This window comes from Roseovarius autotrophicus, from assembly GCF_018069895.1.
In the GTDB taxonomy this organism is placed as follows: domain Bacteria; phylum Pseudomonadota; class Alphaproteobacteria; order Rhodobacterales; family Rhodobacteraceae; genus Roseovarius; species Roseovarius autotrophicus.
Genome location: NZ_JAGQDH010000006.1, coordinates 55,419 through 111,100, shown reverse-complemented (window position 1 = coordinate 111,100; position 55,682 = coordinate 55,419). Strand labels below are relative to the sequence as shown.

The window sequence follows — 55,682 nt, the reverse complement described above, 5'->3', positions numbered from 1 at the left end:
CGATTTCGGCCTCCAGAAACACCCGCCTTGCCTCGGCCTGCGCTTCTTTGACCTCCCGCCGGGCGGCAAGATGTATATCGACCGCCCCCGCCGCCTCGGCCTCGGCCCGCGCCTCGGCGCGCAAAACTGCCTCCAGTGCCGCCATCGCCGCCTCTGAGGCGGCATAATCCTGCGGTCCGCTCTCCAGATGCACCCGGTATTTGCCCTCGGCGGGCGATGTCACCGTGCCCGCGCGCCGGATCGTCACGCGCCCCACCACCGCGCCAATCGCATTGGCCACACCGCCATGCGCAGGCAGGATCATCTCACAGCCCAACCGCGCGCCCACAGCGCCATAATAATTCGCCGCCGAGGCCCCAAGCCCGATCACCGGCACCGCCAGCCCGCTCTCGATCCGCACCAGCCCGCGGTGCCCGTCAAGGCCCCTCTGCATCAACACATGCTCCGCCAGCGCCGCAGGCGAGAGGCCAAAATCCATCTTCTCCTCAGCAAAAGCAGTCTCTAACAAAGCCAAACTCGTCTGATACGTGAGGCGATCGACGATCATCCGCGCCAGATGTTCCGCCCCCTCCGCCAGCCGGTTGCCCGATCCCGTCCGCTTGCGCGCCACCAGTTCCAGCGCCATGCGCGCGGCCTCGGCATCCCAACTGTCCAAGCCGCCCAACACATGGCTTGCATCCGACGGTGTAATGCCCGCGACCTGCACCAAACCCCGGCGCACCAACCGGGTCAGCGCGGCCCCATCCATTCGGGTTCTGAGCACCTTGCCAACGGCGCATACATCGACCCCAATCCGGCCCAACAGCGCCTCTTCACGCTCGCCAAGGCCCCCGGCTTCGATCCCCGGCACCGCGCGCACGAACCGCGCGTCCTGCTCTCCGGGGGCCGCGGTGCGCAACTGTTCCTCCAGCACGACATGCACCGCCGCGCGGGCCTCTGCCGCCATCAGGCTCACCGGCACCACCCGCCGCGGGCCAAGGGTCACGCCCCCTTCCAGCCCCTCGTCGCGCACATGCACCTCGCTGTCACCGCCCAGCCCAAAGGTCCGCATCGCCACCGCTTCGACCATGGTGCGCCACGGACCCACTCGCGCGCCTTCGGGGTCAATCGCCGGTCGCCCCGCGCGCAGCACCGCCACATCGGTTGTCGTTCCGCCAATATCCGACACCAGCGCATGTTCGGCCCCGGTCAGCCAACGCGCGCCCACAATGCTCGCCGCCGGCCCGCTCAGGATCGTTTCGATGGGCCGTTCCCGCGCCTGATCCGCGCTGATCAATGCCCCGTCGCCCCGCACCACCATCAAGGGCGCATGGATGCCCAGCTCTCGCAGCTTGCCCTCGGCCCGGTCGATCAGCCGCGCGATCATCCCGATCAGCCGCGCATTGAGCAGCGCGGTCAGCGCCCGTTTCGGCCCGTTGAGCTTGGCCGACAGATGATGCGACAGGCTCACGGGCCGCCCCGTGACCGCGCGGATCATCTCTGCCGCCGCCAGTTCATGCGCTGGATTACGGGTGGCAAAAAGCGAGGCCACCGCATAGGCTTCGGCCCCTGTCCCAGTCTCTAACCATGCCAAAAGGGCGTCTTTATCCAGCGGCATCGCCTCGCCCCCGGCGTGGTTATGGCCACCGCCCAGCACAATCGCCGGATCGCCGCCCAGCGCCTCGGCCAGCCCATGCGCCTGCAAATCCGCCGCGCGAAACCCGATATAGACAAGGCCCGCGCGCCCGCCTTGCCCCTCGACCAGCGCATTGGTCGCCAGCGTGGTCGAGAGAGAGGCAAGGCCGATCTCGCCCACATCCGCCCCGCTCGCGCGCAGCACCGCCTCCACCGCGTGCCCGATCCCCACCGCCAGATCGTGCCGCGTGGTCAATGCCTTGGCCGAGGCCACCACCTCGGCCTCGTTCCGGATCAGCACCGCATCGGTATAGGTTCCGCCCGTATCGACCCCCAGCAAAAGCGTCACCGTCCCAGCCTTTCCAGTGCCCAGCGCGCCGCATCCGCGACCGCTGCGTCCTCATGCCCCAGATGGCCGCGCGCCACGACGCGCAGCCGTGCCTGCCCCGAATTGCCGATGGCATATAAAACGTTGCGCAAAAACCGTGTCCAGCCGATCCGCTTGATCGGACTGCCCGAGAACCGTTCCCGAAACCCGGCTTCACCCAACCCCGCCAGATGCTCCAGCGAGGGCGCGACAAGATCGGCGCGCGCGGCATAGCGCACCTCCCGTGCCTCGACCGCAAACTTGTTCCAGGGACAAACCGCCAGACAATCGTCGCAGCCATAGATGCGGTTCCCCAACAAGGACCGCAAATCCTCATCGACCGGTCCCTTGTGCTCGATCGTGAGATAGGAAATGCAGCGCCGCGCATCGAGCTGATAGGGCGCGGGAAAAGCCTGTGTCGGGCAGATATCGAGACAGGCCCGACACGAGCCGCAATGATCAACCTCCGCCGGATCAGTCTCCAGGTCCAGCGTCGTGAACACCGACCCGATGAAGAACCAGTTGCCAAGCTCCCGGCTCACCAGATTGGTATGCTTGCCCTGCCAGCCCAAACCCGCCGCCTGCGCCAGCGGTTTCTCGGGCACCGGCGCGGTATCGACAAACACCTTCACCTCGCCCCCGGCCTCCTCGATCAGCCAGCGCGCCAGTCGCTTGAGCCGCTTCTTGACGGTGTCGTGGTAATCACGGCCCCGCGCATAGACCGAGATGTTGCCGCAGTCCCGCCGCGCCAGCCCGGCAAGTGGATCGCCTTCCGGCGTATAGCTTTCGCCCAGCACGATCACCGTGCGCGCGTCGGGCCAGAGCACCTCGGGCGCGCCCCGCCAATGACTACGCTCTTCCAGCCACGCCATCTGTCCGTGATACCCCCGCGCCAGAAACGCCGCCAATCGCTCTGGCACATGACCCACATCCCAAGGACGACATAACCGACAGGCGTCGAACCCCTCGGCGCGCGCCTGCGCGACCAGTCTCTGTTTCATCCCATCCATGCGTCTTCTGGCCCCAAATATCCCGGGGTGAATTGGCCGCAGGCCAAGAGGGGCAGCGCCCCTGACCTAGAAATCCAGATCGGCATAATGCGCAGGCGGCGGGAAGCCGGGCACCTGATCGGCCAGAAGCCCCCGGAACGCGGGCCGCGACTTGATTTTGGCATACCAATCCTTGACCACCTCCGAACGGTGCCAGTCCACATCCGAGATATAGTCCAGCGACGACAGATGCGCCGCCGCCGCAAAATCCGCCAGCGTCATCACATCGCCTGCCAGCCAGCGGCGATGATCCAGAAGCCAGGCCATGTAATCGAGATGAAACTTGATTGCCCGCGCCCCGTCCTTGACATTGCGGCTGTCGGGAAAGCCCTGTTTCATCATCTTCTTGTTCACCCGCTCATAGAGCAGCTTCGAGGTGACCTCGGCATGAAACTTGTCGTCGAACCAGCCCACAAGGCGGCGGACCTCATAGCGCGCCTCCGGCCCATTGGGCATAAGCGGCGGGGTAGGGTGCTTTTCCTCGATGAATTCGCAGATCGCGGCGCTTTCGGCCATGGTCAGCCCGTCCATGCGCAGGACCGGCACCTTGCCCGCCGGGTTGCGGCGCAGGAAATCGGCGTCCTGCTCCCAGTAGCGTTCCTCGACCAGTTCGCATTCGATCCGCTTTTCGGCCAGAACAAGCCGCACCTTGCGACAATAGGGCGAGAGCGGGACGTGATAGAGACGGGCCATCGGTCACCTGCGCAGAACACGGGAATTGCCCCTCAATGCCCGCTTCGGGCGCGGGATTCAATCCTCGAAACAGGCGGCGCGACCGTCGCGGGCGATGGTGGCCGCCCCATCCATGATCCGTGCGGCGCGGCGGCGCTGGCGCTCCGTCGGGCGGCTGGCCGAGCGCCCCTTGGGATCGGGCAGCACGGCGGCAAGGCGCGCCGCCTGCACCGGGCTCAGGTCGGCGGCGCTCACTCCGAAATAATGCCGCGCGGCCGCTTCGACGCCGAAAACCCCTTCGTCGAACTCGGCCACGTTGAGATAGACCTCAAGCATGCGCCGCTTGGGCCAGGCTGTCTCCATCACCGGCGTGATCATCGCCTCAAGCGCCTTGCGGCCCCAGTTGCGCCCATGCCAGAGCCACACGTTCTTGACCACCTGCTGACTGAGCGTAGAGGCGCCGCGGCCCGACCCTTCCGCGATGGCCGTGCGAATCGCCCCCATGTCAAAGCCCCAGTGCAGACAGAAATTCGCATCCTCCGCCGCCACGACAGAGCGCGCCATCACCGGTGCGATCCGCGCCATCGGCACCCAGTCCTGTGCCACCCCGCCAAGGCGCCGCCCTTCCTGCCAGATATAGATCGTGGTGGGCGGGTTCACCCAGCGGTAGCCAATGATCAGGACCGCCAGAAGCACGACGGCGGCCAACACCGCCCGCAACACCCATCGCCGCACGAATGCCAGCGGTCTGACCCGCCCGACCTTTGCTGATTTTTTGCGCGCCCGTGCCATGGCCCAGCTATAGCCGTCAATGCGCCGGGGCAAAACACCCTGCTTGCAGGGTGCGGATTTGCGACATGGCGCCGCAAGGACAGGCTGTCATCTTCAAATTTCCATCGCGTCGCCTCATGTTAACGCCACCATCAAAGGGGACAGTCATGCGCGACACCACGCTCACCGCCGAGGCCGATCGCCCGGTCAAGCCCGCCATGTGGCGTGGGTTTCAAGGCAAGTGCCCCAATTGCGGGTCCGGCCCGATCCTGCGCAGCTATCTCACCGTGCGCGATCATTGCCCGGTCTGTCAGGAAGACCTCAGTCATCATCGCGCCGACGATGGCCCGGCTTATCTGACGATCCTCATCGTCGGGCATCTCATGGCTCCGCTCCTGATGATCGTGTTCGAGACGTGGCGCCCAGAGCCGCTCGTGCTCTTCACCATTTTCGCCATTGGCACCATCGCGCTCTCGCTCTACCTTCTGCCCCGGCTCAAGGGGGCCATTGTCGGGCTGCAATGGGCCAAGCGGATGCACGGGTTCGGCGCGCAGGACTGAGCCCCGCTCGGAAGGGGATTCAAGATGGACAAGACCAGGGAAGATGTACCGGTGCGCGATGCGGCCACCGTCATAGTCCTGAACGAGCGCGCGGGCGTGCCGCATGTGCTGATGGGGCAGCGCGGGGCAAGCGCAGTGTTCATGCCCAACAAGTTCGTCTTTCCCGGCGGCGCGGTTGATCCGGGCGATGCCGGGGTGCCGCTCGCCTGTCCGCTGCCAGATCTCTGCGCCGAACGTCTGCGCGAGGAAAGCGCGGCCGATCTCGCCCACGCCATCGCCGCCGCCGCGATCCGCGAGTTGTGGGAGGAAACCGGCCTTGCCCTCGGACTGCCTGGCGCGTGGCCCGGCGACGTGCCGCCCGACTGGCAGGGCTTCGCCGCCCGTGGCCTCGTGCCCCGCGCGGATGCGCTGCAATTCGTCTTTCGCGCCATCACGCCGCCGGGCCGCCCGCGCCGGTTCGACGCGCGTTTCTTTCTGGTTCATGCCGAGGCCCTTGTCGGCGACCCGGACGATTTTTCCGCCGCCTGCGAGGAACTGAGCCACCTGCAATGGATCCCGTTGCCCGAGGCGCGCCATTTCGATCTGCCCTTCATCACCGAGGTGGTTCTGGCCGAGGTGGCAGCGCGCGCCCATGATCGCACGCCGCCCACCTCGGTTCCGTTCTTTCGCAACGATGACGAGGAGAGCCTGTTCCTGAGGCTCAACGGAGCGCCACCACTGCGATCACTGAAAGGGTGACAAGGGCGATTCCCCAGCCTTCGCGCGCACTGAGTCGTTCGCTGAAAAACAGCCAAGAGGCGGCGAGCGAAAAGATCACCTCGACCTGCCCCACCGCAAAGACCAGCGCCGCGTTCTGAAGCGTGAAGGCGGTGAACCAGCACAGGCTTCCGCCCATCCCCGCCAGCCCCATCCATATGGCCGTGCGCCAGGCCGCCGCGACGCGCGCCACCTGTCCCGGCTCGCGCCATGCGAGCCAGAGCGAGAGAACCAGCGCCTGCATCGTGGTGACGACCACCAGCGAGAGCGCGGCGCGCAGGAAGGGATCGTCGCTTGCGATCTCCAGGGTCGCACCGCGATAGCCGACGGCCGAGACGGCGAAGAACGCCCCCGAAGCAAGGCCGAGAAACGCCGCGCGCGCCCCGATCCGCCGCCACCATCGCCCCGCAAGCCCTGGCGTCTGCGACAGAAGCAGCACGCCGACGAGGCCCAGAAGGATCGCGCCCACCCCGGCCATGCTCAGCCGGTCGCCGAGAACGATCAGCCCGACAATAGCGGTCTGCACCACTTCGGTCTTCTTGAAGGCGATGCCGACGGCGAAATTTCGCTCCGCGAAAAGTGCGACCACCGCCCATGTCGCCAGGATCTGTGACACCCCGCCCACCACCGCATAGGCCCAGAAGAGCGGTGTGTAGCCGGGCCACGCCACGCCGATGGCCAAAAGGTATCCGACCGCCAGCGCCATCACGAAAGGTGCCGAATAGAGAAACCGCGCCAGCGTCGCCCCGCCTGCGCTCAGCGCGCCCATGCTGAGATGTTTTTGCAGCATGAAACGCAGCGTCTGAAACGCGGCGGCGGCAATCGAGAGGGTGATCCACGGCTCCATGCGCTTTCATGGCGCGGATCGCGGGGATTGGCCAGTCCGCTCAGGGAATCCCCTCGCCTGTCCAGAGCGGATGTGGCACCGGATCCTTGGCGCAAAGGAAATGGGCGCGGAAGACCTCGGCGTAGGAACGGTAGCGATAGCCGCCGTTGCGTTTCAGATAATGCGCGCGCCGGGCGGCATAGAGCGCGGGCAGGCGATACCACGGCACCTCGGGATGCATGTGATGGACCACATGCAGGTTGTTGTTGAGAAACAATAGTGCCAGCGGCCCGCGATCCTCGATGATCACCGTGCGGCCGCTCGCCTGTTCATGCGCGCGATGCTCGAGGAAGGTGCGGATTTTCAACAGGCCCAAGCCCAGCCAGACCGATACCAGATAGGCCCAGAGCGGAATCGGGGTGAACGCGACCCAGGCCAGCACCAGAGCCACCGCCGGCACATGCCATGCCCACGCGCGCAGAACCGCCCGGTTCCCGTCCCGGATCGCCGCCCAGTCGGCGCGCAGAAAAGCCACCTGCGCCACGAAAGGCCCCAGCACCATCCGCCCCAGTAACGTATTGTTCGCCCGCAGCACCGCGCGCGCCCAATCGGGCAGCCGCGCCCAATGCGCCGGATCGAGGTAATTCGATTCGGGGTCGTCATAGGGATCGGTCAGGATTTCCTCGTGGTGATGCGCGAGATGCGTGTCGCGGAACCGCCCGTAGGGGATCACGAGGCAGAGCGACGGAAACACCAAAGCCTCGTTCCAGAACCGCGCGCGGAACGGATGGCCATGCAGCGCCTCATGGCAAAGCGAGGAATGCTGCGCGATGGCGAGCCCCGCCAGGACAATCCCCAGCGGCAACCACTGCGCCGCCGCCCATGTCGTGCCCAGCGCCCAGAGTGCATAGGTCGCGGCCAGAAGCGCCAGCGTTGGCCATTCCACCCGCGCCCTATCCATGACAGCGCCCCCAGTGAACATGCGCCCAGATGCGTTCGTAAATCAGGTAAGTGGCAAAGCCGATCACGCTGTTGATAACCGCCATCGTGCCACCCGCCATCAGCGAGTCGGTCACTGCGAAACCAACAAGCGCCATGACCGTCAGGCCGATCATGTTCCAGATCACCGCCTTCACGATGCTGCGCATCCGCGTCTCCATCTTTCCTCCATTTCGTTGAGCTTGAGGGAGAATGATCGAGATTCGGTTGATCGGGAATTGCGAGAATGGTTAACTTTAGCCATCAAATGTGAGTTTAATCACCATATGTCTGATAATATCGACAAACGTATCCGCGCTGAGCTCTTCCGCACGCGCCTCGACGAGGCGATGCACCTGCGCGCTACCAACCAGAGCGCGCTTGCCCGTGCCATCGGCGTGGATCGCTCGACCATCTCGCAACTGCTCAAGGGGGCGGGAGCCCGCCTGCCCAATGCGCAGGTGGTGGGGGAATGTGCCCGCGCGCTCGGGGTCTCGGCGGACTGGCTGCTTGGCCTGACCGCGCGCCCCGAGACCGCCGCTGACATGCTGGCCAATTCGCTCTCGCTGACCGAGGCGCCGCGCGCGCTGGTGGATGAGCAGATCTTCCAGTGGCACAAGGAGGCGGCGGGCTACAAGATCCGCCACGTTCCCGCGGCGCTTCCGGACATGCTCAAGACCCGCGCCATGCTCCAATGGGAATACGCGCCCTCGCTCGGGCGCTCTGCCGATCAGGCCATCGGCGCGTCAGAGGACCGCATGGCCTGGATGCGTGCCGCGCGCTCGGATTACGAGATCGCTCTGCCGCTCCACGAGATCGAGAGCTTCGCCCGTGGCGAGGGCTATTATCGCGACCTGCCCGCCGATCTGCGCCGCGCACAGCTTGACCACCTGATCACGGTCGCACGCCAGCTTTATCCCCGCCTGCGGCTCTATCTCTTCGACGCGCACCGGCTCTATTCCGCGCCGATCACGATCTTTGGCCCGCTTCTTGCGGTGCTCTATATCGGCCGCAACTATCTGGTGTTCCGCGACAACGCACGGGTCGAGGCGCTCTCGCTGCACTTCGACGCGCTGGTGCGCGAGGCTGAGATCACCGCGCGCGCCCTGCCTGATCACCTCTCGGCGCTGGCCGTCTCGCCCCGCTGAAGCCGCACGGGAATCTCTCGCGCCAACCGCAAGAGATGCGCCATATAGGGCTTGTCTGCGTCATCATCGCGGATCGCGGCATAGAGGCGCTTGGTCTTGCCCTCCGCCGTCAGCGGGCGGGTAACGTAATCCGAGCTTGTGCGCACCTCACGCACCACCCAATCGGGCAGCACCGCCACCCCCCGATTTGACGCCACCAGAAGCAGGATGACCGCCGTCAGCTCCACCTGCCTGATGCTGCGCGGCTCGACCTTGGCGGGGGTCAGCAACTCGGTGAACACGTCAAGGCGCGAGCGGTCCACCGGGTAGGTGATGAGCACCTCTTCGCGGAAATCCGCCGCCTCCACATAGGGCTTCGCCGCTAGCGGGTGCTGAGATGAGGCCACGAAAACCGGTTCGTAATCGAACAGCGGCTTGAAGCTGATGCCGGGCAGGTCCTCGGGATCGGAGGAGATGACCAGATCCACCTCCTCCTTTTGGAGCGCGGGCAGTGCGTCAAAGGCAAGACCGGGCCGGATGTCCACATCCACATCGCCCCAGGTCTTGCGAAACCGCTCCAGCACCGGAAAGAGCCATTCGAAACAGGCGTGACATTCAATGGCAATATGCAGCCGCCCGGCGCTGCCCTCGCGCAGCCCCTCGAATTCCTGCTCCAGCGCCTCGATCTCGGGCAGGATCTTCTCGGCCAGGCGCAGCAGCCGATGACCGGCGGCAGAGAGGCGCAAGGGTTTGGAACGCCTCACGAAAAGCTCCACCCCGGTCTGATCCTCCAACCCTTTGATCTGATGGCTGAGCGCCGATTGGGTGATGTGCAGAATATCCGCCGCCCGCGCGAGCCCCCCCGCCTGGTGGATGGCGCGGATCGTCTTGAGGTGGCGAAACTCGATGTGCATTATTAGCGATCCTCATTCTCACCATGAATTATATGAAGTTGTCTCACAGGGGCGCGCCTGCAACAAGAGGCTCAACAGACCCCTTTCCGCAGGATGTCCGATCATGAAAACGCCGCGCGTCTCTTTCGAGTTCTTCCCGCCCAAATCGCTTGAGGCATCGTTCCGCCTCTGGGACACGATCCATGCCCTCGCCCCTCTCGCGCCCCGCTTCGTCTCGGTCACCTATGGCGCGGGCGGCACCACCCGCGAGTTGACCCGCGAGGCCGTGGGCACCCTGCACAAGGCCACCGGCCTCAATGTCGCGGCGCACCTTACCTGCGTGAACGCAAGCCGCGCCGAAACGCTGGAGATCGCCGAACAGTTCCATGCCGCCGGCGTGCGCGAGATCGTGGCATTGCGGGGCGACGCGCCCAAGGGCTCGGACGGGTTCACGCCCCACGCGCAAGGTTTCGCCAATAGTTGCGAGCTGATCGCGGCACTGGCGGACACCGGCAAATTCACCATCCGCGTTGGCGCCTATCCCGAAAAACACCCCGAAGCGGAGGATCAGAAGGCCGATATCGACTGGCTCAAGCGCAAGATCGACGCGGGCGCATCAGAGGCGATCACGCAGTTCTTCTTCGAGGCCGAAACCTTCTTTCGCTTCCGCGACGCCTGTGCGGCGGCGGGGATAAGCGCGCCGATCATTCCCGGCATTCTGCCGATCGAAACCTGGTCCGGTGCGCGCAAATTCGCCCTGTCCTGCGGCACCACCGTGCCCGCCTGGCTCGATGACGCCTTCGACAAGGCCATCCGCGACAACCGCCACGATCTGCTGGCCACCGCGCTTTGCACCGAATTGTGCAGCGACCTGATCGAGGGCGGGGTGGAGGATCTGCATTTCTACACGCTCAACCGCCCCGAACTGACCCGCGACGTGTGCCACGCGCTCGGTGTGATGCCGAAAGTCACGCTGCGCGACGTCGCCTGAGCATCGTTCCCTGTGCGCGACCCCTCGGTCGCGCCATTTGCCCCGGCCCGTTCGGCCGGGGTTTTTTGTTGCAGTTGTTCCTTGTGGCGGAACCGCTTACCAAAGAGGGGTCGTGCTCAGGAAAGGCCCCGCCATGCCCTTCGCCACCTCGCCATCGGACCTGCCGGATCGTGACGCCATACTTGTGCGCTCCGGGTTGGAATTCATCGAAGACATGATCGCTGGCCGTCTGCCGGTGCCGCCCATCGGGCGCACGCTTGGCTTTGCGCCCACAGAGGCGGCGCGCGGGCGGGTGGTGTTCGAGGGGGCGGCGCGGTTTGAGGCGATGAACCCGATGGGGGGCGTGCATGGCGGCTGGTATGGGGCCATTCTCGACAGTTGCATGGGCTGCGCGGTGATGACCGAACTGGCGCAGGGTGAACTGTATACGACGCTGGAATTCAAGGTGAATATCACCCGTGCCCTGCCGCTCGATCTGTCCGTGCGCGCGACCGGCCTCGTGCAGCACAGGGGCCGCTCGACCGCCGTCGCCATGGGCGAACTGCGCGGCGTAGAGGATGGGCGCGTTTACGCTACGGGCTCGACCACTTGCCTTGTCATGCGTCCCGGGTGAGACGCGGCGAGGACAGGTCCGCCGCCTCCTTTAATCGTCCGGTCAGGCGCGGGCCGCGCCCGCCCTGCCGCAACGGGCCGGTCACGCTTTCGTGGATACGTTCCGACGGGTCGCGTCCCACGACGCGCGGGCCGCGGAAAAGCAGAATCTTGCTCCATCCTGTCCAAGTGCCGACCGATGGCGCGTTCACATCCATCGGGAACCGCGCATGCCAGTCCTCGGGCAGCGGCAACTTGCAGGCCTCCATCCTCTCAAGCATCCAGACCAGCGGGATATTCGCCAGCGGGCGCGCGGTGTTGACCCCGCACAACTGCCCGCCCACGTCCGAGTGACAGCCGCGAAACCAGACCTGTTCCACATGCCCGTCAAAGCCCGGGGGACACTCCCACAGCACCGGCGTGTAGGCGCGCCGCGTCTCATCCAGTGCCAGCGCATGAAAGCCGTGCCGCGTTGTGTGGCCAAGGTGGTGATTGTGAAACCCGTTCCTGTCGGCGCGAAAGCGCCAGAGGATCGGAATGCGCAGGCCAAGCGCCTTGACCGTGTCCCAGACGCCGATCATCTCGACATGGGTATGGGCGTGGCAATGGGCATGGACAAAGGCCCGCGCAGCGGCGCTGTCTGGGTGGCAGCGGTAATGACGATAGGCCATCTGCACGTTGCGCTCTGTCGCCCCCTCCGCGCGCAAGAGGCCGATCCGGTCGATCACGCCCGCCAGTGAGCGCACTGCATAGGCCCCGCGCGAATAGCCCAGAAGGAAAATCCGGTCGCCGGGTCGATAGCGGCTGGAGAGATAGCCATAGGCACGCCGGATCTGCCGGTTGATGCCGCGCCCGAGGATGATATCCCCGGTGGCGCGCCAGTCGCTCCACTGGATCCCAGCCTCGTAGAACAGCGACAGATCCGAACCCGCCACCTCGCGCAAGAGCTTGTAGGTCAGGCCCGCATTCGTCTCGAACCCCGGAGCGAGGGTGGACATGGTGCCGTCAAGGATCAGCACATGGTTGACCGGCCCGCGCCTGTGGCCAAAGGCGGTATGCTCCTCGGTCGGGCCGGGGCGCAGCCAATCGTATATAGCCCGTGTCCAGTCACGCCAGGGCATGGCTCACCTGTCTGGTCAGACGCGCAGATCGCGCCCGTTCAATATAGGCAATGTTGCGCCGATAAATCCTGACATTTCGTGAACATCGCCGTGAGGCGGCTGTCACAGTCGTGAAACGGTCACCAAATCGCGCAGCCCGTAGCCGTTGAACCCGGTTGCCAGACAGCGCGTATAGGCCCCCATCCCGGCGATCAGCACATGGTCGCCCTCCGCCATGTCACCAGGCAGCGGCAGCGGGTCGGGCAGGCGGTCGATGCTGTCGCAGGTGGGGCCAAAGACCACGCGGGGCATGGGCGCGCCGCGCCGCTCGGTGCCGTCGGGGGCGATGACGCGCAGGCGGTCGGGCGCGCCGATGTCGCGAACTTCCGTCAGGCTGCCGTAAACCCCATCGTTGAGGAACACCGCGCCGCTCGCGCGCATAGCCTTGACGCGCAGGCCAAGCGTGAACGCCTCTGCCACCATGGCGCGGCCCGGCTCGCAGACAAGAGCGGGGGGCCGAGTGCCGAAATGCCGCGCCACTTCCGCGCCGATCTGGGTGAAAATCGGCGTCAGATCCGGCGCCTGCCCCGTGCGATGCGACGCGAACCCTCCCCCCACGTTGAGTCGGCGCAGCCGCACGCCTGCCTTGTGCGCGACCTCTGCCGCCACGCCGATATAGGCCCCCCATGCCGCCGGATCGGCGCATTGCGTGCCGGGGTGAAAGGTCAGCGAGGGCGCAAAGCCGCGCGCTGCCACCTCCTGCAAAAGCGCCGCCGTTCCCTCTGGCCCCAGCCCGAACTTTTCCCCGAAATCGTAGGCCGCACCGCGCACCTGCAGCGCGAGGCGCACGCTCATCTCGGAACCTGGTGCAACTCTGCCGGTCAGCTTGTCCAACTCTCGCACGCAATCGACCGAAAAGGCGCGCACGCCCATCCTTGCCGCGACGGCCACCTCATCGGGCGAGCGCACCGGGTTGTGATAATGCAGCACCGCATCGGGGCAAAGCGCGCGGACGGCGCCCATCTCCTCGGGGCTCGCCACGTCAAAGGCGCGGATACCTGCCGCGACCAGATTGGCCAGAACCTCCTCGCCCGGATTGGCCTTGACCGCATAGGTCACAAGGCCCGGAAACCCCGTCTGAAAGGCGCGCGCCGTGGCCTGAAGCCGGTCAGGCGAGAAATAGAGCACCGGCGCATCCGGTGCCTGCCGGGTCAGGTGGGCAATCGGGTCAGACCATGTCTCGGCGCGCTGCATCGGGGCTTCCTTGGTGCTTTTTCCTGACTCTGCCGGAAATGATTGTCGAATCCTCGTGTCAGATCGTATGATATGGCGCATAGCATAGATAAATTGACGAAGTATCAATGCAGATCGACGAAACAGACCGCGCCCTGATTGCTCTTTTGCAAGAGAACGCCCGCCTGCCCGTGGCCACGCTCGCCCGTCGTCTTGGCCTCGCGCGTACCACGGTTCAGGCCCGGCTCGACCGGCTGGAGGCATCTGGTATCATCGCGGGCTACGCGCTCCGGCTTGGTGCGCAGGCGCGCGCGCCGCTGCGCACCACCGTTCTTCTGAGTATCGAGCCGCGCTCGGGGCCAACCGTGCTTGCGCGTTTGAAATCGCTACCAGAGGTGCGCCGTGTTCACACCACCTCTGGCCGATTCGACCTTATCGTGACTGTCGAGGCCGAGACCACAGAGGCACTCGACGATACGCTCGACCGCATTGGCGAGGCGAAGGGCGTGCGCAGTTCCGAAAGCCTCATCCACCTCGCCACCAAACTGAATCGCGGTACTTGACGGGTTTCACGCCGCTCACGCCTTTCCCTTCCGGCACACATTCGCTAGAGCAGGTCGAACCCGTGATCTGGCAGGAATGAAACGTCATGGCGATGGACAAGACCTTTAACGCAGCCGAGGCCGAGGGCCGCCTTTACGCCGCCTGGGAAAATTCCGGGGCCTTCGCCGCCGGGGCCAATGCAAGGCCCGGTGCGGAAAGCTTCTCCATCATGATCCCGCCACCCAACGTGACGGGCAGCCTGCACATGGGCCACGCCTTCAACAACACGTTGCAGGACATCCTGATCCGCTGGCACCGGATGCGCGGGCATGACACGCTCTGGCAGCCGGGGCAGGATCACGCCGGCATTGCCACGCAGATGGTGGTGGAGCGGCAACTGGCCGAGCAGGGCAAGCGCCGCACCGATTTCACGCGCGAGGAGTTTCTGGCCAAGGTCTGGGAATGGAAGCAGGAGTCCGGCGGCACCATCATCAACCAGTTGAAGCGGCTCGGCGCCTCCTGCGACTGGTCGCGCAACGCCTTTACCATGTCCGGCGCGCCCGGTGCGCCTGTGGGCGAGGATGGCAATTTCCACGATGCCGTGATCAAGGTCTTTGTCGATCTCTACAACAAGGGCCTGATCTATCGCGGCAAGAGGCTGGTGAACTGGGACCCGCATTTCGAGACCGCGATTTCCGATCTGGAGGTCGAGAATATCGAGGTGCCGGGCCATATGTGGCATTTCAAGTATCCGCTCGCGGGCGGGCAGACCTATGAGTATGTCGAGCGCGACGCGGACGGCAACGTGACCCTGCGCGAGACGCGCGATTACATTTCCATCGCCACCACGCGCCCCGAAACCATGCTGGGCGACGGCGCGGTGGCGGTGCATCCGTCGGATACGCGCTATGCCCCCATCGTGGGCAAGCTCTGCGAAATTCCGGTGGGGCCGAAGGAACATCGCCGCCTCATTCCGATCATCACCGATGACTACCCCGATCCCGATTTCGGCTCGGGCGCGGTCAAGATCACCGGCGCGCATGATGCCAACGATTACGGCGTGGCGCAGCGCGGCGGCATCCCGATGTATCGCCTGATGGACACCCGCGCCCATATGCGCAGCGACGGTGCGCCCTATGCCGAGTGCGCCGCCCGCGCGCAGGAGATCGCCGAAGGGGCGGCGTTCACGCCCGAGGAAATCGATACGCTCAACCTCATCCCCGATCATCTGCGCGGGCTGGACCGGTTCGAGGCGCGTGAGAAGGTTGTCGCGGAAATCACCGCCGAGGGCCTCGCGGTCATGGTCGCCACCCCGTCATCCTCGGGCTTGACCCGAGGATCTCAGGAGGCAGGAGATCCTCGGGTCAAGCCCGAGGATGACGGCTCTCTTGCAGGTGACGGCACGCCCGAGGATGACATCATCATGGTGCCGCTGGTCGAGAACAAACCCATCATGCAGCCCTTCGGCGACCGCTCCAAGGTGGTGATAGAGCCGATGCTGACCGATCAGTGGTTCGTGGATACCGCCAAGATCGTGCAACCCGCCATCGACGCCGTGCGCTCTGGCGCGGTGACGATCCTGCCCGAACAGGATGCCAAGGTCTATTTCCACTGGCTGGAGAATATCGAGCCGTGGTGCATCTCGCGGCAATTGTGGTGGGGGCATCAGATTCCGGTGTGGTATGGCTTCGACCTCAGCGCGCCCGGTTTCGAGGACGACGAGGGCGACGGCACGCTTGACCTTGCCGAGATGCTGCGCCTCTTGAACGAGGGGCATCTTGGCCCGCTGATGGAATGCGGTGCAGATTTCGGGGCGGTTTCAGAGGCGTATCACGACCGGCTGGCGGCCCTGCCGGTGCCTCTCTCGGCGATGCAGGTGGTCGAGGTGGCAAACCGCGACGAGGCGCTGCACCGTCTGGCCGCCGCGCTCGCGGACTACACCGCCACGCAGGATCCAACCCATCTCGCCTATCCGGTCTGGCGCGATCCCGACGTGCTCGACACCTGGTTCTCCTCTGGCCTCTGGCCGATCGGCACGCTGGGCTGGCCCGAGGATACCGAGGAGTTGAAAAAATACTTCCCCACCTCGGTCCTTGTCACCGGCTTTGACATCATCTTCTTCTGGGTCGCCCGGATGATGATGATGCAATATGCGGTGGTCGGACAAAAGCCGTTTGCCCATGTCTATGTCCACGCCCTCGTGCGCGACGAGAAGGGCAAGAAGATGTCCAAGAGCTTGGGCAACGTGCTCGACCCGCTCGACCTGATCGGCGATTACGGCGCGGATGCGGTGCGGTTCACATTGACCGCGATGGCCGCCATGGGGCGTGATCTGAAGCTGTCGAAAGACCGCATCGCGGGCTATCGCAACTTCACCACAAAGCTGTGGAACGCCGCCCGCTTTGCCGAGATGAATGGCGCGGTCGGCAGCACCGGCGCGATCCCCACGCCCAAGGCCACGGTCAACAGATGGATCATCGGCGAGACTGCCAAGACGCGGGCCGCCGTCGATGAGGCGCTCGAGAACTTCCGCTTCAACGACGCCGCCAACACGCTCTATGCCTTTGTCTGGGGAACGGTCTGCGACTGGTATGTAGAGTTCTCCAAGCCGCTCCTGCTTGACGGGGACGCCGAGACCCGCGCCGAGACGCAAGCCACGATGGCCTGGGTCATCGACCAATGCCTGATCCTGCTGCACCCGATAATGCCCTTCGTGACAGAAGAGTTGTGGGGCACGCTTGGCCAGCGGCAAAAGATGCTCGTGCACGCCGACTGGCCCGACTATGGCCTTGACCTCATCACCCCCGAAGCCGACCGGGAAATGAACTGGGTGATCGCGCTGATCGACCAGGTCCGCTCGGTGCGCGCGCAGATGCATGTGCCGGCGGGCCTCCATGTGCCGCTGCTGGTCACCGAGATCGGCGAGGCCGGGCGCGCGGCATGGGCGCGCAATGCCGCCATGATCCAGCGCCTTGCCCGCATCGAGAGCCTGAGCGACGCCGCCACCCTGCCCAAGGGGTGCGCCACCATCGCGGTGGAGGGTGCAACCTTCGGCCTGCCGCTGGCCGATATCATCGACGTGGCCGAGGAAAAGGCGCGACTGGAAAAGACGCTCGGGAAACTCGCCAAGGAGACCGGCGGCCTGCGTGGGCGGCTTTCCAATCCCAAATTCGTGGAGAGCGCGCCCGAGGAGGTGGTCGAGGAGGCCCGCGAAAACCTGCGTCTGCGCGAAGAGGAAGAAACGCGCCTGCGCGCAGCCCTCGACCGGCTTGCCGAACTCGGCTGACGGGATGCCTCCGGCGGGAGTATTTAGGGAACGATGAAACACGCCCCGGTTTCATCGTTCCACAAATACTCGAATCCGTCGGCCAGAGCCGCTCAGAACGGCACGTCATCCGCGCCGGTGATGAAGCGGGCGACCACCTTCTTGGTGCCCGCCTTGTCAAAGGCGATTTCCAGCTTGTCACCCTCGATGGCGATGATCGCGCCATAGCCGAATTTCTGGTGAAAGACGCGCTCTCCCACGGTGTGTGCGCTCACCGCCTGTATGTCGATTACCGGGGCGCGCGCTTCGCGGGGCTGGCTCAGCGGGCGCTCGTTGCCGCGCGATTGCAGCCGCCGCCAGCCGGGAGAGTTGTAGACATTGGCCTCGGCCGCGCGGGTCTCGATGCCGCTCGGGGCGGCGACGCGACCGCCATAGAGGCCGGGTGGCGTCAGTACTTCGACGTGATCCGGCGGCAACTCGTCGATGAAGCGCGAGGGCATTTGCGATTGCCACTGGCCATAGACGCGGCGATTGCCCGCGAAGGATATGGTGCAGACCTCCTCGGCGCGGGTGATGCCGACATAGGCCAGTCGGCGCTCCTCCTCCAGCCCCTTCTGCCCGCTTTCATCCATCGAGCGTTGCGAGGGGAAAAGCCCATCCTCCCACCCCGGCAGGAACACGGCGGGAAATTCCAGCCCCTTGGCGGCATGCAGCGTCATCAGCGTGACCTTCTCGCCCGCCTCGTCGCTTTCATTCTCCATGATGAGGGCGACGTGTTCCAGAAACCCTTGCAGGTTCTCGAAGCCTTCCAGCGCCTTCACCAGTTCCTTGAGGTTTTCAAGCCGCCCCGGTGCCTCGGGCGTCTTGTCGGCCTGCCACATGCCGGTATAGCCGCTCTCATCAAGGATGATTTCGGCCAGTTCCATATGGCTGACGCTCGGGTCGTCCATCATCCGGCCCCAGCGGGCGAGACCATCGAGAAGCCGGGCCAGTTCCACCGCACCCTTTCCCTTGATCGCGCCGGAACGGATGCCCAGACCCGCGCCGTCCACCAGACTGAGGCCGTTGTCGCGCGCTGTGCGCTGGATCGTCTGCACCGCCTTGTCGCCGAGGCCCCGCTTGGGTGTGTTGACAATCCGCTCAAAGGCCAGATCATCCGCAGGCGAAACCACCAGCCGGAAATAGGCCATGGCGTCGCGGATCTCCATCCGCTCGTAGAAACGCGGCCCGCCGATCACGCGATACGGCAGGCCGATGGTCAGAAACCGATCCTCGAAGGCGCGCATCTGGTGGCTGGCGCGCACGAGAATCGCTATCTCGTCCAGAGAGAAGGGCCGCATCCCCCGCGTGCCGCGCTGCATCGCGTCGATTTCCTCGCCGATCCAGCGCGCCTCTTCCTCGCCATCCCAATGGCCGATCAGGCGGACCTTTTCGCCTTCTTTGGTCGCGGTCCACAACTCCTTGCCAAGCCGGTCCCGATTGCCCGCGATCACACCCGAGGCCGCCGCAAGGATATGCGGGGTCGAGCGGTAATTCTGTTCCAGCCGGATCACTGCCGCGCCGGGAAAATCCTTTTCAAACCGCAGGATATTGCCCACTTCGGCCCCGCGCCAGCCATAGATCGACTGATCGTCATCGCCCACGCAACAGATATTCTTGTGCCCCCCCGCCAGAAGGCGCAGCCAGAGATATTGCGCGACGTTGGTATCCTGATACTCGTCAACAAGGATGTAGCGGAACCAGCGTTGGTATTGCCTGAGCACGTCGTCGTGCTTTTGAAAGATCGTGACCACATGCAAGAGCAGGTCGCCGAAATCGACTGCGTTCAACTCGCGCAGGCGGGTCTGATACTGCCGGTAGAGCGCCGGGCCCTTGCCCTCATAGGCACTCCCCTCCGAGGCGGGCAGATTGTCGGGCGTCCAGGCGCGGTTCTTCCAGTGGTCGATGATCCCGGCCAATTGCCGCGCGGGCCAGCGTTTGTCGTCGATGCCCGAGGCCTGCACCAGTTGCTTGAGAAGGCGCAGTTGATCATCTGTGTCGAGAATGGTGAAATTCGATTTGAGATCCACCAGTTCGGCGTGACGACGCAAGAGCTTGACGCAGATCGAATGGAACGTGCCAAGCCATGGCATCCCCTCGACCGTCTGCCCCATCAGGCGCGCGACGCGCTCTCTCATCTCGCGCGCGGCCTTGTTGGTAAAGGTCACGGCGAGGATTTCATTCGGTCGCGCGCGGCCCGTGTTCAACAGATGCACGATCCGCGTGGTCAGCGCCTTGGTCTTGCCAGTGCCTGCGCCGGCCAGCATCAGCACCGGCCCGTCAAGCGTTTCCGCGGCACGGCGTTGCTCGGGGTTCAACTCGTCGAGATAGCGCGCAGGCCGCGCGGCCATGGCGCGGGCGGCAAGGCTTGCGCCTTCGAAGGCGTCGGTGTCGTCAAAGCTGCTCATGGGCGCGACAATAGCGTGGGCAGGTTCCGAGATAAAGCCCGTGTTCGAGTTCTGTTCCGCCCCGTTCTCCCTCTGGACAAGCCCCTGAAAACCCGCGCAAATAGGGTATGAACCTGCACGCCCGCTATCCCGCCCTTTCCGATCTGCGCGACCGTGCGCAGGCCCGCATTCCCCGTTTCGTCTGGGAATATCTCGACAGCGGCACCGGGGTGGAGGCCACCAAGACGCGCAACCGCTCGATGCTCGACCGGGTGCTTCTCAGCCCGTCGATCCTGCATGGCGAGATTGCGCCGGATCTGTCGGTCACGCTTTTCGGTCAGAGCTACCCTCTGCCGGTGGGCATTGCGCCGGTGGGGATGTCGGGGCTGATCTGGCCCGATGCCGAACACCATCTGGCGCGGGCGGCGACGCGGGCGGGGCTGCCGTATACGCTCTCGACCGTGGCGACGGTGCGGCCCGAGGATGTGGGGCCGCATCTGGGCGGGCGAGGCTGGTTCCAGATGTATCCGCCGCGCGACGAGGGTATCCGCGCCGATATGCTTAAGCGCGCGCGCGAAGCGGGATTTTCCGTGCTGGTGCTGACCGTGGATGTGCCGGTGGCGAGCCGACGGGAACGACAGGTGCGCTCCGGTCTGACGACACCGCCGAAGCTCACCCCGCGTCTGATGGCGCAGGTGGCGATGCGGCCTGTCTGGGCCATGGGCATGGCAGGCAAGGGCCTGCCGCGGATGCGGCTCATCGATGATTACGCGGGCGCGGTAAAGGGCCTGCCCTCGACCAAGCATGCCGGATACCTGCTGCGCACCTCGCCGGACTGGGGCTATCTGCGCTGGCTGCGCGAGCACTGGGACGGCCCGCTTGTCGTCAAGGGCGTGAGCCGGGCCGAGGATGCCGAGGCGCTGGAAAAGGAAGGCGCGGATGCGATCTGGATCTCGAATCATGCAGGCCGACAGTTCGACGCAGCCCCCGCCACGATCGAGGCGCTACCCGCGATCCGTGCGGCCACCACGTTGCCCGTGATCCTGGATGGCGGAATCGAGGGCGGGCTCGATATCCTGCGTGCTGTGGCGCTTGGCGCGGATTTCGTGATGATGGGGCGCGGCTGGCATTATGCGCTTGGCGCGCTCGGGGCAGATGGCCCCGCCCATCTGGTCGATATCCTGACCGAGGATCTGAAGGCGAACATGGGGCAGCTTGGCGTCGCGCGGATTCTGGATGTGCGTACGCGGCTTTTGCCCTGAGCCGCAAAGGCCAATTGCACAAATCTTTCACAAATCTTACAAGGCGGACGCGCCGCAGCGCAGAATCCAAGACATTCGGGAGAGCCGTCCATGGCCGAATTCCAGAAAATCCTCATCGCCAACCGTGGCGAGATCGCCATTCGCGTCATGCGCGCAGCCAATGAGCTTGGCAAAAAGACCGTCGCGGTTTTTGCCGAGGAGGACAAGCTGTCGCTGCATCGGTTCAAGGCGGACGAGGCCTATCGGATCGGCGAGGGGATGGGGCCGGTCGCGGCCTATCTTTCGATCGAGGAAATCATACGGGTGGCGAAACAGTCGGGCGCGGATGCGATCCATCCGGGCTATGGGCTGCTGAGCGAGAACCCCGATTTCGTCGAGGCATGTGATGCGGCGGGCATCACCTTTATCGGCCCGAAGGCCGAGACCATGCGCGCGCTTGGCGACAAGGCGAGCGCGCGGCGCGTGGCCATGGCAGCGGGCGTGCCCGTCATCCCGGCGACGGAAGTGCTGGGTGAGGACATGGACGCGATCCGGCGCGCGGCCGACGCGGTCGGCTATCCGCTTATGCTCAAGGCAAGCTGGGGCGGCGGCGGCCGGGGGATGCGCCCGATTGCCGGGCCAGACGAGTTGGAGGAGAAGGTCCGCGAGGGCCGGCGCGAGGCCGAGGCCGCCTTTGGCAATGGCGAGGGTTATCTGGAAAAGATGATCGAGCGCGCGCGGCATGTCGAGGTGCAGATCCTCGGCGACAGGCATGGCAACATGTATCACCTGTTCGAGCGGGATTGTTCCGTGCAGCGCCGCAACCAGAAGGTCGTGGAACGCGCGCCGGCCCCCTACCTGTCAGAGGCGCAGCGCGAGGAGCTCTGCCAACTGGGTTACAAGATCTGCAAGCACGTCAATTACGAATGTGCCGGCACGGTCGAATTCCTGATGGATATGGACACCGGCAAGTTCTATTTCATCGAGGTCAACCCTCGCGTGCAGGTCGAGCATACCGTGACCGAAGAGGTCACCGGCATCGATATCGTGCAGGCCCAGATCAAGATCGCCGAGGGCAAGACGCTGATCGAGGCCACCGGCAAGGCCAGCCAGTATGACATTACCCTGCATGGCCATGCGCTTCAGACGCGGATCACCACCGAGGATCCGCTCAACAATTTCATCCCCGATTACGGTCGCATCACCGCCTATCGCAGCGCCACCGGCATGGGTATTCGCCTTGATGGCGGCACCGCCTATGCGGGCGGCGTGATCACGCGCTACTACGACAGCCTTCTGACCAAGGTCACTGCCTGGGCGCCCACGCCCGAGGCTGCCATCGCGCGGATGGACCGCGCCTTGCGAGAGTTCCGTATCCGGGGGGTGAGCACGAATATCGCTTTCGTCGAGAACCTTCTGAAACATCCGACCTTTCTCGAGAACCGCTATACGACCAAGTTCATCGACACTACGCCCGAGCTGTTCAGTTTCTCGACAAGGCGCGACCGGGGCACCAAGGTTCTGACTTATATCGGCGATGTCACGGTGAACGGACATCCCGAGGTGCAGGGCCGTCCGCGCCCGCCCGAGGATACGAAGCTCCCGCGTGCGCCGCGCCCCGCCAACTCCGACATCCGCGATGGTGTGCGCCAGATCCTCGAACGCGACGGCGCGCAGGCGGTGGCAGACTGGATGGCGGCGCAAAAGCAACTTCTGATCACCGACACCACCATGCGCGACAGCCATCAATCGCTTTTGGCCACGCGGATGCGGTCCATCGACATGATCGGCATCGCGCCCAACTATGCCCATGACCTGCCGGGCCTTTTCTCGGTCGAATGCTGGGGCGGGGCGACCTTTGACGTGGCTTATCGCTTCCTTGACGAATGCCCGTGGCAACGCCTGCGCGACATCCGTGCCGCGATGCCAAACCTGCTGACGCAGATGCTGCTGCGCGGCTCGAACGGGGTGGGCTATACCAATTATCCCGACAATGTGGTCGCAGCCTTTGTCAAACAGGCGGCGGCAAGCGGCATTGACCTGTTCCGCGTCTTCGATCCGTTGAACTGGGCAGAGAACATGCGCGTCTCGATGGATGCGGTGCTCGAGTCGGGCAAGGTGCTGGAGGCCGCGATCTGCTACACCGGCGACATGCTCGATCCGGCGCGGTCCAAGTATGACCTGAAATATTACCTGTCGATGGCGCAAGAGCTGAAGGCGGCGGGCACGCATATCCTGTGCATCAAGGATATGGGCGGGCTGATGAAGCCGGCCACGGCCAGCGTGCTGTTCCGCGCGCTCAAGCAAGAGGTGGGGCTGCCGCTTCACTATCACACCCATGACACGGCTGGTATCGCCGGGGCCACGATCCTTGCCGCCGCCGAGGCCGGGGTCGATGCGGTCGATTGCGCGATGGATGCGCTCTCGGGCAACACGAGCCAAGCAACGCTTGGCACGATTGTCGAGGCGCTGCGCCACACGCCGCGCGATACCGGGCTTGATATTACCGCAATCCGGCACATCTCGAACTACTGGGAATCGGTGCGCAATCACTACGCCGCTTTCGAGAGCGGGATGCAGTCGCCCACCTCCGAGGTCTATCTGCACGAGATGCCCGGCGGGCAGTTCACCAACCTCAAGACGCAGGCGCGCTCGATGGGGATGGAGGATCGCTGGCACGAGATTGCGCGCACCTATGCCGATGTGAACCAGATGTTCGGTGACGTGATCAAGGTGACGCCGATTGCCAAGACGGTGGGCGATCTGGCGCTGATGATGGTCAGCCAGGGCCTGACCTGCGAGGATGTGCTGAACCCCGCGACCGAGGTCAGCTTTCCCGACAGCGTGGTGACGCTGATGAAGGGCTATGTGGGCCAGGCGCCGGGCGGCTTTCCGCCCGCGATCGTCAAGAAGGTGCTCAAGGGCGAAGAGCCGATCACCGTGCGCCCGGGCACCCTTCTGCCGCCCGAGGATCTCGAGGCGCGCCACGCCGAGTTGAAAGAGCGATTCGGTGAGGAGATCGACAAAGAGGATCTGATGGGAAGCCTGATGTATCCACGCGTCTTTGCCGATTACATGGAGCGCCATTCGGTGCATGGCCCGGTGCGCACCCTGCCCACGCGAACCTTCTTCTACGGGATGCAGCCGGGCGAGGAGATCAGCGTCGAGATCGACCCAGGCAAGATCCTTGAAATCCGCCTGCAAGCCGTTGGCGAGACGCAGGAGGATGGCGAGGTGCGCGTGTTCTTCGAACTCAACGGCCAGCCCCGCGTGATTCGCGTACCCAACCGCATGGTCAAGTCACAGGCCGTCGCCCGGCCCAAGGCCGAGCACAGCAATCCGAACCATGTTGGCGCGCCGATGCCGGGGGTGGTGGCCACGGTGGCGGTGCAGGCAGGGCAGGTGATCGAGACCGGCGACCTGCTGCTGACCATCGAGGCGATGAAGATGGAAACCAGTATCCACGCCGAGCGCGACGCGGTGGTCAAGGCTGTGCACGTCCAGCCAGGCGGACAGATCGACGCCAAGGATCTGTTGGTGGAGCTGGAATAACCGCAAGCACCGTCATCCTCTGGCCTGACCCGAGGGTCTCCACCCCACACCCCGTCACCCTCGGGCCTGACCCGAGGGTCTCCAGCCGCAAGAGATCCTCGGGGCAAGCCCGAGGATGACAGCCCGCTGGTGGAATCGCTTTTGCAATCGCGCCAGTTCGGCCATGCTGCGCGCCATATGCCCTCTCACAGGCCAGCCCATGCAGAAAATCATCGTCTTCACCGATATCCACCTTGTGCCCGAGGGCGAGACCATCATCGGCCTTGATCCGTTCGCGCGCTTCTCCCTCGGGTTTGCCCATGCGCTTGACCGGCATGCCGATGCCGCGCGCGTGGTGCTGTGCGGTGACCTGACCCATAATGCCGCGCCAGAGGAATACGCGCGACTGCGCGCGGCGCTTGATGGCTGTCCCCTGCCGATCTCGCTCATGCTGGGCAATCACGACCGGCGCGCGCCCTTCCTTACCGCCTTTCCCGAGGCGGCGCGGATGGAGACGGGGCATATCCAGCATGTCACCGACCTGCCCGGCTATCGTCTGATCTGCCTCGACACGCTCAATGAGGAGGCTGAGGATACCCATTCCGGCTGGCTCTGCGGGGCACGTCTCGACTGGCTTGAGACCGCGCTGCGCGCGTCAGGCGACCGGCGCGTGATCGTCTTTACTCATCACCCGCCGATCGAGACCGGCTTCACGGGGATGGACTGGATCGGGCTGAAGAACCGCGCGGCCCTGATTGATCGCCTTCGCGCATCGGGCAATGTGGTGCAGATCGTCTCGGGCCATGTCCACCGCACGATCCAGGGCGCGGCGGGCGGCATTCCGGTGACGATCCTCAAAAGCCCCTGCCACCAGATGCCGATGACGCTTGGTTATCACGACCCGAGCCTTTCCATCGACGAGCCGGGCGCTTACGGCATCTTGCTGCTGACCGACGCGGGTGTGGTGGTGCACAGCGAGGATTTCACCCTGCCCGGGACCGTGGCGCGCACCTATCCCTGACACGGCCCTGTCATGAAAGATTTGCCCTTCTGGAAAAATGCGCCATGATTGGCGTCTACTGAGATCCGGCGCGCCCGCCGCGCCGGAGAAGGGAGGACGACACATGTGCCGCATATTCGCCGGGCAGGACCCGGACCGTTACACGCTCGAGACCCGCCGGATGCGCCTGAATGGGCAGAGCACGAGCATAAGGCTGGAAAAATCCTTTTGGGGCATTCTCGACGACATCGCCGCAAGCGAGGGGCTGAGCACCCCCGCCTTCATCTCGAAACTGCATGGTGAAGTGCTCGAATTGCATGGAGAACCCAAGAACTTCACCGCGCTTTTGCGCTGCACCTGCCTTGTGCATCTGGAGAACCCTCTGGAGGCGGAGGCGGGTCAGATCGCGGCGGAGTAGACAAACAGAGTCGTAGTAACCCCTTACTACCCACCGGCGGGCCAACGCTGGTAATCTTTCCGGACCAATTCATCGTTCCGGAGGGCAGATATGGCCAAAGCCATTCACAGCATGATTCGCGTTCTCGACGAAGGACGCTCGCTCGATTTCTACCGGCGCGCCTTCGGCCTAGAGGTGGCGCAGCGGCTCGATTTCGAGAAATTCACGCTGGTCTATCTGGCCAATTCGCAAGCCGCATTCGAGCTGGAACTGACCGTCAACAAGGGCCGCACCGAGCCGTATGACCTTGGCGACGGCTATGGCCATATCGCTTTTGTTGTCGAGGATCTGGAAGCCGAGCACGCACGTTTCACGGCCGAGGGGCTGAGCCCGCGCAAGATCGTGTCCTTTGCCCCTGATGGCGAGGTGATCGCCAAGTTCTTCTTTGTGGCCGACCCGGATGGCTACGAGATCGAGGTGCTGGAGCGCGGAGGACGCTACCAGTGAACAACCCGGCGCGGCCCCACGGGGCGCGCCGTTTTCTTTGGGAGGAGAAAACATGACCCAGACAATCGCCCGCAAGGGCATGACGCGGCGCGAGTTGCTTGCCCGCTCGATGGCCGCGGGGGCATCCTTCGTGGTGGGCGCGGGCTTTGTTGCCGGAGCCAACGGGGCATGGGCTCTGGAAACACAGGCGCTACGACCCGAGACCATGGCAACGCTGATCCAGATGGCGCGCGATATCTACCCTCATGACCATGTGGCCGACGAATATTACGTCATTGCCGTCAAAGGCTATGACACGCCCGAGGCCGCCCCTGCCATCGAGGCGGGCATCGCGGGGCTGAACGCGGCGGCGCAAGGCCGCGGCCATACCGATTACCTCAGCATCGGCTGGGAGCGCGACCGCGTCGATATCCTGCGCAGCATCGAGCAAAGCGCCTTCTTTCAGCAGATCCGCGGCGGCCTCGTGACCGGCCTTTATAATCAAAAGGCGGTCTGGCCGCTGTTTGGTTATGAGGGCGAGTCCTATTCCAAGGGCGGTTACATCGACCGCGGTTTCGACGACATCACCTGGCTCTGAGCCATAGCCATCGAGGGAGGAAAGACTATGGCTGCACCTTTTGATCATAACGACGACTCTGTGATCGTCGTCATCGGCACCGGCGCGGGCGGCGGCGTGCTGTCCAACGAGTTGGCGCAACGCGGCGTGTCCGTGGTCGCGCTCGAGGCGGGCGGGCGCTACCTGCCCGAGGATTACGTCAACGACGAATGGGAAAGCTTTGGCCAACTGGCCTGGCTTGATCCGCGCACCACGTCTGGCGACTGGCGTGTGGCGCGCGATTTCTCGGGGTTGCCAGCGTGGATCGTGAAGGCTGTCGGCGGCACCACGACCCATTGGGCCGGGGCCTCGCTGCGCTTTCAGGACCATGAATGGAAGGCCGCGACCACCTATGGCCCGGTTCAGGGCGCGAACCTTCTGGATTGGCCCATCGACGCGGCGGAAATGGCGCCGTGGTATGACAAGGCCGAGAAGAAGCTGGGCGTGACCCGCACCAACGGGATTCCCGGCCTTCCCGGCTGCAACAACTACAAGGTGTTCGAGGCCGGCGCCAAGGCGCTTGGCTACAAGGAGGTCCATACCGGTCGCATGGCGATCAACAGCCAGGAGAATGACGGGCGCTATGCCTGCCAGCAGACGGGATTCTGCTTTCAGGGTTGCAAATGGGGCGCGAAATGGTCGGCGGCCTACACGGATATTCCGCGCGGCGAGGCGACCGGTAACCTCGAGGTGCGCGAGCGCGCGCATGTGGCGCGCATCCTGCATGACGACAGCGGCAAGGTGACCGGCGTCGAGTATTTCGACAAGGACGGCAATTTGCAGATGCAGAAGGCGCGCGCGGTCTGTGTCGCGGGCAACAGTTTCGAGTCGCCCCGCCTGCTGCTCAATTCCGCGTCGTCGATGTTCCCCGATGGCCTTGCCAATTCCTCGGGTCAGGTGGGGCGCAATTACATGCGGCACATGACCGGCTCGGTTTACGGCGTGTTCGACAAGCCGGTAAAGATGTGGCGCGGCACGACCATGGCGGGCATCATTCAGGATGAATCGCGGCACGACCCGTCACGCGGCTTCGTCGGCGGCTATGAGCTGGAAACGCTGGCGCTTGGCCTGCCCTTCATGGCGGCGTTTCTTGATCCCGGCGGATGGGGGCGCGAATTCACCACCGCGCTTGATTCCTACGAGAACATGGCCGGCATGTGGATCGTGGGCGAGGACATGCCGCAGGAGACCAACCGCGTCACCCTCAACCATGACGTCAAGGATCAATACGGCCTGCCGGTGGCGAATGTGCATTTTGACGATCACCCCAACGATATCGCCATGCGCAACCACGCCTATGCGCGCGGCGCGGCTGTCTATGATGCGGTGGGGGCCACGCGCACCTTTCCGACGCCACCCTATCCCTCGACCCACAACCTCGGCACCAACCGCATGTCCGAGAACCCGCGCGACGGGGTCGTGAACAAATGGGGCCAGACCCATGACATTCCCAACCTCTTCGTCTCGGACGGCTCGCAATTCACCACCGGTGCAGCGGAGAACCCGACGCTGACCATCGTGGCGCTGGCCATACGGCAGGCGGATCACATCGCGGGCGAACTTTCACGCGGCAACCTCTGAGCGGGGGCTGCGTTCTCTCCCGGTGCGCTCATCTCCCCGAGTGCGCCGGGGGAACCTGATCAATCTGCCGGAAAGGTCGCGATGGCGCGGCCTGCGGTCATCCTCCCCGGATCAATTCATCCTCGTCATCCGACGCCGACATCCCGAGCGATTCGAGTCCGTTCTCGAGGTGATCCGACAGGTGCGGCGTGCCGATGAGGTAATCGGAGCACGGCGTCGTTGCCTCCTCAAAGGCGGTGCGCTTGGCCTCTTCGATCTCTTCCGGCTCGAAGCTGCCGCGCCCGATCCACATGACGGCAACAAGGCTGGCCTGTTCATCTTCGGTCATGCGGTCGATGAAGGCGCGCAACTCCGGCTCGGCGCGGTCAAGCTCGCGCGCCATGAGCACGACCTGTGCGATCTTGTGAACGGTGATGTCTAGCATGTGGACCCTCCTGCTCGCATGGTGCCACAGGTTTGCACGCGCTCCGAGACCCTTTCATTGATTTCACGCAAATATTCTGAAGTAGGCCCAATCTGGCAAAAACCGTGACAGACGAAACACGAGCGAAAAGAGCCGGGGAAAACTGCGCTGAAACGCGGCCTCGTCGCACATCAGCTCGAACATGTGCTGCGCGGCCTCTTCGGGCGCCATGAGGAATGGCATGCGAAAGGCGTTCTTGTCGGTGAGGCGGGTCCTTATGAAACCCGGATTGGCCAGTTGCACGCGAACGCCGGTGCGCCACAGATCGGCGCGCAGGCTCTCGGCAAGGCTCATCACCCCGGCCTTGGAGGCGGCATAGCCCATCGCCCCCGGCAGACCACGAAACCCGGCAAGCGACCCGGTGAGCACGATATGCCCCGCGTCGCGCGCCACCATGCCGGGCAGGACCGCGCCGATGACGCGCGCGGCCCCGGTGAAATTCACATCGGCCATGGCGACGAATTGCTCGGGGTCAAGCTCCTGTGCGGGCATGGGCCAGTAGACACCGGCGAGGAAAACAACCCCGTCGATCTGCCCAAGGCTTGCCGCCGCCTCCGATACGGCGGCGCTGTCCTGCACATCGACAGGCAGGGCTTGCGCGCGTCCCGGCAGGCCCTCGGCCACCTCGGCGCAGCGCGCGGCGTTGCGCCCCGACACGATCACCTCGGCCCCGGCGGCGCTTATCTTTTGCGCAAGCGCCGCGCCCAGCCCCTCGGTCGCGCCGACAAGCCAGTAGCGTTTTCCAGCCCAGCCGCTCATGCCTCGACCCGGCGCATGGTGGCGACAAGCTCGGCCACCTTGATCCCGAACTTGTGGAACTGGCTGCGGTTCACGACCACCCCGCCGGGGGTGAGATACATCCAGTCGGTCACCGAGAGCACATGCCCCCCCGCCTCGCGTGGCAGGCGGATGCGGTAATGCAGCCGCGCCGCCGGGCCGGATTGCTGGCCCGTTCCGGCGCCCACCAGATCCGCCGCCGTGGCGCGGATAGAGCCATCGTTGCCAAGCGTGAGGTGCCATTCGCGCTCCTGTTCGCGCCCGCTGTCATAGCGAAAATGCTCGCGCATCACACCGCGATTGCCTTGCCATTCGGCCTCGAAATCGGCATCGAAGCGAGAGGCGACGCGGCCAAGCGGGCCGTAGATCACGCCCTCGCATTTCATCGGGCCGTTGAGGTGCTCGCGCAGATCGAGCCGGGGCGCGGCTGCGGCATAATCCTCGGGTTGTTGCGCGGCGAATCCGATCAGCCGGGATCGCAGCAGGATCAGCCCCAGCATGAGCAGTGCGCCGACAAGCATCCATAGGGTTGCGTCCATTCTCTCACCGCCTCCTTTCGTCCGGATCCACGCGCATCAAGAGCGCGATCGCGCCGAGTTTGAGCAGGCTGGGAAGCCCGCCGTAAAGCATTGCCAGCAGCCGCAGCGCGGGCTCGTCATTGTTGATCCCGGCCCGGAACCCGCCCGCCTCCAGCGTGGGCAGCACCGCCACGGCCGCGAGTGCCAGCGTGAATTTCGATACGAAGGCCCAGAGGCTGAACCCCTCTGCCGCGCCCGGTGCCACCTCGGCCATGCGGCGGGCGAAAAGCGCGGGCAAAAGCGTCATGTCCGCCCCCGTCGCCGCCCCCGAGATCACGCAGATGATCCCGAAGGCCAGCATATCGCCCGGCCCAAGCGTCACCGCCCAGCCGAAGGCCGCAACCGAAATCACCATGGCCGACAGCAGCATCCGCTTCGCCCCGTGCCGTTCCGCCAGCGCGCCCCACAGAGGCGCGGCAAATGCAGCGCAGAGGAAGAAGAGGAGGAGATACGCCCCTTCCCATCCCGGTGCGTCAAGGCGGCTTTCGACGAAGAAGAGAAACAGCGTCGAGGTGATCGCCACCGGCGCGGCATTGACCAAAGCGATGAGCAGAAGCCTGCGCGCCACTGCGTCGTGCAACACCGGCCCAAAGCCCGTGGCGGCGACACGCACGCCCTGCCATTCCCCCGCCATGGCCAGCCACGCCGCAAAGGCCAGCGCCGCGAAGGCAAGCGCAAAGCCCGCGTAACCGCCCAGCGCCAAAGGGGCTACCGCCGCCGCGCAAATGCCCAAAAGCGCACCGGTCTCGCGCCAGCGGGCAAGGCGCAGATGCCCCGCCTCGGGTAGGCGATCCGCCGCCGCGACCCCTTCGGCATAAAAGCAGATGGTGAGAAAGCTGAAGGCGGTGAACACGACCGACAGCATCAGCGCGAACCACCACAGCGCCGCGATTGGCGGGGTGACGGCGAAAAGCCCCAGCATCCCGCCCGCGATCAGTGACACCGCCACGCTGACCGCCAGCCCGCGCACCGCACTCAGCCGTGCGGCCAGCCAGCCAAGCGCCGGGTCCTGCACCACGTCGATGAGGCGCAGCACGAAAAGCGCCGTGCCGAGCGCCGCGAGCGAGACGCCATGCGCATCGGCATAGACCTTGGGCGCATGGATATAGAGCGGCAAGCCCGCCGCCGCGAGCATCCCGGCAAAGAGCGCATAAGACGGCAGACGCGGGGCCGTCGTCGCGCCAAGGGCAAGGGTGCTCATCGGCTGACCTCATCCTTGGGCGGCGCGGGGCGCGACCGAAACCGCGCGCCCTTCCACCAGAGCCGCAGCGCCTGCCAATGAATGAGCGCGAGCACCCGGCGCGACCCGAACGGGCGGCGCAGCGCCGCCCCCAGCATCCCCCGCAGGCGCAAGGGTGCCACCGGCCCGGTCAGCGTCGCCACCACCCCGCCATTGCCCGCCGTCAGGTCTATCCAGATGCCGATCCGGTCCGGGCGCAGATCAAAGCGAAACTCATACTGCCCTTCCACTGGCTGAAACGGTGAGACGTGAAAGCATTTGCGCGCGCTCAGCCGGTCGGTGGCGGTGATCGGGGCGTGATCGTCGCGGTGGCACAGGTAAGAGTGGCGATCGCCATAGGTATTCGTCACCTCGGCGATAATCACCCGCGCCGCGCCGTCGCCGTCGCGGCAGATCCAGAACGAGACCGGGTTGAACACATGCCCCAGAACGCGCGGCTGCGCGAGAAGCTCGATGCGCGCAGGGTCCGGCAGGCCATGGGCGGCCAGCACCTCGCGCACCCAGAGCGCGCCGCGCCCCTCGCCCGGTGCGCCGCCATGGTCGCTGTCATGCAATGAGATCAGCCCCGCCCTGTTGCGCCCGAAAAGGCGCGGTGCGCGCGGCGCGGCCTCTGCATCAAGCAGCAGGTAATCCACGCCGTAGCGAAAGGCGTTTTCCACAGCGCCCTTGCGCCCATGCCAGGTATGGCCTGCGATATGGGCAACGGTGGTCATTCAGCAGCCACCGGCAGTGTGTCTCGCGCAAGGATCGACTCGGCCACCTCAAGCCCGCTCCACAGCCCGTCCTCGTGAAATCCGTGACGCAGCCACGCGCCGCAAAACCATGTGCGCCGACGCCCGTTGCCCGCCTGGACACGCGCCTGTGCCGCAAGCGCGGCCAGATCATAGACCGGATGGCGCAGCGTCACCTGATCGTAGATCAGTTCCTCGCGGATCGGGCGGGTGGTGTTGAGCGTTACAAAATGCGGGTCGCTTTCCGGGATCGGCTGAAGGCTGTTCATCCAGTAGGTGAGGTCGATCTGCCCCGTGCGCCTGGCCCGCGCTTCGGTATAGTTCCAGGACGACCAGACGGCGCGGCGGCGCGGCATGAGGCCCGCGTCGGCATGGAGCGTAATGTCGTTGGGCTGATAGGCGATCGCGCCCAGATCGGTGCGCTCCGCCTCGTCCGCATCCGACAGCATCCGCAGGCTGTCATCGGAATGGGTGGCAAGGATCACCTCGTCATAATGTTCCCAGTCGCCGCCCTCAGCGCGGACCTCTACCCCTTCGGACTGCCGCCGTATCCCGGCCACCGGCGCGCCAAGGCGCAGCGTCACGCCGCCCGCCCGCATCGCCGCCTCAAGCCGTGCAACATAGGCACGCGAGCCGCCCTCGACCGTGAACCACTGATGCTGCTCGTCATGACCCAGAAGGCCATGATTCTTGAAGAACTGCACAAGGGCCCGCGCCGGAAAATCGAGGATCTTCTCCACCGGCGTGGACCAGATCGCGCCCGAAAACGGGGTAAGATAATAGTCGTGGAACCAGCGGCCAAGGCGCATCTTCCGGGTCAGCCCACCAATGGTCAGTCCCGGCTCCTCGGATGCGGAGAGCGCGCCTGCGTTGAAACGGAAGATGTCGCGCAGCATGAGCCAGTGACGGGGGTCGAGCGCGCGGGCGGGTTGCGCGAAATAGGACCGCGCGCCTTGAAGCCCGTATTCCAATGCGCCATCGCGAAAGGAGGCGCCAAAGCTCATGTTGCTTGGCACCACCGGCACATCCAGCCGGTCGAACATGGCAGTGAGATGCGGATAGGTGGCGTAGTTGAACACGATGAAGCCGGTATCCACCGGTTGATCGCCGCGCTTGCCGGCCATGATCGTGCGCGCATGACCACCAAGGCGCGGCTCGGCCTCGTAGAGCGTGACGCGGTGGCGCGCGGAAAGGCGCTCGGCAGCCCCCATGCCGGAGATGCCGGCACCGATCACGGCGATGGACTTTGAGAACATGGCGTGGATTACCTGCCTTTGACTTGTTGCAACGATTACGCAGCCCGGGCGCCTGCGGATCAGAAAGAGCGGCTTTGGCGGGAAAGTGATCCGGGTGTGTCTGATCCGCGTAACCTGTTCATGTTGATGGATGCCACATCGCCCGACATGATGCCCACCCCCTCGCGAGGGGACGTCATGCGTGTTAAGGGGCGGTGGACGAAACGAAGGGTGATGGATACCACCGTGGCATCGACGGGCGCGAAGACAGAGAACGAGGATTGGGTAGCTTGCATGGCGCTTGTGCGCGACGCGGGCGACGAGGTGGCCTTTGCCCGGCTCTTCGGCCATTTTGCGCCGCGTGTGAAGGCGTTTCTGATGCGATCGGGCGCGGACGCGGCTCTGGCCGAGGAGGTCGCGCAGGATGTGATGGCGACGCTCTGGCGCAAGTCGCATCTGTTCGATCCAACGCGCGCCTCGGTGGCGACATGGATCTTTACCATTGCGCGGAACCGTCGGATCGACGCCCTGCGCCGCGCGAAACGCCCCGAACCCGAGGACTTGCCCTGGGGCCCGGAGCCAGAGCCCGATCAGACCGAGGCGCTCATGATGCAACAGGAGAGCGAAAAGCTTGGCCTTGCGCTGGCCACCCTGCCCGAGAAACAGCGTGTGCTGATCGAAAAGGCGTATTTCGGCGATCTCAGCCATTCCGAGATCGCCGAGGAAACCGGCCTGCCGCTCGGCACGATCAAATCCCGAATCAGACTGGCGCTCGATCGGCTGCGCCACGCAATGAAGTGACGACCATGACAATAGAGATCACACATCACCTGACCGACGCGTTGCTGATGGCCTATTCCGCCGGCTCCCTGCCCGAGGCGTTCAGCCTGACAGTCGCCACCCATATCTCGATGTGCGACGAATGCCGCGCCAGGCTGGGGGCCTTCGACGCCTTGGGCGGCGCGCTGCTCGAGAAAGACGAAGCCGCAATGGCCGATGACAGCCTTGCCGTCACCATGGCACGCATTCGTGCGGGTGGTGTGACTGCCCGCGACCGCCCCGCGCCGCCCGTGCGGGGCGTGTTTCCCGCGCCGCTGCGCGATTATGTCGGCGGTGATCTGGGCGCGGTGCGCTGGCGGCCCATAGGCATGGGTGTGAAACAGGCGATCCTGCCCACGGCGAAGGAGGCGACAGCGCGACTCCTCTATATTCCGGCGGGCGCGGCGGTGCCTGATCATGGCCACCGGGGCACCGAACTCACGCTTGTGCTGCAAGGGGCGTTTCTCGATGCGGCCGCGCGCTTTGGCCCCGGCGATATCGAGGTGGCGGGCGAGGATGTCGAACATATGCCCGTGGCCGATATCGGTGCCGATTGCATCTGCCTCGCCGCGACCGACGCGCCATTGCGGTTTCGTGCGCTTATGCCGCGGCTGGCGCAGCCGTTCCTGCGGATTTGAGGTGCGGGCGCGGGTATGGTATGGTGCGTTCCATGCCCGATGCCGATATACGCCTCGACTCCGACCTGACCTGCCCCGACTGCGGGTCAGTGGAACGACTGACGATGCCCTCCGACACATGCCAATGGTTTCACACCTGCACCGCCTGTGGCGCGCTCTTGCGGCCAAAGCCCGGTGATTGCTGCGTATTCTGTTCCTACGGTACGGTGCCCTGTCCGCCGGTTCAGGCGGGGCGCGGCTGCTGCGGGTAATCAGCCACCTGTCAGGATGCTGCTCACCTTGAGCGCGCGCTGCACATTGCCCTCGACCTTTAGCTTGCCGGTCATGTAGGCCATCACCGGATTCTGCTCGCCCGAGAGGATCGCGCGGAATACCTCGTCGCGCGCGCTCAGCACCACATCGGCGGGGCCGTCGCCCGCCTCGGCCCCGGTTTCGCTCAGCATGACGCTGCCGTGATCGGTGATGGCCAGGCGCGCGCGCCCCCTGATACGCCCGCGCGCAAGCGGGGTGAGGCGTGTCACATAGTCGTCGATGATGCTGGTCATGGTCCTCTCCCGCTGCTTGGTCGATGCGATCATCTCTGTGCCGCGCCGCCGTGCAAGAACAACCCTGCGTCACGCGCGCCGTGGGCGCAATATGTGGCGCTGTCCATGTCGCCGCCGCCGACAGGATCGGACGGCGAATCCGCCGCATCCCTCACCATCGCGTGACCGTCGCGGCGCAAGGGTGGCGGGCGCGGGCCGGGCTGCATACTCTCCCGGACAACAAGCGACAAAGGATGTGCCATGCCCACCGAACGCCTGACTTTCACCGGCCATAATGGCCATGAGCTTGCCGCGCGGCTCGACCTGCCGGATGGGCCGCATCTGGCGACGGCGCTTTTCGCGCATTGCTTCACCTGTTCCAAGGACATTCCCGCCGCCCGCCGCATCGCCGCGCGGCTTGCGGGCGCGGGCATTGCCGTGCTGCGCTTCGATTTCACCGGGCTTGGCCATTCGGGGGGCGAGTTCGAGAACACGTCCTTTACCTCCAACGTGCAGGATCTGGAGCGCGCGGCAGAGGCGCTATCTGCGCGCGACATGGCCCCCGGCCTTCTGATCGGGCACAGCCTTGGCGGCGCGGCGGTGCTTGCGGCGGCAGGGCACATCAAAAGCGTGCGTGCGGTCGTTACCATCGGCGCGCCGTTCGATCCTGGCCATGTCACCCATAATTTCGCCGGCGCGCTTGAGCGGATCGAGGCCGATGGCGTGGCCGAGGTGATGCTGGGCGGGCGGCCCATCCGCATCGGGCGCGATTTCGTCCGTGACGTGCAGGCCGAGAACCTGCGTGACAAGGTGGCGGGGCTGGGCCGTGCCCTGCTGGTGATGCACGCGCCGCGCGATACGACCGTCGGGGTCGAGAATGCGGCCGAGATCTTCAAGGCGGCGAAACACCCCAAGAGCTTTGTCACCCTCGACGATGCCGACCACCTGATCACCGATGCGGGCGACGCGGAATATGCCGCCGAGGTGATCGCCGCCTGGGGCGCGCGCTATCTTGACCTCGCGCCGCCCGCCCCGCCGCCCGGCGCGCCCGAGGGCATTGTCAGGGTGCGCGAGGTCGACCCAGAGGGCTTCTTGCAGGATGTGAACGCAGGCCCGTCGCATCATGCGCTGGCCGATGAACCGGCGGCCTATGGTGGCACCGATCGCGGCATGTCACCCTATGGCTTTCTCGCCGCCGGGCTGGGTGCCTGCACCTCGATGACCCTCCGCATGTATGCTCGCCGCAAGGACTGGCCGCTTGCCCATGTCAGTGTCGATATCTGCCACGACAAGGTTCATGCGCAGGACGCCGATAGCCGCGCCGAGGCCAAGGTGGACCGATTTGTGCGCACGATCCGGCTGGAGGGCGACCTGAGCGAGGAGCAGCGCGCGCGCCTGATGGAGATCGCCGACCGCTGCCCGGTCCACCGCACGCTGGAGCAAAGCGCGGTGATCGAAACGCGCGCGGGGTAAGGGATGGGCTGAGCTTGGTGCGCTTCCGGCCAAGAGCAGACAAGCGCCCTCAATCACGTTGATCCGCGCATTCGTGTCAAACCCTGAACGTGGGCTTGAAGCCAAGACCACCGTTTACCTTCTTGAAGGTCTACCCCCGCCCGAGCGCGCGCAGGCGCGGCCAGTAAAGTTCGACCAGCACGCAGGCGGTGACAAGCACGATGGCCAGCACCTGCAAACCGGTCGGGTAGGAGTTGAGGATCAGCACCGCCAGCGCCGCCGCGATGATCGGTTTGAGAAAGAACAGATAAGACGCACGGGTAATGTCGGGTGCCGCGGACAGCCCGCCGAACCACATGAGTTGCGTGATTGTGGTGTTCCACAGCGCCAGGATGATGAGAGACCACGCCGCAAGCGCCGGTTTCTCGACGATGCTCAGCGGGTTGACCCATTTCCCCCAGGCCGCGCCCACCAGAAACCACAGCCCGATGCCGCCGATCATCATGGTCAGCGCGATGATCCGAAGGCCGCCGTGGCGGCCCATCACCGGCTTGATCAGCACCGCATAGAACGAGCCGAGCGCCGCGCAGCCCATGGCCAGCAGCACGCCGGGCAGCGTGCCCGCCTCACCCGCCAGCGCCGCCAGCGCGCCATCGGTCAAGAGCACCGCGATGCCCAGCACGGCCAGCGCGCCGGTGATCATCTTGACCGTGCCGGGATGCACCCCGTTCAGCACCCAGTTGGCGATGGCCACGAAGATCGGAATCGTCGTGGTCACGGTCGCCACCTGAATGACGGTCGCGTAATCGAGCGCCCAGTGAAAGAACAGATAGGTGACGGTCACGCCCATGAGCGAGAGCCAGACGATATTGAGTCCCTCCTTGCGCAAGGGTGTGATCAGGTCGCGGCTGTCGCGGTCCCAGAGCGCCCAGAGGATGAGGCCGAAACCGCCCAGAAGATAGCGCCAGACGCTTGTTTCCGGCCCCGCAACCCCGCCCAGCTTGGCGAAGAACTCACTGCTCGCGTGGCCCGCCACGCCGATCATCACCGCCGGATAGGCCCATTTCTCGGGGATGTTCACGGGCGGATCTCCTGACCGAAGCGTGCAAGGCTTGCCACCAGCCGCTCGGGCGCTTCCTGCGGCAGCAGGTGGCCCGCCTCGGCCCAGTTCTCGCGCCGTGCATCGGGCAGCGTGGCATAGAGCCGGTCCACCACATCGCGGTCCAGAAACACCCGGTCCTGAAGCCCGGTGATGACCAGCACGGGCAGGGAAAGGGTGCTGTAGTCGAGCGTCCAGTCGGTCGCGGCGGCATTGCGCATCAGGTTCATGTGGCCATGCTCGGGCGGCAACGGCGCATAGCCGCCCTTGAGGAAATTCGGTCGTGCCTGTGCCGCGAAATCACCGTTGACCAGCAGCGGAAACAGCGCGTCAAGAAAGAGCGATACGCCGCCATGTTCGACGATCCGCGCCATCGCATTGTTCACCCAGTCGATGCGCGGCCCGATCTCGCGCAGGGTGTTGAGCAGCACCAGCCCCTCGACCCGCGCCCCGTTCAGCACCGCCCGCGCGGCATAAAGCCCGCCGATGGAAAGGCCCACAAGGATGGGCCGCGACGGGGCCAGCTCGGCCAGGAGCCGCTCAAGATCCGCCACGATCACCGTGTCGGTTAGCGCAAGTGCCGGATCGAAGGGCGAATCTGTCTGCCCGCGGAAATTGTAGCTCAGCGTGCCGAAGCCCTGCGCGCGCAGCGCAGGCGCGACTACGGCCTCCCAGGCATCGGTAGAGCCGGTCAGCGCGTTGACAAAAATGAAGGTGGGCGCACCATCGCGCGAAGGCGCATGGTGGAGGTAGAACAGCGCGTCAGTCTTTGTCAGGGGAAGGTGCATGGCGGTCTCCGTCAGGGCATCCGGAGGCACGCTAGGCGAGCGCCGGGGCTGGTGCAAGTGGGCGCGCACAACGGTGAGGGGTCAGCGACCTTTCCCTTGATTGCACCGTGAAAGTATCGGCAGATTGTGCGCGAGATATGGTAAACAGGCCGTGTGGGTGGATCAGGTCACCCGGCGTCAGTGTGAAAAAAAGGGACGGGAATGATTCAAGAGTTCAAGGACTTCATCGCCAAGGGCAATGTCATGGACATGGCCGTGGGTATCATTATCGGTGCGGCCTTTACCGCCATCGTCAATTCGATGGTCGCCGATCTGATCAACCCGATCATCAGCCTGTTTCTGGGCGGCATTGATTTCTCGGGGCTTTATATCGTGCTTGGCTCGGGCGACTATGCCTCGATTGCCGCCGCCGAAGAGGCGGGTACCGCGGTGTTCGCTTATGGCCGCTTCATCATGGCAGTGATCAACTTTCTCATCATCGCCTGGGTGGTATTTCTTCTTGTGAAGGCCGTAAACCGCACCAGAGACGCGGCCACGAGACCGAAAGCAGCGGCCCCCGCCGCCGATCCCGGCCCGAGCGAACTTGATATCCTCATGGAAATTCGCGATTCGCTCCGGAAGTGAGGCGCAGGCTGGCGGTGACGTAATTCACACTCAGGTCGCGCGTCGACAGCCGCCATTGCCAGGTGATCGGGTTGAAGACAAAACCCTTGCGGTCTACCGGGTCGAGGCCCGCCTTGCGCAACAACTCGTAAAGTTCTTCGGGCGTGATGAATTTCGACCAGTCATGCGTGCCCTTCGGTAGCCAGCGCATGACATATTCGGCGCCGACGATAGCCATGGCGAAACTTCTGGGATTGCGGTTGATGGTCGAGCAGATATGCAGCCCGCCCGGCTTCAGCAGATCGCGACAGGCGGTCAGATAGGCCAGCGGGTCGGCCACATGCTCGACCACCTCCATGTTGAGCACCACGTCGAACTGCTCGCCCGCCGCCGCCATGTCCTCGGCGGTGGTGTGGCGATAGTCGATGGCAAGCCCCGACTGTTCGGCATGAAGCTGCGCCACCGGGATGTTGCGCGGGGCGGCATCGGCCCCCACGACCGTCGCGCCAAGTCGTGCCATCGGCTCGCTCAGCAATCCCCCACCACAGCCGATATCCAGCAGGCGCAGCCCCTCGAACGGGCGTGCGGCGGACAGATCGCGGTCGAACTCGGCGGCGATCTGCGACGTGATGTAATCCAGACGACAGGGGTTGAGCATGTGCAACGGCTTGAACTTGCCGTTCGGATCCCACCATTCGGCGGCCATTGCCTCGAACTTCGCGACCTCGGTGGGATCAATCGTGCTCTGCGCGGCTTGCATTCCGGTCTCCGTGTGGCTCAATGGGTCATGGGCGGTATATAGGACAGCGATGGACAGAGTCTCGGGCCATAAAAGCGCAGTGCAATATCTGCACCCCCCCGTCGAACCGTTCGAGCGGCGGATGCTGGATGTGGGCGACGGCCATTGCATTTACATGGAACAATCCGGGCGGCGCGACGGCCTTCCTGTGGTGGTGCTGCATGGCGGGCCGGGCGGCGGATCAAGCCCGGCGATGCGGCGCTATTTCGATCCCGAGGTCTATCGCATCGTGCTTTTCGATCAACGCGGCTGTGGGCGCTCCAAACCCCATGCCAGCGTCGAGGCCAACACCACATGGCATCTGGTGGCCGATATCGAGCGTATCCGCGAGGCGCTGGGCATCGAAAGCTGGTTCGTCTTCGGCGGAAGCTGGGGTGCGACTCTGGCGCTGCTCTATGCCCAGACCCACCCTGCGCGCGCACGCCACCTGATCCTGCGTGGCGTCTTTACCATGACCGAGGCCGAGCTTCACTGGTTCTACGGTGGCGGTGCTGCGGCGTTCTGGCCCGAGACCTGGGCGCGGTTCGTCGCCCCCATCCCCGAGGCCGAGCACGGCGATCTGATCTCCGCCTATCACAAGCGGCTTTTCTCCGGTGATCTGGGACAGGAGATCACCCATGCCAAGGCCTGGTCGGCCTGGGAAAACGCGCTTGCCACAGTGCATTCCACCGGGGTTGGGGGCGATAGCCCCGCCGATTATGCCCGTGCCTTTGCCCGGCTGGAGAATCACTATTTCCTCAATCGCGGTTTCCTCGAACATGACGGGCATATTCATGCCAACATGCACCGGATCGCCCATGTCCCCGGCACGATCGTGCAGGGCCGCTTTGACATGATCTGCCCGCCCGCTGCCGCGCACCGTCTGGCCGCGCTCTGGCCCGCCTGCGACCTGCGGATGGTGCCGCTCGCCGGTCACGCGCTTTCGGAGCCGGGGATCAGCGCCGAGCTTGTGGGCGTCATGCGGCGTCTCGCAGAGCGCGGCTGAGCATTGCCGCCCGAGACGCATCGCGCTATGGCGCGCGGCATGGAAACGCTTCCTGACCTCTACGCCCGCCGCGTTGCCGAGGGCATGCTTCGCCACGATCCGGCGCAGGAGGCCGTGCTGCCCGAATTCGAGCGTATCCGTGCGGCCCTCGCCGGGACGCCGCGCAAGAGCTGGTTCCGTCGCGTGCCCGAGCCGCCCAAGGGGCTTTATCTCTGGGGTGGCGTGGGGCGCGGCAAGTCTATGCTGATGGATCTCTTTGTTGAAACGCTCGACGTGCCCAATCGGCGCGTGCATTTCCACGCCTTCATGCAGGAAATGCACGCGGGCCTTCACGCCGCGCGCGCGCGCGGCGAGACAGACGCGCTTGCCCCCGTCGCCGCTGGGGTGGCGAAATCCGTGCGCCTTCTGGCCTTCGACGAGATGCAGATCACCGACATCACCGATGCGATGATCGTGGGGCGCCTTTTCGAGGCGCTTTTCGCCGCCGGGGTGGTGGTGGTGACGACCTCGAACCGTGTGCCCGATGACCTCTACAGGAACGGGTTGAACCGGCAGTTGTTCCTGCCCTTCATCGCGCTCCTGAAAGAACGCATGGTGGTGCACGAAATGGCCAGCCCCACCGATTACCGCCAGAACCGCCTGGCCGGGGCGCAGACATGGCTCACGCCGCTGACGGCAGAGAATCGGGCCGAGATCGAGGCAATCTGGCAGGACATGACCGGCGGGCAGGGCGCGGCTCATGAGATTATCGTCAACAAGCGCGCGGTAGAGATCCCCGCCTTTCACAACGGTGTTGCACGCGCCACGTTCTATGATCTGTGCGGCAGGCCGCTTGGCCCCGCCGATTACCTCGCGCTGGCGCAATCCGTGCGCCTCCTCATCCTTGAGAACATCCCGCAACTGGGGCGGACGAATTTCAACGAGGCCAGGCGTTTTGTCACCCTGATCGACGCGCTTTACGAGGCGCGTGTGCGCCTCATCTGCTCGGCGGCGGCGGACCCGGAGTTTCTCTATCTCGAGGGCGAAGGCTCTTTCGAGTTCGAGCGGACAGCCAGCCGCCTGCGCGAGATGCAGTCCGAAGGCTGGGGCGCGCCTGCCTGAAATCGGCGCTTGCAATACGCGATCAGCGGGCCTATATGCCGATTTGACAGCGGCACCTCGGGGTCTCCGATGGTTCCACCGGGAAACATGACGGGCCGCGCGCCCGTTTTTTTGTGCTTGGAAAAGATGACAAACGACCTCATCGCAAAGGCCGCCATCGACCGAAGGCTGGCAGAGATCATCACCCCGGTGATCGAGGGTATGGGATTCGAGCTTGTGCGCGTGCGGCTCATGGGCGGCAAGACACATCTGCTTCAGGTCATGGCTGACCGTCCCGAGGGTGGCATCGAAGTGGACGATTGCGCCGCCATCAGCACCGCCATCAGCGCCGTGCTCGATGTCGAGGATCCCATTGTGGACGCCTATACGCTCGAGGTCTCCAGCCCCGGCATCGACCGGCCCCTGACCCGGCTCAAGGATTTCGAGGCTTTCGAGGGCTATGAGGCGCGGCTTGAGACCGCCGATCTGATCGACGGGCGCAAGCGCTTCAAGGGTGTTCTTGCCGGGGTCGAAGGCAACGAGGTGCTGATCAACATCGAGGAAGGCACGATCGGCCTTGATTTCGACTGGCTGAGCGATGCCAAGCTGATCCTGACCGACGAGCTGATCCGCGAGATGCTGCGCGCGCGCAAGGCGGCGGGCGTGATCGACGAAACCCATTTTGACGAGATCGAAACCGAGAGCGGTTCTGAGGAGGACTGAGACCATGGCAATCACATCCGCCAACCAGCTTGAGCTGTTGCAGACCGCCGAAGCGGTGGCGCGCGAAAAGATGATCGACCCCGGCCTCGTGATCGAAGCCATGGAAGAGAGCCTCGCGCGAGCCGCCAAGAGCCGCTACGGCTCGGAAATGGATATTCATGTCAAGATCGACCGCAAGACGGGCCGCGCCGCCTTTACCCGTGTGCGCACCGTGGTCGCGGACGATGCGCTCGAGAATTATCAGGCCGAGCTAACGCCCGAGCAGGCCAGACCCTACTTCGTTGCCGCTGTGCCGGGGCGCGATGAGTTCTGGCTGCGCGACGGCGTGCGGATCGACCCGACCGAGGCGGGTGCGCCGCAGGTCGGCGACCAGTTTCATGAGGCCGTGCCGCCGGTGGAAATGGGCCGCATTGCCGCGCAGAGCGCCAAGCAGGTGATCCTGCAAAAGGTCCGCGAGGCCGAGCGCGACCGCCAATACGAGGCGTTCAGGGACCGTGCCGGCACGATCATCAACGGCGTCGTCAAGCGCGAGGAATACGGCAATGTCATCGTCGAGCTTCAGGGCTATGGCGAGGCGGTGCTGCGCCGCAACGAAAAGATCGGGCGCGAGGCCTATCGCCCCGGCGACCGTCTGCGCGCCTATGTCAAGGACGTGCGTCGCGAACAGCGCGGCCCGCAGATCTTCCTCTCGCGCACCGATCCGCAATTCATGGCAGAGCTGTTCAAGATGGAAGTGCCCGAGATCTACGACGGCATCATCGAGATCAAGGCCGTCGCCCGCGACCCCGGCAGCCGCGCCAAGATCGCCGTCATCAGCTATGACAGCTCGATCGACCCGGTTGGCGCCTGTGTCGGGATGCGCGGCAGCCGGGTGCAGGCCGTGGTGAACGAGCTTCAGGGCGAAAAGATCGACATCATCCCGTGGAACGAGGATCAGGCCACGTTCCTTGTCAACGCGCTGCAACCCGCCGAGGTAGCCAAGGTCGTGATCGACGAGGACGCGCAGCGCATCGAGGTGGTGGTGCCCGAGGATCAGCTTTCGCTTGCCATCGGGCGGCGCGGTCAGAACGTGCGGCTAGCCTCGCAGCTGACCGGGCTTGATATCGACATCATGACCGAGGCGCAGGACAGCGAGCGTCGGCAAAAGGAATTCGAGGAGCGGACGCGCCTGTTCATGGACGCGCTCGATCTTGACGAATTTTTCGCCCAGCTTCTGGTGGCCGAGGGCTTTACCAATCTCGAAGAGGTCGCCTATGTCGAGCTCGAAGAACTCTTGGTCATCGACGGCGTGGATGAAGAAACGGCAGGCGAGCTTCAGGCGCGGGCGCGCGACGTTCTCGAGGCACAGGCCACCGAGGCGCTGGACAAGGCCCGCGCGCTGGGCGCCGAGGACAGCCTCATCGGCTTCGAGGGGCTGACGCCGCAGATGGTGCTGGCGCTGGTCGAGGACGATGTCAGGACACTGGAGGATTTCGCCACCTGTGCCGATTGGGAACTGGCCGGCGGCTGGACGACCGTCGATGGTGCGCGCGTCAAGGACGAGGGCATCCTGGAGCGCTTCGATGTCTCTCTTGAAGAGGCGCAGGACATGGTGATGACGGCGCGCGTCATGCTAGGCTGGGTCGATCCCGATGACCTAATGCCCGAGGCCGACGAGAGCGACGACGATGGCGCCGCGCAAGATAAGGAGGCCGGGGCCTGATCCGTCAGGTTCCGGAGGCAGCCATGGGGCGTGGTGGGCAACCCAAGGACCGCTCGGACGGTCCCGAACGCAAGTGCATCGCTACGGGCGAACTGCGCCCGAAGGCGCAGCTTGTGCGTTTTGTGATCGGGCCGGATGGCGCGGTGGTGCCTGATATCGCGGCCAAGCTGCCGGGGCACGGCATCTATGTCGTGCCGACCCGCGCGGCTATCGAGCGCGCGGCCACCAAGGGCCTTTTTGCCCGTGCCGCGAAACAGCCGGTGACGGTGCCCGAGGCGCTGGCTGATCGAGTCGAGGCGCTGATTGCGCGCCGCCTGATCGACCTCATCAGCCTCGCGCGCAAGGGCGGCGGCGCGGTGGCCGGATACGAGAAGGTCAAGGACCGTCTCGCGCGCGGTGATGTGCGGGTTCTGCTTCAGGCCAGCGACGGTTCGGAGCGTGGAAAATCGGGGCTGAGCACGCCTGAAGGCGGCACCTATATCGGCTGGCTGACCGCCGACGAGCTTGGCCAGGCATTCAGCCGTCAAACCACGATCCACGCCGTGCTGGGCTATGGAGGTTTGGCGCAACGTGTTGTAGAGGAGGCGGCAAGACTGAAAGGTCTGCGCGTCTCGGACGGCGAGACAGCGCGCCGGAAAGGAAAGTAGAATCATATGAGCGACAACGACGGAAAGAAACCCTTGGGTGTGCGTGGCGGTCCCCGTGCGGGGAACGTGAAGCAGAGCTTCAGCCATGGACGCACCAAGAACGTCGTGGTGGAAACCAAGCGCAAGCGCGTTGTCGTGCCCAAGCCGGGCGCGACTGCGGGTGTGGGTAGCTCGCCCGCCGCCGCTGCCTCGGGTGCCACCAAGCGCCCCGCCGGGATCTCGGATGCAGAGCTCGAGCGCCGGATGAAGGCGTTGGCCGCCGCCAAGGCGCGTGAGGCCGATGACGCCGTGCGCCGCGAGGCCGAGGAAAAGGCACGCGAGGAAGAGCGCCTGCGTCGCCGCGAAGAGGCCGAGGCCAAGGAGCGCGAACAGCGCGAGGCCGAGGAACGTGCCCGCCAGAAGGCCGAGGAGGAGGCGCGCCGCGAGCGTGAGGCCACCGAGGCCAAGGCCCGCGAGGCTGCGGAACCCGCGCCTGATGCCGCGCCGACACGCCCGGCCCCGTCCAAGGCCGCCGTGCCCGTCGCCCCGCGTCGCCGCGAAGAGGATGACCGTGACACCCGCCGGGGTAAAGGCCGGGCCGGGGGCGACGAAGGCCGACGCACCGGCAAGCTCACGCTCAATCAGGCGCTTGCGGGCGGCGAGGGCGGCCGCCAGAAATCCATGGCCGCCATGAAGCGCAAGCAGGAGCGCGCCCGCCAGAAGGCCATGGGCGGCATGCAGGAGCGCGAAAAGGTTGTGCGCGACGTGCAACTGCCCGAGGTGATCGTTGTGTCGGAACTGGCCAACCGCATGGCCGAGCGCGTCGGTGACGTGGTCAAGGCGCTGATGCAGAGCGGCATGATGGTGACGCAGAACCAGTCGATCGACGCCGATACCGCCGAGCTGATCATCGAGGAATTCGGCCATCGTGTCGTGCGTGTCAGCGATTCTGATGTCGAGGACGTGATCGACACGGTCGATGACAGGCCCGAGGATCTCAAGCCGCGTCCGCCTGTGATCACCATCATGGGCCATGTGGACCACGGCAAGACCTCGCTGCTCGATGCAATCCGTGATGCCAAGGTCGTCGCGGGCGAGGCCGGCGGCATTACCCAGCATATCGGCGCCTATCAGGTCACCACCGACAGCGGCACGTTGCTGACCTTCCTGGACACGCCCGGCCACGCGGCCTTTACCTCGATGCGCGCACGCGGCGCGCAGGTGACGGATATCGTCGTGCTCGTCGTAGCCGCCGACGACGCGGTGATGCCGCAGACCATCGAGGCCATCAATCACGCCAAGGCTGCCGGTGTGCCGATGATCGTGGCGATCAACAAGATCGACCTGCCCGCCGCCGATCCCGACAAGGTGCGCGCCGATCTTCTGCGCCAAGAGGTCGTGGTCGAGAAAATGTCGGGTGACGTGCAGGATGTCGAGGTTTCGGCCATGACCGGGCAGGGTCTTGACGAGTTGCTTGAGGCGATCGCGCTTCAGGCCGAGATACTGGAGTTGAAGGCCAACCCCGAGCGCGCCGCCGAGGGCGCCGTGATCGAGGCCAAACTCGATGTGGGCCGCGGCCCGATCGCCACCGTTCTGGTGCAGCGCGGCACGCTCAAGCAGGGCGACATCTTTGTCGTGGGCGAGCAATACGGCAAGGTGCGCGCGCTGGTGAACGACCGCGGCGAGCGCATCAAGGAGGCCGGGCCATCTTCGCCGGTCGAGGTTCTGGGCCTCAACGGCACACCCGAGGCGGGCGACGTTCTCAACGTGGTTGACACCGAGGCACAGGCCCGCGAGATCGCCAATTACCGCTATGAGAAGGCCAAGGAAAAACGCGCCGCAGCCGGGGCCGGGGCCACGCTCGAACAGCTTCTGGCCAAGGCCAAGGAAGACGAGAACGTCAAGGAACTGCCGATCCTCGTCAAGGCCGATGTGCAGGGTTCCGCCGAGGCCATCGTTCAGGCGATGGAGAAGATCGGCAACGAGGAGGTGCGTGTGCGCGTGCTCCATTCCGGGGTCGGCGCGATCACAGAATCCGACGTGGGCCTTGCCGAGGCGTCCGGTGCGCCGGTTCTGGGCTTCAACGTCCGGGCCAATGCGTCCGCACGCAACAGCGCCAACCAGAAGGGCGTGGAAATCCGCTATTATTCGGTGATCTACGATCTGGTGGACGATGTGAAAGCGGCGGCAAGCGGTCTTCTGGGCAACGAGATCCGCGAGAAGTTCATCGGCTACGCCAAGATCAAGGAGGTCTTCAAGGTCTCCAACGTGGGCAAGGTGGCAGGCTGCCTTGTCACCGAGGGCGTGGCGCGCCGCTCGGCTGGTGTCCGCCTTCTGCGCGACGATGTGGTGATCCACGAAGGCACGCTCAAGACGCTCAAGCGTTTCAAGGACGAGGTGGCCGAGGTGCAGTCCGGTCAGGAATGCGGCATGGCCTTCGAGAATTACGATGATGTTCGCGAGGGCGATGTCATCGAGATTTTCGAGCGTGAGGAAATCACCCGCAGCCTTGCGTGATCCGATCACGCTTTGACAAACGCCAAGGGCCGGGGATGATCCCCGGCCCTTGTCTTTTTCAGGGTGTTCAGTTGTATTTCTTGATCTCGCCAGAACGCAGCCGCGTCAGATAGTTGTTCATCTCGCGCTTGACGATCGGCATCAGGAAGTAGAGCGCGATGATGTTGACCACGCCCATGGCAAACAGCGCCGCATCCGAGAAATCCAGCACTGCGCCAAGGCTGGAGACCGCGCCGATAAACACGAAGACGCAGAAGATCAGCTTGAACACGAGTTCCTTGTTCTTGCCCTCGCCGAACATGTAGGTCCAGGCCTTGAGGCCGTAATAGGACCAGGTGATCATGGTCGAGAAGGCAAACAGGACCACTGCCAGCGCAAGGGCGTAGGGTGCCCAGCCAAACACCGATCCGAACGCTGCCGAGGTGATCGGCACGCCGCCCGTTGCCCCGCTCGCCGTCGCGATGCGACCGGCTTCGTTGAGGATGTAGCGCCCACTTTCGGCGTCGATCAGCAGTTGCTGGGTGATGATGATCACCAGCGAAGTCATGGTGCAGATCACCACCGTGTCGATGAACGGTTCCAGCAGCGAGACAAAGCCCTCGGTGACCGGCTCCTTGGTGCGTACCGCCGAGTGGGCGATGGCGGCAGAGCCGATGCCCGCCTCGTTTGAAAAGGCGGCCCGGCGGAAGCCCTGGATGATCGCGCCGACAATCCCGCCGACAATCCCCGAATCGGTGAACGCGCCCCGGAAGATCTCGCCAAAGGCCCAGAGGATCATGTTGGCGTTCATCAGGATGATCAGCAGCGCCACCAGAACATAGCCGATCCCCATGAACGGCACGACCTTCTCGGTCACGCGGGCGATGGACTTGATCCCACCGACAATCACGATGAACACGATGACCGAAAGTGCCAGTCCGGTGACCCATGCGGGAACACCAACGACCGCCTGCACCTGGCTTGCCGCCTGGTTGGCCTGAAACATGTTGCCCCCGCCAAGCGCACCCAGCACGCAGAAGATCGAGAACATCACCGCCATGAACCCGCCCAGAGGCAGGCCGCGCTCGGCAAAGCCCTTCTTGATGTAATACATCGGTCCGCCCGAAACGGTGCCATCCGCGTATTCATTGCGGTATTTGACGCCAAGCGTGCATTCGGTGAACTTGGTGGCCATCCCCAGAAGACCCGCAAGGATCATCCAGAAGGTAGCCCCGGCGCCACCGATGCTGACCGCGACCGCGACCCCGGCGATATTGCCAAGGCCGACCGTGCCCGAAAGCGCGGTGGCCAGTGCCTGAAAGTGGCTGACCTCGCCCGCGTCGTTCGGGTCAGAATAATCGCCGCGCACCAGTTCGATGGAGTGTCGGAAGGCGCGGAACTGGATAAAGCCGAAATAAACCGTGAAGACCACCGCCGCGATCACCAGCCAGCTGACGATCCAGGGCACGCCAAAGACATCGGCAAAGATCAGATTGACGAACCAGCCGGTGCTGGCAGCAAAGATCGAATCGATCTGGTCCCCGAATGCCTGCGCCTGTGCCATGCCCGGCAGAAGCGCCAGCATGGCAGCGGCAAAAGTGGAATATATCCGTTGCATTTGTTTTGTCCTTTTCCCTGTCCCTGTTGGTCTTACGGCACGATGGTGCAGGGCACCGGCGAGGTTTGCACCAATGCGCCCGCAACCGAGCCGAAAATCCGCGCCTCCAGCGCCGATTGCCCCTCGCGTCCGACGAAGATCTGAACCGCGCCGACCTCGGCGGCGATCTTGCCCAGCAGGTCGGCGATGCTGCCGTAGCGGATCACCACCTCGACGGGCACGCCCGCGCTCTTCAATTCCTCGGCCACGCTGCTGTTGATCTGTTCCTCGGCCCGCGTCATCTCTTCGCGGCGGCGCTTGTGGCGCTCCTCGAGTTCCTTGGGGGTGAGAAAGGAATATGGCGACCATTCAAGCACATGGGCCAGCACGATACAGCCACCTTGCGCCTTGGCCCGCTCGACAGCGAATTCCAGCGCGCGCCGCGCCGATACGCTGCCGTCGTAGCCGACGACGAATTTATCGGACATCTTGGGGTCTCCCTCGTTGGTTCCGTCATCCGGGTCTTGACGGCCCGGTAACCAAAACTAGCAGGGATTTGCCTCACGAGTGTCCCGGAATCGACGGATTTACGATCCGAACAGGCTGAAAATTGGCCGAATTCTGATTATTGCGCAAGATTTTCCCGCGAAGCGCCCTTTCGCAGTTGCGGCATTGCGCCGCGCGGCTGCGGGTCGCGCTCAGTAGCTGTAATCGGCGTAGATCCGACTCAGATCGCCTTGCCAGTCGCCGTGATAGCGGGCGAGAAGCTCATCGGCGGGGGTGCGACCGGTCTCGACGCTTTCGCGCAGGGCATCGAGGAAATGCGTTTCGTCGGGGATCATGCCGCCGCCACCGGGCCGCGCGCGCGCCTTCAGACCGGCATGCGACAACTCCAGCACCTCGCGCGCAAGCGCGTGCATGTCGATACCACCCACCTTTGCCTGAAGCCCGTCCACGCTGGCCGCTACGCGCAGGCCCTCGCGCGTCTCAGAATCCCATCCCTTGACCAGATCCCAGGCGGCATCAAGCGCGCCCTGATCATACATGAGCCCGACCCAGAACGCGGGCAGCGCACAGAGCCTGCGCCACGGCCCACCATCGGCGCCGCGCATCTCCATGAATTTCTTGATTCGCGCTTCGGGAAAGATCGTGGTCAAGTGATCCGCCCAGTCGCTGAGCGTCGGTTTCTCGCCCGGCAGCGTGGGCAATTCACCGCGCAGGAAATCGCGGAAACTTTGCCCGAGCGCGTCGTGATAAACGCCGTCGCGATAGACGAAATACATGGGTACATCAAGCGCGTACTCTGCGTACGCCTCGAACCCGAAACCCTCGTCGAAGACAAAGGGCAGCATACCCGTGCGCGCCGGGTCAAGGTCACGCCAGACACGCGCGCGCCAGGATTTGTGACCGTTGGGCTTGCCCTCGAAAAACGGCGAATTGGCGAAAAGCGCCGTGGCCACCGGTTGCAGCGCGAGGGCCACGCGGAACTTCTGCACCATGTCCGCCTCGGACCCGAAATCGAGATTCACCTGCACGGTGCAGGTGCGATACATCATGGATTTGCCCATGGTACCGACACGGTCCATGTAATCGGTCATCAGCCGATAGCGCCCCTTCGGCAGCACCGGCATATCCTCGTGCCGCCAGATCGGGGCCGCGCCAAGGCCGATAAAGCCGACGCCCACCTTGTCGGCGATGTCCTTTACGTCGCGCAGGTGCTCGTTCACCTCGTCGCAGGTCTGGTGGATGGTTTCCAGCGGTGCGCCTGAAAGTTCCAGTTGCCCGCCCGGCTCCAGGCTCACATTTGCGCCGTCCTTCTCCAGCCCGATGAGGTGGCCCGCCTCCTCTACAGGGGCCCAGCCATGCCCGTCGCGCAGCCCCTCCAGCACCGCAAGGATCGAGCGCGGGCCCTCATAGGGCAACGGGCGCAGCGTGTCCTTGCAATAGCCGAATTTCTCGTGCTCGGTGCCGATGCGCCAGTCAGAGATGGGCTTGCACCCGCTCGCCAGATACTCGGCCAATTGCTCGTGGTGCTCGATCGGCCCGCCGCCGGATTGGGGAATGGACATGTTGGGGTCTCCTGAACGGCGTGCGCTTTTATCGGGGGCCAGAGTTGGCGTCATTCGGCGCAGGTGTCAATGCAGCCTTGGGTGGGTTGTCGGGCGCGCGTGTCGCTGCCACAGCGTCTCGGGCGCGGGTCCGGGGCGGCGCATCCGCGCCAGCATGTGTTCCGTGCGCAGACCGGGAAGCACGGCGAAGGCGTCGAAAAGCGCCTCGGCCCCCTCGGCATCGAGCGGAATATGGAGATCGGGCTGGCCCGGTTGCGACAGCACCCAGTGCGGCCCCATGGGGTCAAGCGCAAGCGCGGTGATCTCCGACAGCGCGACCGCGCCGCCTGTCTCGGGGCCAAGATAGGCGATCAGACCCTCGTCCACCACCACCACCCCCGGCCCGCCCGCGCCACGCCGGAACCGCATCCGTTGCAGTGCGGCCAGTCCAAGCGCTGCGGCGGAAATGAGCAGCGCCCAGCCGATCCACCGGAGCAAACCAAAGCCGGTCAGCACCCACCAGAGGCCGAGCGCGGCCAGACCAAGCGCCACCAGCACCTCGCGCCAGCGGCGCAGGCTTTGCGACGCGGCGGGGCGGACAAGGCTCATCCCCAGTCTCCGCAACTCAGTTGCCAGAGGGTGAGGGCGGCGACGGCGGCGGTATCGGCGCGCAGGATGCGCGGCCCGAGGCTTATGGCATGGGCTTGCGGCAAGGCACGCAACCGCGCGCGCTCGGCCTCGGAAAAGCCGCCCTCGGGACCGATCAGCACCGCCCAGGGCGCTCCTCCGAGACCACCCGGCAGAGCGGGCGCGGTGCCCGCAAGCGTCTCGTCGCAGAACATCAGATGCCGGTCCTCGGGCCAGTCCGCAAGCAGCCGCTCGAGGCGGGTGAGGTCCGCCACCTCCGGCACGAAAGTGCCGCCGCATTGCTCGGCGGCCTCGACGGCATGGGCCTGAAGCCGGTCCTGCCGGATGCGCTCGGAATTGGTGAACTCGGTCTGAACCGGCACGATCCGCGCCGCGCCCATCTCGGCGGCCTTCTCGACGATGAAATCGGTGCGCGCCTTCTTGATCGGCGCGAACAGCAGCCACAGATCGGGCGGGTTGCGTTGCGGCGCGGTCTGCACCCCGACGCGCAGCAGGCCGCCGCGCTTGCCCGCCTCGGTCACGCTCGCGCGCCATTCACCATCGCGCCCGTTGAACACGCGCAAAGCGTTCCCCGGCCCAAGCCGCATGACACCAAAGAGGTAATGCGCCTGCGGCCCGCTCAGAGGAAGGGTTTGCCCTTCCCCCAGCGGGTGCTCTAGATAAAGCCTGATCTTGTCCCCTGTCATGAGGCCAGCATATGAGCGAGGGAAACCGGACGCCAGAGGCCACAGGTGCGGTGGCCGATGCCTATGCGGGCAATTGGGTGGACCGCCATGCGCCCGGGGCAACGCGCCCCTTTCTGCGGCTCAGCCGCGCCGACCGGCCCATCGGGACGTGGCTTTTGCTTCTGCCCTGCTGGTGGGGCCTTTTGCTGGCGATGCTGGCGGACGGGCGCGCGGGATGGCACGATCTGTGGATTTTTGTTGGCTGCGGCATAGGCGCGGTGCTGATGCGCGGGGCGGGCTGCACCTGGAACGACATCACCGACCGCGACATCGACGGCAGCGTAGCGCGCACCGCGTCGCGGCCCATCCCCTCGGGGCAGGTCACGCTGCGCGGCGCGGTCGTCTGGATGGGCACGCAGGCGCTGGTGGCGTTCTCTGTCCTGCTGACCTTCAACAGCGCGGCGATTGTGCTTGGCGTGCTCGCGCTTGCGCCGGTGGCGGTTTATCCTTTCGCCAAGCGGTTCACCTGGTGGCCGCAGGTGTTTCTTGGCCTGGCGTTCAACTGGGGCGCGCTGCTGGCCTGGACGGCGCATTCCGGGCGGCTCGAGGCTCCGGCGGTGGTGCTCTACCTTGCCGGGATCGCCTGGACGCTGTTTTATGACACGATCTATGCCCATCAGGATGCCGAGGATGACGCGCTCATCGGGGTGAAATCGACTGCGCGGCTTTTCGGCGAGAATTCCCCGCGCTGGCTGCGGCGGTTCCTGGTGGTGACGGTGCTCCTGATGGCGGGGGCGGTCATTCTGGCGGGGCCGTCGAACCCCATGGCGCTGGTTGTCGCGCTCGGTGGGGTCTGGGCGATGGGCTGGCATATGCACTGGCAGTTGCGGCAACTGAAACTCGACGATGCTGGGCGCCTGCTTCGGCTATTCCGTTCCAACCGCGATGCGGGGCTGTTGCCTGTGCTGTTTTTCGCCAGTGCGCTTCTGGTCTGATTGCGCTTGAAGCTGCGCGCGCCTAAGACGGGTCGTCTGCAACAAGAAAAGGGCCGCTGCCCCATGCGTCTTTCCTCGATCCTGACCATCGGCGGAACATTTGCGGGTGCGGGCGCGATCTGTGTCGTGGCGGCCGGTTTCGCTGTCAGCGCGATCGAGGACGGTTCGCGCCGCGCGGTGCGCGATGCGCTCGATGCGCGCGGGATGCACTGGGCCGATGTGGACACGGACGGGCTTCAGGTCTTTCTGGCCGGCACCGCGCCGACCGAGGCCGCGCGCTTTTCCGCGCTCTCGGTGGCCGGGTCCGTCGTCGATGCGGCAAGGGTTCTGGACCAGACCGTTGTGGAAGAAGCCGAGGCCCTTGCCCCGCCGCAATTCGCCATCGAGATCTTGCGCAACGAGCGCGGCATTTCGCTCATCGGTCTCGTGCCCGCGACACTCGACCGCCATCAGCTTCTGGCCGATATGTCCGAGGCGACCAATGGCGCGCCGATCGCCGACCTGCTCGATGCCGCCGATTATCCCGCGCCCGCAACCTGGCGGCCCGCGCTGCGCTATGCGGTGCGCTCGCTCGGTCTTTTGCCGCGCAGCAAGATTTCGGTGACTGCCGAGCGCGTCGAGATCACCGCCATGGTGGACAGCGCCGAGGAAAAGCGCCGGGTCGAGATCGATCTGGCCCGCCGCACCCCCGAAGCGGTCGCGCTTTCGCTGGATATTGCCGCGCCGCGCCCTGTGATCACCCCCTTTACCCTACGCTTTGTCATCGACGAGCGAGGCGCGCGATTCGATGCCTGCTCTGCCGATACCGACGAAGCGCGTGACCGTATCCTGCGTGCGGGGGGCCGCGTGGGGCTGAGCGAGCGCACCGAATGCGTCGTGGGCATGGGCGTGCCGACACCGCAATGGGCGCGTGCCGTCGAGGAAACGATTGCCGCGCTCGCCAAGCTGGGCGCAGGCAGCGTCACCTTTTCTGACGCCGACATCGCGCTTCTGGCCGAGCAGGGGACGGATCCAAGCCTTTTTGACGATGTGGTGGGCGCGCTTGAGGGGCGCCTGCCCGACGTCTTTGCCCTTGATGCGACCCTGCCGCCCTTGCCCGATGCCAGCGCGCCTGTGGTGCCCGAATTCATCGCCACGCTGTCACCCGAGGGGCAGGTTCTGCTGCGAGGCCGTGTTGCGAGCGAGCAGATGCGCTCTACGGTGATCAGTTTTGCGCGCGCGCGCTTTACCTCTGGCGCGGTTCACATGACGGCGCGGGTGGCCGAGGGCCTGCCGCGCGATTGGTCGATGCGCGTGCTTCTGGGGCTGGAGGCGCTCAGCCATCTGGCCAATGGCGCGGTAACCGTCACCCCCGAGGTGGTCGAGGTCTCGGGCAAGACCGGACGCAATAGCGCCGGGGCCGAGATCGCGAAGCTTTTGGCGGATCGTCTGGGCGGGGCGGAACGCTTTGCGATCGATGTCACCTATCAGGAGCAGCTTGATCCGGTAGCAAGCCTTCCAACACCCGACGAGTGCGAAGCCCGCATCGAAGAGGTGCAACGCGAGGCCAAGATCGGGTTCGAACCAGGATCGGCCACGATCGACCGGGCCGGGGCCGCGATCCTCGACGAGATTGCCGATATTCTGAAGGTGTGCGGCGATATCCGCATGGAAATCGGCGGCCATACCGACAGTCAGGGCCGCGAGGAGATGAACGCGCAACTGAGCCTTGAGCGCGCGCGCGCGGTGCTGGACGAATTGCGCCTGCGCCGCGTTCT

Annotated in this window: 53 protein-coding genes (2 of these 53 cut by a window edge); 27 read left to right on the top strand and 26 right to left on the bottom strand. The window is 65.0% G+C overall.

Going from position 1 to position 55,682, the window contains the following annotated elements; genetic code table 11:
- The 4 genes from KAK09_RS09190 to mtgA all read right to left on the bottom strand — a co-directional run.
- Positions 1–1,963: the 5' portion of a hydantoinase/oxoprolinase N-terminal domain-containing protein gene (locus KAK09_RS09190; protein ID WP_210878643.1), read on the bottom strand. The gene continues 38 nt to the left of window position 1, outside the view; the window shows 1,963 of its 2,001 coding nt (coding positions 1–1,963); its start codon is at positions 1,961–1,963; its stop codon lies beyond the left edge, outside the window.
- A complete protein-coding gene (queG, locus tag KAK09_RS09185; RefSeq protein WP_210878642.1) occupies positions 1,960–2,991 on the bottom strand; it encodes a tRNA epoxyqueuosine(34) reductase QueG in 1,032 nt (343 codons plus the stop codon). The genes KAK09_RS09190 and queG overlap by 4 nt, the downstream gene beginning before the upstream one ends.
- Positions 2,992–3,057: 66 nt before the next feature.
- Entirely contained in the window at positions 3,058–3,723 is a 666-nt protein-coding gene (gene fzlA / locus KAK09_RS09180) for an FtsZ-binding protein FzlA (protein ID WP_210878641.1), read from the bottom strand.
- A 57-nt stretch (positions 3,724–3,780) separates the two neighbouring features.
- Positions 3,781–4,494, bottom strand: a complete 714-nt coding sequence (mtgA, locus tag KAK09_RS09175; protein WP_210878722.1) for a monofunctional biosynthetic peptidoglycan transglycosylase — start codon at positions 4,492–4,494, stop codon at positions 3,781–3,783.
- A 146-nt stretch (positions 4,495–4,640) separates the two neighbouring features.
- On the opposite strand from mtgA, the gene KAK09_RS09170 reads away from it, so the two are divergent.
- On the top strand, positions 4,641–5,033 hold the full coding sequence (locus tag KAK09_RS09170) for a DUF983 domain-containing protein (protein ID WP_210878640.1): 393 nt from the start codon (positions 4,641–4,643) through the stop codon (positions 5,031–5,033).
- 24 nt (positions 5,034–5,057) lie between these two features.
- The gene (locus tag KAK09_RS09165) at positions 5,058–5,771 is read left to right on the top strand and encodes an NUDIX hydrolase (protein WP_210878639.1); all 714 of its coding nucleotides are present in this window, start codon (positions 5,058–5,060) and stop codon (positions 5,769–5,771) included.
- Here the strand turns inward: KAK09_RS09165 and KAK09_RS09160 are convergent.
- The 3 genes from KAK09_RS09160 to KAK09_RS09150 are packed head-to-tail and all read right to left on the bottom strand — an operon-like array spanning position 5,734 to position 7,775.
- The gene (locus KAK09_RS09160; RefSeq protein WP_210878638.1) at positions 5,734–6,636 is read right to left on the bottom strand and encodes an EamA family transporter; all 903 of its coding nucleotides are present in this window, start codon (positions 6,634–6,636) and stop codon (positions 5,734–5,736) included. The genes KAK09_RS09165 and KAK09_RS09160 overlap by 38 nt on opposite strands.
- 40 nt (positions 6,637–6,676) lie before the next feature.
- Positions 6,677–7,576 carry a fatty acid desaturase gene (locus tag KAK09_RS09155; RefSeq protein ID WP_210878637.1) on the bottom strand — a complete coding sequence of 300 codons (900 nt, stop codon included), beginning with the start codon at positions 7,574–7,576 and terminating at the stop codon, positions 6,677–6,679.
- Complete coding sequence (locus tag KAK09_RS09150) at positions 7,569–7,775, bottom strand: DUF2061 domain-containing protein (RefSeq protein WP_210878636.1); 207 nt, start codon at positions 7,773–7,775, stop codon at positions 7,569–7,571. Before KAK09_RS09150 ends, KAK09_RS09155 begins: the two co-directional genes overlap by 8 nt.
- Positions 7,776–7,880: 105 nt before the next feature.
- Between KAK09_RS09150 and KAK09_RS09145 the strand changes: the two genes are divergently transcribed.
- A complete protein-coding gene (locus KAK09_RS09145; RefSeq protein WP_210878635.1) occupies positions 7,881–8,741 on the top strand; it encodes a helix-turn-helix domain-containing protein in 861 nt (286 codons plus the stop codon).
- Here KAK09_RS09145 and KAK09_RS09140 read toward each other — a convergent pair.
- Positions 8,708–9,634, bottom strand: a complete 927-nt coding sequence (locus tag KAK09_RS09140; RefSeq protein ID WP_210878634.1) for a LysR family transcriptional regulator — start codon at positions 9,632–9,634, stop codon at positions 8,708–8,710. The two genes, KAK09_RS09145 and KAK09_RS09140, sit on opposite strands and share 34 nt — an antisense overlap.
- 103 nt (positions 9,635–9,737) lie before the next feature.
- On the opposite strand from KAK09_RS09140, the gene metF reads away from it, so the two are divergent.
- Both metF and KAK09_RS09130 read left to right on the top strand, forming a co-directional pair.
- Complete coding sequence (metF, locus tag KAK09_RS09135) at positions 9,738–10,604, top strand: methylenetetrahydrofolate reductase [NAD(P)H] (RefSeq protein ID WP_210878633.1); 867 nt, start codon at positions 9,738–9,740, stop codon at positions 10,602–10,604.
- Between the two features lie 133 nt (positions 10,605–10,737).
- Complete coding sequence (locus tag KAK09_RS09130) at positions 10,738–11,217, top strand: PaaI family thioesterase (RefSeq protein ID WP_210878632.1); 480 nt, start codon at positions 10,738–10,740, stop codon at positions 11,215–11,217.
- On the opposite strand, the gene KAK09_RS09125 is transcribed toward KAK09_RS09130, so the two are convergent.
- Positions 11,201–12,316 carry a DUF2235 domain-containing protein gene (locus tag KAK09_RS09125; RefSeq protein ID WP_210878631.1) on the bottom strand — a complete coding sequence of 372 codons (1,116 nt, stop codon included), beginning with the start codon at positions 12,314–12,316 and terminating at the stop codon, positions 11,201–11,203. The two genes, KAK09_RS09130 and KAK09_RS09125, sit on opposite strands and share 17 nt — an antisense overlap.
- Positions 12,317–12,418: 102 nt before the next feature.
- Positions 12,419–13,549 (bottom strand): type III PLP-dependent enzyme, encoded by a 1,131-nt coding sequence (locus KAK09_RS09120; RefSeq protein WP_210878630.1) that lies wholly within the window; start codon positions 13,547–13,549, stop codon positions 12,419–12,421.
- A gap of 107 nt (positions 13,550–13,656) precedes the next feature.
- On the opposite strand from KAK09_RS09120, the gene KAK09_RS09115 reads away from it, so the two are divergent.
- Positions 13,657–14,091 carry an Lrp/AsnC family transcriptional regulator gene (locus KAK09_RS09115; protein WP_210878629.1) on the top strand — a complete coding sequence of 145 codons (435 nt, stop codon included), beginning with the start codon at positions 13,657–13,659 and terminating at the stop codon, positions 14,089–14,091.
- 86 nt (positions 14,092–14,177) lie between these two features.
- Positions 14,178–17,357: a valine--tRNA ligase gene (locus KAK09_RS09110; RefSeq protein WP_210878628.1), complete on the top strand. Its 3,180-nt coding sequence runs from the start codon at positions 14,178–14,180 to the stop codon at positions 17,355–17,357.
- A gap of 92 nt (positions 17,358–17,449) precedes the next feature.
- Here KAK09_RS09110 and KAK09_RS09105 read toward each other — a convergent pair whose 3' ends face one another.
- The gene (locus KAK09_RS09105) at positions 17,450–19,783 is read right to left on the bottom strand and encodes an ATP-dependent helicase (RefSeq protein WP_210878627.1); all 2,334 of its coding nucleotides are present in this window, start codon (positions 19,781–19,783) and stop codon (positions 17,450–17,452) included.
- Between the two features lie 107 nt (positions 19,784–19,890).
- Between KAK09_RS09105 and KAK09_RS09100 the strand changes: the two genes are divergently transcribed.
- The 7 genes from KAK09_RS09100 to KAK09_RS09070 all read left to right on the top strand — a co-directional run bounded on the left by KAK09_RS09100 (position 19,891) and on the right by KAK09_RS09070 (position 28,614).
- Entirely contained in the window at positions 19,891–21,024 is a 1,134-nt protein-coding gene (locus KAK09_RS09100; protein WP_210878626.1) for an alpha-hydroxy acid oxidase, read from the top strand.
- Between the two features lie 90 nt (positions 21,025–21,114).
- Positions 21,115–24,555 carry a pyruvate carboxylase gene (gene pyc, locus KAK09_RS09095; protein WP_210878625.1) on the top strand — a complete coding sequence of 1,147 codons (3,441 nt, stop codon included), beginning with the start codon at positions 21,115–21,117 and terminating at the stop codon, positions 24,553–24,555.
- Between the two features lie 199 nt (positions 24,556–24,754).
- Positions 24,755–25,555, top strand: coding sequence for a phosphodiesterase (locus tag KAK09_RS09090; RefSeq protein WP_247651142.1), 801 nt, complete (start codon positions 24,755–24,757; stop codon positions 25,553–25,555).
- Positions 25,556–25,658: 103 nt separating this feature from the next.
- On the top strand, positions 25,659–25,952 hold the full coding sequence (locus KAK09_RS09085) for a ribbon-helix-helix domain-containing protein (RefSeq protein WP_210878623.1): 294 nt from the start codon (positions 25,659–25,661) through the stop codon (positions 25,950–25,952).
- A 90-nt stretch (positions 25,953–26,042) separates the two neighbouring features.
- Positions 26,043–26,438, top strand: a complete 396-nt coding sequence (locus KAK09_RS09080; protein WP_210878622.1) for a VOC family protein — start codon at positions 26,043–26,045, stop codon at positions 26,436–26,438.
- A 52-nt stretch (positions 26,439–26,490) separates the two neighbouring features.
- A complete protein-coding gene (locus KAK09_RS09075) occupies positions 26,491–27,015 on the top strand; it encodes a Twin-arginine translocation pathway signal (RefSeq protein ID WP_210878621.1) in 525 nt (174 codons plus the stop codon).
- A gap of 27 nt (positions 27,016–27,042) precedes the next feature.
- A complete protein-coding gene (locus tag KAK09_RS09070) occupies positions 27,043–28,614 on the top strand; it encodes a GMC family oxidoreductase (RefSeq protein ID WP_210878620.1) in 1,572 nt (523 codons plus the stop codon).
- A 97-nt stretch (positions 28,615–28,711) separates the two neighbouring features.
- Here KAK09_RS09070 and KAK09_RS09065 read toward each other — a convergent pair whose 3' ends face one another.
- The 6 genes from KAK09_RS09065 to KAK09_RS09040 form a co-directional block, all read right to left on the bottom strand.
- Positions 28,712–29,038 carry a DUF3775 domain-containing protein gene (locus KAK09_RS09065; protein ID WP_210878619.1) on the bottom strand — a complete coding sequence of 109 codons (327 nt, stop codon included), beginning with the start codon at positions 29,036–29,038 and terminating at the stop codon, positions 28,712–28,714.
- Between the two features lie 63 nt (positions 29,039–29,101).
- On the bottom strand, positions 29,102–29,836 hold the full coding sequence (locus KAK09_RS09060) for an SDR family NAD(P)-dependent oxidoreductase (protein ID WP_210878618.1): 735 nt from the start codon (positions 29,834–29,836) through the stop codon (positions 29,102–29,104).
- Positions 29,833–30,393 (bottom strand): DUF3833 domain-containing protein, encoded by a 561-nt coding sequence (locus KAK09_RS09055; protein WP_210878617.1) that lies wholly within the window; start codon positions 30,391–30,393, stop codon positions 29,833–29,835. Before KAK09_RS09055 ends, KAK09_RS09060 begins: the two co-directional genes overlap by 4 nt.
- A 4-nt stretch (positions 30,394–30,397) precedes the next feature.
- The gene (locus KAK09_RS09050) at positions 30,398–31,633 is read right to left on the bottom strand and encodes an MFS transporter (protein ID WP_210878616.1); all 1,236 of its coding nucleotides are present in this window, start codon (positions 31,631–31,633) and stop codon (positions 30,398–30,400) included.
- Entirely contained in the window at positions 31,630–32,385 is a 756-nt protein-coding gene (locus KAK09_RS09045) for a DUF1365 domain-containing protein (RefSeq protein ID WP_210878615.1), read from the bottom strand. Before KAK09_RS09045 ends, KAK09_RS09050 begins: the two co-directional genes overlap by 4 nt.
- The gene (locus tag KAK09_RS09040; protein ID WP_210878614.1) at positions 32,382–33,659 is read right to left on the bottom strand and encodes an NAD(P)/FAD-dependent oxidoreductase; all 1,278 of its coding nucleotides are present in this window, start codon (positions 33,657–33,659) and stop codon (positions 32,382–32,384) included. The genes KAK09_RS09045 and KAK09_RS09040 overlap by 4 nt, the downstream gene beginning before the upstream one ends.
- A gap of 273 nt (positions 33,660–33,932) precedes the next feature.
- On the opposite strand from KAK09_RS09040, the gene KAK09_RS09035 reads away from it, so the two are divergent.
- The 3 genes from KAK09_RS09035 to KAK09_RS18715 are packed head-to-tail and all read left to right on the top strand — an operon-like array spanning position 33,933 to position 35,346.
- Positions 33,933–34,439, top strand: coding sequence for a sigma-70 family RNA polymerase sigma factor (locus KAK09_RS09035; RefSeq protein WP_418895522.1), 507 nt, complete (start codon positions 33,933–33,935; stop codon positions 34,437–34,439).
- A 5-nt stretch (positions 34,440–34,444) separates the two neighbouring features.
- On the top strand, positions 34,445–35,095 hold the full coding sequence (locus KAK09_RS09030) for a ChrR family anti-sigma-E factor (RefSeq protein WP_210878612.1): 651 nt from the start codon (positions 34,445–34,447) through the stop codon (positions 35,093–35,095).
- 20 nt (positions 35,096–35,115) lie between these two features.
- Positions 35,116–35,346, top strand: a complete 231-nt coding sequence (locus tag KAK09_RS18715; RefSeq protein WP_472908847.1) for a GDCCVxC domain-containing (seleno)protein — start codon at positions 35,116–35,118, stop codon at positions 35,344–35,346.
- On the opposite strand, the gene KAK09_RS09025 is transcribed toward KAK09_RS18715, so the two are convergent.
- On the bottom strand, positions 35,347–35,640 hold the full coding sequence (locus KAK09_RS09025; protein ID WP_210878611.1) for an SCP2 sterol-binding domain-containing protein: 294 nt from the start codon (positions 35,638–35,640) through the stop codon (positions 35,347–35,349).
- A 240-nt stretch (positions 35,641–35,880) separates the two neighbouring features.
- Between KAK09_RS09025 and KAK09_RS09020 the strand changes: the two genes are divergently transcribed.
- Complete coding sequence (locus KAK09_RS09020; protein WP_210878610.1) at positions 35,881–37,092, top strand: bifunctional alpha/beta hydrolase/OsmC family protein; 1,212 nt, start codon at positions 35,881–35,883, stop codon at positions 37,090–37,092.
- Positions 37,093–37,222: 130 nt separating this feature from the next.
- Here the strand turns inward: KAK09_RS09020 and KAK09_RS09015 are convergent, their stop codons facing one another.
- Together KAK09_RS09015 and KAK09_RS09010 are read right to left on the bottom strand one after the other, a co-directional pair.
- On the bottom strand, positions 37,223–38,152 hold the full coding sequence (locus KAK09_RS09015; RefSeq protein WP_210878609.1) for a DMT family transporter: 930 nt from the start codon (positions 38,150–38,152) through the stop codon (positions 37,223–37,225).
- The gene (locus KAK09_RS09010; protein WP_210878608.1) at positions 38,149–38,958 is read right to left on the bottom strand and encodes an alpha/beta fold hydrolase; all 810 of its coding nucleotides are present in this window, start codon (positions 38,956–38,958) and stop codon (positions 38,149–38,151) included. Before KAK09_RS09010 ends, KAK09_RS09015 begins: the two co-directional genes overlap by 4 nt.
- A 201-nt stretch (positions 38,959–39,159) precedes the next feature.
- Here KAK09_RS09010 and mscL point away from each other — a divergent pair, with 201 nt between their 5' ends.
- Entirely contained in the window at positions 39,160–39,582 is a 423-nt protein-coding gene (gene mscL / locus KAK09_RS09005) for a large conductance mechanosensitive channel protein MscL (RefSeq protein ID WP_210878607.1), read from the top strand.
- Here the strand turns inward: mscL and ubiG are convergent.
- The gene (gene ubiG / locus KAK09_RS09000) at positions 39,551–40,321 is read right to left on the bottom strand and encodes a bifunctional 2-polyprenyl-6-hydroxyphenol methylase/3-demethylubiquinol 3-O-methyltransferase UbiG (protein ID WP_210878606.1); all 771 of its coding nucleotides are present in this window, start codon (positions 40,319–40,321) and stop codon (positions 39,551–39,553) included. The genes mscL and ubiG overlap by 32 nt on opposite strands.
- 49 nt (positions 40,322–40,370) lie before the next feature.
- Here ubiG and pip point away from each other — a divergent pair, with 49 nt between their 5' ends.
- From pip to infB, 6 genes are all read left to right on the top strand, one after another.
- A complete protein-coding gene (gene pip, locus KAK09_RS08995) occupies positions 40,371–41,345 on the top strand; it encodes a prolyl aminopeptidase (protein ID WP_210878605.1) in 975 nt (324 codons plus the stop codon).
- A gap of 39 nt (positions 41,346–41,384) precedes the next feature.
- Complete coding sequence (gene zapE / locus KAK09_RS08990) at positions 41,385–42,446, top strand: cell division protein ZapE (RefSeq protein WP_210878604.1); 1,062 nt, start codon at positions 41,385–41,387, stop codon at positions 42,444–42,446.
- A 126-nt stretch (positions 42,447–42,572) separates the two neighbouring features.
- On the top strand, positions 42,573–43,148 hold the full coding sequence (rimP, locus tag KAK09_RS08985; RefSeq protein ID WP_210878603.1) for a ribosome maturation factor RimP: 576 nt from the start codon (positions 42,573–42,575) through the stop codon (positions 43,146–43,148).
- A 4-nt stretch (positions 43,149–43,152) separates the two neighbouring features.
- Positions 43,153–44,850 (top strand): transcription termination factor NusA, encoded by a 1,698-nt coding sequence (gene nusA / locus KAK09_RS08980; protein WP_210878602.1) that lies wholly within the window; start codon positions 43,153–43,155, stop codon positions 44,848–44,850.
- A 23-nt stretch (positions 44,851–44,873) separates the two neighbouring features.
- Entirely contained in the window at positions 44,874–45,497 is a 624-nt protein-coding gene (locus tag KAK09_RS08975; protein ID WP_210878601.1) for an RNA-binding protein, read from the top strand.
- Between the two features lie 6 nt (positions 45,498–45,503).
- A complete protein-coding gene (infB, locus tag KAK09_RS08970; RefSeq protein WP_210878600.1) occupies positions 45,504–47,993 on the top strand; it encodes a translation initiation factor IF-2 in 2,490 nt (829 codons plus the stop codon).
- Positions 47,994–48,060: 67 nt separating this feature from the next.
- On the opposite strand, the gene KAK09_RS08965 is transcribed toward infB, so the two are convergent.
- The 5 genes from KAK09_RS08965 to KAK09_RS08945 form a co-directional block, all read right to left on the bottom strand.
- A complete protein-coding gene (locus tag KAK09_RS08965) occupies positions 48,061–49,590 on the bottom strand; it encodes an alanine/glycine:cation symporter family protein (protein WP_210878599.1) in 1,530 nt (509 codons plus the stop codon).
- 32 nt (positions 49,591–49,622) lie between these two features.
- Positions 49,623–50,057 (bottom strand): universal stress protein, encoded by a 435-nt coding sequence (locus tag KAK09_RS08960; RefSeq protein ID WP_210878598.1) that lies wholly within the window; start codon positions 50,055–50,057, stop codon positions 49,623–49,625.
- Between the two features lie 210 nt (positions 50,058–50,267).
- On the bottom strand, positions 50,268–51,638 hold the full coding sequence (locus KAK09_RS08955; RefSeq protein WP_210878597.1) for a glutamate--cysteine ligase: 1,371 nt from the start codon (positions 51,636–51,638) through the stop codon (positions 50,268–50,270).
- A 66-nt stretch (positions 51,639–51,704) separates the two neighbouring features.
- Positions 51,705–52,226 carry a hypothetical protein gene (locus tag KAK09_RS08950; protein WP_210878596.1) on the bottom strand — a complete coding sequence of 174 codons (522 nt, stop codon included), beginning with the start codon at positions 52,224–52,226 and terminating at the stop codon, positions 51,705–51,707.
- Positions 52,223–52,951, bottom strand: a complete 729-nt coding sequence (locus tag KAK09_RS08945; protein WP_210878595.1) for a 16S rRNA (uracil(1498)-N(3))-methyltransferase — start codon at positions 52,949–52,951, stop codon at positions 52,223–52,225. The genes KAK09_RS08950 and KAK09_RS08945 overlap by 4 nt, the downstream gene beginning before the upstream one ends.
- Before the next feature lie 11 nt (positions 52,952–52,962).
- Here KAK09_RS08945 and ubiA point away from each other — a divergent pair, with 11 nt between their 5' ends.
- Complete coding sequence (gene ubiA, locus KAK09_RS08940; protein ID WP_210878594.1) at positions 52,963–53,925, top strand: 4-hydroxybenzoate octaprenyltransferase; 963 nt, start codon at positions 52,963–52,965, stop codon at positions 53,923–53,925.
- Between the two features lie 63 nt (positions 53,926–53,988).
- Positions 53,989–55,682, top strand: the 5' portion of a protein-coding gene (locus tag KAK09_RS08935) for an OmpA family protein (protein WP_210878593.1). Its footprint extends 220 nt past the window's final position; 1,694 of the gene's 1,914 nt are visible here — the first part of the coding sequence; the start codon lies at positions 53,989–53,991; its stop codon lies off the right edge, out of view.

What these genes read in the sequence shown, in the direction of transcription:
- rimP (WP_210878603.1), top strand. Translation starts at nt 42,573, where the DNA reads ATGACAAACGACCTCATCGCAAAGGCCGCCATCGACCGAAGGCTGGCA.
- KAK09_RS09150 (WP_210878636.1), bottom strand. Translation starts at nt 7,775, where the DNA reads ATGGAGACGCGGATGCGCAGCATCGTGAAGGCGGTGATCTGGAACATG.
- KAK09_RS09155 (WP_210878637.1), bottom strand. Translation starts at nt 7,576, where the DNA reads ATGGATAGGGCGCGGGTGGAATGGCCAACGCTGGCGCTTCTGGCCGCG.
- KAK09_RS09055 (WP_210878617.1), bottom strand. Translation starts at nt 30,393, where the DNA reads ATGGACGCAACCCTATGGATGCTTGTCGGCGCACTGCTCATGCTGGGG.
- KAK09_RS08960 (WP_210878598.1), bottom strand. Translation starts at nt 50,057, where the DNA reads ATGTCCGATAAATTCGTCGTCGGCTACGACGGCAGCGTATCGGCGCGG.
- pyc (WP_210878625.1), top strand. Translation starts at nt 21,115, where the DNA reads ATGGCCGAATTCCAGAAAATCCTCATCGCCAACCGTGGCGAGATCGCC.
- KAK09_RS09100 (WP_210878626.1), top strand. Translation starts at nt 19,891, where the DNA reads ATGAACCTGCACGCCCGCTATCCCGCCCTTTCCGATCTGCGCGACCGT.
- KAK09_RS08975 (WP_210878601.1), top strand. Translation starts at nt 44,874, where the DNA reads ATGGGGCGTGGTGGGCAACCCAAGGACCGCTCGGACGGTCCCGAACGC.
- KAK09_RS08945 (WP_210878595.1), bottom strand. Translation starts at nt 52,951, where the DNA reads ATGACAGGGGACAAGATCAGGCTTTATCTAGAGCACCCGCTGGGGGAA.
- mscL (WP_210878607.1), top strand. Translation starts at nt 39,160, where the DNA reads ATGATTCAAGAGTTCAAGGACTTCATCGCCAAGGGCAATGTCATGGAC.
- KAK09_RS09025 (WP_210878611.1), bottom strand. Translation starts at nt 35,640, where the DNA reads ATGACCAGCATCATCGACGACTATGTGACACGCCTCACCCCGCTTGCG.
- nusA (WP_210878602.1), top strand. Translation starts at nt 43,153, where the DNA reads ATGGCAATCACATCCGCCAACCAGCTTGAGCTGTTGCAGACCGCCGAA.
- KAK09_RS09070 (WP_210878620.1), top strand. Translation starts at nt 27,043, where the DNA reads ATGGCTGCACCTTTTGATCATAACGACGACTCTGTGATCGTCGTCATC.
- KAK09_RS09090 (WP_247651142.1), top strand. Translation starts at nt 24,755, where the DNA reads ATGCAGAAAATCATCGTCTTCACCGATATCCACCTTGTGCCCGAGGGC.
- KAK09_RS09140 (WP_210878634.1), bottom strand. Translation starts at nt 9,634, where the DNA reads ATGCACATCGAGTTTCGCCACCTCAAGACGATCCGCGCCATCCACCAG.
- KAK09_RS09105 (WP_210878627.1), bottom strand. Translation starts at nt 19,783, where the DNA reads ATGAGCAGCTTTGACGACACCGACGCCTTCGAAGGCGCAAGCCTTGCC.
- pip (WP_210878605.1), top strand. Translation starts at nt 40,371, where the DNA reads ATGGACAGAGTCTCGGGCCATAAAAGCGCAGTGCAATATCTGCACCCC.
- metF (WP_210878633.1), top strand. Translation starts at nt 9,738, where the DNA reads ATGAAAACGCCGCGCGTCTCTTTCGAGTTCTTCCCGCCCAAATCGCTT.
- KAK09_RS09170 (WP_210878640.1), top strand. Translation starts at nt 4,641, where the DNA reads ATGCGCGACACCACGCTCACCGCCGAGGCCGATCGCCCGGTCAAGCCC.
- KAK09_RS09080 (WP_210878622.1), top strand. Translation starts at nt 26,043, where the DNA reads ATGGCCAAAGCCATTCACAGCATGATTCGCGTTCTCGACGAAGGACGC.
- KAK09_RS09110 (WP_210878628.1), top strand. Translation starts at nt 14,178, where the DNA reads ATGGCGATGGACAAGACCTTTAACGCAGCCGAGGCCGAGGGCCGCCTT.
- KAK09_RS09030 (WP_210878612.1), top strand. Translation starts at nt 34,445, where the DNA reads ATGACAATAGAGATCACACATCACCTGACCGACGCGTTGCTGATGGCC.
- fzlA (WP_210878641.1), bottom strand. Translation starts at nt 3,723, where the DNA reads ATGGCCCGTCTCTATCACGTCCCGCTCTCGCCCTATTGTCGCAAGGTG.
- KAK09_RS08955 (WP_210878597.1), bottom strand. Translation starts at nt 51,638, where the DNA reads ATGTCCATTCCCCAATCCGGCGGCGGGCCGATCGAGCACCACGAGCAA.
- KAK09_RS08965 (WP_210878599.1), bottom strand. Translation starts at nt 49,590, where the DNA reads ATGCAACGGATATATTCCACTTTTGCCGCTGCCATGCTGGCGCTTCTG.
- KAK09_RS09060 (WP_210878618.1), bottom strand. Translation starts at nt 29,836, where the DNA reads ATGAGCGGCTGGGCTGGAAAACGCTACTGGCTTGTCGGCGCGACCGAG.
- KAK09_RS09115 (WP_210878629.1), top strand. Translation starts at nt 13,657, where the DNA reads ATGCAGATCGACGAAACAGACCGCGCCCTGATTGCTCTTTTGCAAGAG.
- KAK09_RS09165 (WP_210878639.1), top strand. Translation starts at nt 5,058, where the DNA reads ATGGACAAGACCAGGGAAGATGTACCGGTGCGCGATGCGGCCACCGTC.
- KAK09_RS09145 (WP_210878635.1), top strand. Translation starts at nt 7,881, where the DNA reads ATGTCTGATAATATCGACAAACGTATCCGCGCTGAGCTCTTCCGCACG.
- queG (WP_210878642.1), bottom strand. Translation starts at nt 2,991, where the DNA reads ATGGATGGGATGAAACAGAGACTGGTCGCGCAGGCGCGCGCCGAGGGG.
- KAK09_RS09120 (WP_210878630.1), bottom strand. Translation starts at nt 13,549, where the DNA reads ATGCAGCGCGCCGAGACATGGTCTGACCCGATTGCCCACCTGACCCGG.
- KAK09_RS09130 (WP_210878632.1), top strand. Translation starts at nt 10,738, where the DNA reads ATGCCCTTCGCCACCTCGCCATCGGACCTGCCGGATCGTGACGCCATA.
- zapE (WP_210878604.1), top strand. Translation starts at nt 41,385, where the DNA reads ATGGAAACGCTTCCTGACCTCTACGCCCGCCGCGTTGCCGAGGGCATG.
- ubiG (WP_210878606.1), bottom strand. Translation starts at nt 40,321, where the DNA reads ATGCAAGCCGCGCAGAGCACGATTGATCCCACCGAGGTCGCGAAGTTC.
- KAK09_RS09035 (WP_418895522.1), top strand. Translation starts at nt 33,933, where the DNA reads ATGGCGCTTGTGCGCGACGCGGGCGACGAGGTGGCCTTTGCCCGGCTC.
- ubiA (WP_210878594.1), top strand. Translation starts at nt 52,963, where the DNA reads ATGAGCGAGGGAAACCGGACGCCAGAGGCCACAGGTGCGGTGGCCGAT.
- KAK09_RS09050 (WP_210878616.1), bottom strand. Translation starts at nt 31,633, where the DNA reads ATGAGCACCCTTGCCCTTGGCGCGACGACGGCCCCGCGTCTGCCGTCT.
- KAK09_RS09010 (WP_210878608.1), bottom strand. Translation starts at nt 38,958, where the DNA reads ATGCACCTTCCCCTGACAAAGACTGACGCGCTGTTCTACCTCCACCAT.
- KAK09_RS09065 (WP_210878619.1), bottom strand. Translation starts at nt 29,038, where the DNA reads ATGCTAGACATCACCGTTCACAAGATCGCACAGGTCGTGCTCATGGCG.
- KAK09_RS09085 (WP_210878623.1), top strand. Translation starts at nt 25,659, where the DNA reads ATGTGCCGCATATTCGCCGGGCAGGACCCGGACCGTTACACGCTCGAG.
- mtgA (WP_210878722.1), bottom strand. Translation starts at nt 4,494, where the DNA reads ATGGCACGGGCGCGCAAAAAATCAGCAAAGGTCGGGCGGGTCAGACCG.
- KAK09_RS09075 (WP_210878621.1), top strand. Translation starts at nt 26,491, where the DNA reads ATGACCCAGACAATCGCCCGCAAGGGCATGACGCGGCGCGAGTTGCTT.
- KAK09_RS09045 (WP_210878615.1), bottom strand. Translation starts at nt 32,385, where the DNA reads ATGACCACCGTTGCCCATATCGCAGGCCATACCTGGCATGGGCGCAAG.
- KAK09_RS18715 (WP_472908847.1), top strand. Translation starts at nt 35,116, where the DNA reads ATGGTGCGTTCCATGCCCGATGCCGATATACGCCTCGACTCCGACCTG.
- KAK09_RS08950 (WP_210878596.1), bottom strand. Translation starts at nt 52,226, where the DNA reads ATGAGCCTTGTCCGCCCCGCCGCGTCGCAAAGCCTGCGCCGCTGGCGC.
- KAK09_RS09020 (WP_210878610.1), top strand. Translation starts at nt 35,881, where the DNA reads ATGCCCACCGAACGCCTGACTTTCACCGGCCATAATGGCCATGAGCTT.
- KAK09_RS09125 (WP_210878631.1), bottom strand. Translation starts at nt 12,316, where the DNA reads ATGCCCTGGCGTGACTGGACACGGGCTATATACGATTGGCTGCGCCCC.
- KAK09_RS09160 (WP_210878638.1), bottom strand. Translation starts at nt 6,636, where the DNA reads ATGGAGCCGTGGATCACCCTCTCGATTGCCGCCGCCGCGTTTCAGACG.
- infB (WP_210878600.1), top strand. Translation starts at nt 45,504, where the DNA reads ATGAGCGACAACGACGGAAAGAAACCCTTGGGTGTGCGTGGCGGTCCC.
- KAK09_RS09040 (WP_210878614.1), bottom strand. Translation starts at nt 33,659, where the DNA reads ATGTTCTCAAAGTCCATCGCCGTGATCGGTGCCGGCATCTCCGGCATG.